Consider the following 55,049-nt stretch of genomic DNA (forward strand, 5'->3'; position numbering starts at 1 on the left):
TCGCCGAGCTGGACCACCACCGCGGCGTCTTCCTCGACTACGACACGCCCAAGCCGTTCCACGTCCACACCGTGCTGCGCACGCCGCACGGCAACGACTACGGCCGCTCGTGGGTCCGGCAGTGGCAGGATCAGGCCTCGGGCTGCAGGTAGACGACCGTATCCATCGGGACGCGTTCGCGGATGCGCTGCTCCGCCTTGGCCAGCGCCTCGGCCACGGCGTCCCCCTGCTCGGCGACGGTGACGCGGGCGGCGACGAGCAGTTCCTCCGGGCCCAGGTGCAGGGTGCGCAGGCGGGTGAAGGAGGCGACGGCGTCGTCCTCGCGCAGGGCTTCCTCGATGGCCCGCTGGACCTCCGGCGACGCCGCCTCGCCGATGATCATGCTCTTGGTCTCGGTGGCCAGGGTGACGGCCACGATGATCAGGAGCACGCCGATGGCGATCGAGCCGATGCCGTCGTAGACCGGGTCGCCGACAACCAGCGTGAGCGTGACCCCGATGAGGGCGAAGGCCAGCCCGAGCAGGGCGGCGGTGTCCTCCAGCAGGACCACGGGCAGCTCGGGGGCCTTGGCCTCGCGGATGTAGCGCAGCCACGACCGGCCCCCGCGGGCGCGGTTGGCGTTGCGCACCGCCGTGCGCAGGGACAGCCCCTCCATGACGATCGCGCCCACGAGCACCCCGATCGCCCACGGCCAGCTCTCCAGGGGCTTCGGATGGCTGATCTTCTCGTACCCCTCGTACAGGGCGAACAGGCCGCCGCCGAAGAACAGCACGACCGAGACCAGGAAGGCGTAGAAGTACCGCTCGCGCCCGTGGCCGAAGGGATGGGACGGGGTGGGCCCGCGCTTGGCGCGGGACTGGCCGAGCAGCAGCAGCCCCTGGTTGCCCGAGTCGGCGAAGGAATGGATGCCCTCGGCGAGCATCGAGGACGAGCCGGTGAAGAAGAACGCCACGAACTTGGTGACGGCGATCCCCAGGTTGGCGGCCAGCGCCGCGTAGGTCGCCTCCTGCGAGCCCTTACCGCTCACGCCGCCCCCGCACCCGGTGCCGCAACCGGTGCTCGTACAGGCTGTCGCGTCATCACGTTCCTCCCGTGCGGGTGAGCTGTCGGATGCGTGCCTTTGCCCCGTGGGCCGGCGAACACACCTCGGTCCGGCGTCCGAATGGACATGCACAACGTGCATTGATGCGCGTCGTGCATCTTCGTAGCCTGGAACGGCCCGCACCCGAGAGAACAGGACGTGCCGGGCCCGTGAGGTGCGCGGCCCCTTCGGCGGGCCGTCCGGGCCGTCCGGGGTGTCCGGCGAGGAGATCCGCCGCTAGTGTCGGCAGTCACCGGGTGATGATCGACTTGGGAGGGCGTCGTGCGGCGTGTCCTGATCCTGCTGGCCCCGATCGCGGCCCTGGCCACCGGGCTGGCCGCCGGGCTGGCCGTCGCCCGGCGGCGCCTGGTCGTCGTCCGGATCAGCGGGGCGAGCATGCTGCCGACCTACCGCACCGGCGACCGGGTGCTCGTCCGCAGGACGACGGGGGCGGGCGTCCGGCGCGGCCAGGTCGTGGTGCTGCAGACGCTGCCGCCCGGGGGTGAGTGGCGCACCGGTCCGCTGCCGGCGCCGGGGGCGGCCACGTGGTTCATCAAGCGGGCGGTGGCCGTGCCGGGCGACCCGGTTCCGCCCGAGGTCGCGGGCCGGGTGGGGGCGTCGCCGGGCGACACCGTCCCGGCCGGGCGGCTGGTGGTCCTGGGTGACGGGCCGGTCAGCGAGGACTCGCGGGTGTGGGGTTACGTGCCGTTCGACCGGGTGCTCGGCGTCGTCGTCCGGGCGATGTCGCCCGTCCGCGAGTCCGGAGGGGGCGTCGGCTCGTAGCCCTGGGCCTGGAGGGTGAACAGGCTCGCGTACTCCCCGCCGAGCGCCATCAGCTGGGCGTGCGAGCCCTGCTCCGCGATCCGGCCCTCGGCGAGCACGACGATCAAATCCGCCTCCCGGACCGCGCCCAGCCGGTGGGAGATCAGCAGGCTGGTGCGTCCGGCGCGGTGGCGGCGCAGGCTCTGGTGGATGGCGTGCTCGGCCTGCGCGTCCAGGCCGGAGCTCGGCTCGTCCAGCACGAGCAGGTCGCGTCCCTTCCGCATCAGGGCGCGGGCCAGCGCCAGACGCTGCCACTGACCGCCGGACAGCACCACTCCGGCCTGGGGGTCGTCCCGGTCGCCGAAGAAGATGCGGCTCAGCAGCGTGTCGTAGCCCCGCGGCAGCCCGGCGACCGTCTCGTGGACGCCGGCCAGCCGGGCGGCGTCCTCGACCCGCTCCCGGTCGCCGATCGCCGTGACGTCGCCGAGCCCGATGTTCTCGGCCGCGGTCAGGTCGTAGGACATGTAGTCCTGGAAGACCGCGCCGATGCGGCCGCGCAGCTCGGCGGGGTCCGTCTCGCGCAGGTCGACGCCGTCCCACAGGATGGACCCGCGCACCGGGTCGTACAGCCGGCAGATCAGTTTGACCAGGGTGCTCTTGCCCGCGCCGTTCAGGCCGACGAGGGCGAGCGAGCCGCCGCGGGGGACGAAGAGGTCGACCCCGCGCAGCACCCACGGATGGGCGTCGTCGTAGCGGAACCAGACGTCGCGCACCTCGATGCCCTCGCGCAGCGCCGGGACGGGCCGCGGCCGCCGCGGCACGGGCAGGTCGGGCGGGTCGGCCACCACGTCGAGGTAGTGCCCGAACATCAGCAGCGCGTTGTGCGCGTCCGCCGACTGGCCGACGATCGACGCCAGCGCCGACTGCACCCCGGCCACGGCCGCGACGAACACGGCGACGTCGCCGACGCTCAGCGCGCCCGACGCGGCGGCGATGATCGCCCACAGCAGCCCGGCCGCCGCGACGGTCGCCCCCACCAGCGACAACGCGCCCTGAGTGCGCAGGGTCCGGCGGGCCAGCCCCTGCTCGGCGGCGTTGACCGCGCGCAGCTCGGCCAGCATCCGGCCGCGCAGCAGGTCACCGAGGCCGAACAGGCGGATCTCCTTGGCCGCGTCGGGACTGGTGAGCAGGCCGGCGAAGAAGATCTGCCGCCGGGCCCTGGAGCTGACGCCCCACATCATGCCCGCGCGACGCCGGGACAGGTCGAGCTGGGCGCGGACCGAGGGGATCGCGGAGAGCGCCACCACGACGATCATCCCCGGCGCGAGCACCGCCAGCGCCGCGGTGAACCCGGCGAGGGTGACGGCCCCCTGGGCGATCCCCAGGGTCGAGCGGACGATCCGCTGCGGCGCGTTCTGCCCGGCCTCCTGCGCCAGCCGCATGCGGTCGTGGAAGGCCGGGTTCTCGAACCGGCTCAGCCCCGGATGGGCGTTGACGGCCTGGAACAGCCGGTCCTGGATCAGCACCTGGAGCGCGCGGCGGAGCTGCTCCTGGGCGTACTCCGCGACCGCGGGCAGGGCGGCGCCGGCCAGGCCGGTCACGCCGAGGGCCACCCCCGGGGGCAGCAGCTCGGCGGGCCCCGCCCCGGCGGCCAGGCCGTCCAGGACGAGCTTGGTCAGCCACGCGGCGGCCACCGGGACCAGCCCCATGAGCAGCACCGCGATCCCCGACCCCAGGACGGCGGCCGGGTGCGCCCGCCAGGCGAGCCCCACGGCCGCGCGCGCACGCCGTCCCCGGGCGGCGCCGCCGGGCCCGGCCGGAGGGGTCATCGGCGGGTGACCGCCGGCAGCCTGCCCGGTGCGCCGTCGGCCGCCACGACCACCGCGTCACCGTCGACCAGGAGGAAGCTCGGGAACTGCGAGACCTGCAACGCCCTGCTCACCGGGCCGCCCATCGGCTCCACGACGACGGTGGCCGAGGTCAGCTCGCGGGTGAACCGCCGGGCCTCGTCCGGGTCGCCCGTGACCACGGCCAGCACCCGCTCCGGACGCGTGTCGGCGAGGTAGGCCGTGAACTCCGGCAGCAGCTCGTGGCAGGACGCGCACTCGGTGGAGAACACCGCCACCACGGAGATCCCCGAGAAGAACGCGCGCGAGACGGTCCCGCCGTCGGCGGTGGCCGCGCTGAACTCGCCGATCGTCGTGCCCGGCTGCACCGTCGGGGGACGCGTCGGCCCCAGCTCCGACAGCCGCAGCGTGTGCGCGCGCAGACGGCGGATCACCGCCAGCGTCAGCACCAGGTTGACCAGGCACAACAGTCCGACGATGACGACGGCGGCGACGAGATAGGGCATGCGGGCTCCTCAGGGGTGACGCGGTTGTGCGGCGAACAGGTCGGCGAGGTCGTCGAAGAAGATCACGATGACGGCGAGGACGCCGCCGGCCAGCACGCTCAGGGCGACGCCCGCCGGATGCGGTGCGGCGTGCCCCGGCACGAGCCCGGCGGCGACCAGCGCGAGCAGCCCGGCGTTGCGGACGAGGTGACGGCGGCCGAGCGGCGTCCCGGCGGCGCCGAAGCACCGGCACGGCATCGTGGCGCCCGAACGCATCGCCCTGACGATGCCGGCGCAGAACCCCACCAGGACGGTGCCGGCCAGCACCAGGCCGGCCCGCACTGTCCCGGGGACCGCCAGCAGCACGACGACGCACCCCTCGGCCAGGACGACGGCGCCGCTCAGCGCCGTGACGGCCCGCGGCCCCAGAGGGACCAGACCGCGCACGGACCCGCGGAACCCGGATAACGCGGACCTGCCGCGCACCTTGCCGGCCACCGCGACCAGGAAGACGACGCCCAGCGCCACCCGGCAGGCCAGCGCGACGTACTGCATGGCTGTCATGGGAGATCGGGAGGAGTCGTCAGCAGTAGTCGAAGCTGCCGCAGCTGACCGTGCCGCTGGAGTCGTGGTAGCAGCAGGTCCGGCAGAACTTGCCCTGGCAGCACCAGTCGGTCCAGCACGCGGCCGAGGCGTTCGCCGAGGGGAGGAGTTTGTCGAGGAGGCGGTCTCCCAGCTGGTTGAGTGCGCGGATCATGGCAGCTCCTTGCGTGGGGATCTTTACGCGATCAACGTCGCCCAGCAAGGGACCGGAGTTAACGGAGAGATCGGCTGAGACTGGAGACGGCTTTGAGCAGCAAGTGATCTTGACATTTCGGATCTGACCTTTATGCGCACGTAGGCCGCCGGATTGTTCACTGTCCGTTCTGCTGGGCCAGGGGGCCTGATTTCTCGAACGCCGCGCGCGAGGCGTCCTTGAGCCACTTCGCCGCGGCGGCGGCTCTGGTGAGGTTCGTGTGGACGGCCAGGGTGCGGATCACGTACCGGCCGCGCCGTCCGGTCCACGGGGACAGCTGCACGTCCCACCAGTTGGACGTGTAGCAGATTCCGGTCGACCCCGGACCGGTCTGCGGGCACCGGATGCCCCACTCCTGCGCCTGGACGTCCTTGAGCCTCGCGTACGCGGCGCGGGCCCGGCCCGAGTCCTTCAGCGGGACGACCCAGACGGTCACCATGACACGTCCCTTCGGGGCGCCCGAGCCGACGTAGACGCCCACGGCCATGTCGTCGCAGCGCGCCTTGCGCAGGGCGGACTTGACCCTGGCGACGGGCCACGGGCTCGGGCAGTCCTCCACCCCGGCCGCCTTACGGCTGAAACGTATCCCCATGGCACTCGTGAAGGACTGCGGGAGCAGGGCGTCGGCCGTGATCGGGGTCGGGTCCGTGCTCTCCTTGTCGAGGTCGGCGGGGGTGAACGGGTCCTCGCGCGGCTTTTCCGAGGGCGTCTGGGCTGGTGTCTGGGCTGGTGTCTGGGCTGGTGTCTGTGATGGCATCGGTGTGTCGGAGGGGCTCGGCTGGAGGGTGGAAGCGGCGGTGGAGAGCGGGCCGATCGACGGCGCTCCCCGGACCGCGCCCTTGACCACGACTCCTACGCCCACCACTGCCAGCACCAGAGCGACCGCTCCAGAGCCGACGGCCAGGGCGGTCCTCTACGACCGTCCGCCGCCGTCGCCGGGTGCAGGCTGGGGAGAGACGTCCCATCCGGACGGCCCGTGCGGCTGGGGAGGGACAGCCCATCCGGACGGTCCGTGCGGCGCGGGTGGGGCCGGGGGTTCGTCGCCGGTCAGGCGGCGTACCAGGGTCGCGGCGTCCGGACGGGCGGTGGGCTCCTTGACCAGGCACGCCGCCAGCACCGGACGCAGTTCCGGCGGCACGGACGACAGGTCGGGCTCGCGGGTCAGAATGGCGTGCATGATCGCGGGAAGGGCGTCGCCACGGAAGGCCTGCTGCCCGGTGGCCGCGTAGACCATGGTGGCCGCCCAGCTGAACAGGTCGGCCGCCGGGGTGATCGGCGCTCCGCCGAACTGCTCCGGCGCCATGTAGACGGGGGTGCCCACCACGCTGTGCGTGGCCGTCTGGGCGGTCACCCTGGCGATCCCGAAGTCGATCACCACGGGCCCCTCCGGACCCATGATCACATTGTGCGGCTTGAAGTCGCGGTGGACGATCCCGGCCCGGTGGATGGCCGCCAGCGCGGTGAGCGTGGCCACCGCGAGCCGCTCCAGCCCGCTGCCCGAACGCGGCCCCTCCGTCCTGACCAGCCGGTCGAGCGACGGCCCCGGAATGTGCTCGCTGACGATGTACGGCCTGCCGCCCACCAGGCCCGTGTCCAGCACCCGTGCGGTACAGAACGCGGCCACCCGGCGGGCCGCCTCGGCCTCGCGCAGGAAGCGGCGGCGTGCGTGCTCGTCCGCCGCGGCATCGGCGTGCAGCACCTTGACCGCGACCTGCTCGCCGGACGGCCCCTGCCCCAGGTAAACCGTTCCCTGACCGCCTCGCCCCAGCACCCCGACCAGCCGATAGGGGCCGATCCGGGATAAGTCCTCCGGCGTGAGCGACTGCACGAGATCTCACCCTAGCGTCCACCGACAAGATCTCCTCAATGCTTACATAGCGGTCAGGTCGCTGCGGAGCACCCCCTCCGGAGCCGCGTCACCACCGCGCTGCCCGGACGGCGTCGGAGCGGCCTCTCGGCGGCGTCCGAGAGCCAGTCGCGCAGTTCCTCGGGCTGGGTGCCGCGGAAGGCGACGACGATCATGTGGTCGCTGGCCGCGGCGTACGCCTGGGTGTCCTCCAGCGGGAAAGGCGCGGCGTGCGGCACGCGGAAGCACCTGACGCGGTCGAAGCCCCAGCTGCTGGCGGTGGCCCGGACCACGGGTTCGTCCTTGCAGGCGAGGGCGGCGGCGTGAGCCAGGCGGCGGGCCTGGGCCAGGGTGTAGCCGGTGGCGGCGTGGTCGAAGGTGATCGCGGTCATGGACGTCGTCCCCCGTGTGAAGCGCTCCGAGCTGTCGTCACCGTCCGTACCCGGGGTTCGACCAAGCGTCCGCGCTGGGCAGGTATGCCGCTCTCCCTGTGGGGGCGCTCCGGCGTCCGGTAGGCACCGGCCAGGACCTGCCGCGCACCCGCCCGGTCGCCCGGTCGCGACGGGTTGCCGGTCAGGCCGCTCGCGGCCGGGGCGCCTGGGCAAGGCGCCTGGGCAGAGCGCCTGGGCAGAGCGCCTGGGCAGAGCGCCTGGGCAGAGCGCCTGGGCAGAGCGCCTGGGCAGGGCGCCTGGGCGGGGCGCGGGCGGAGGGCCGGCGGGAACGCTCGGCGCCGCCTGGCGGATCGGCCCGCCGGGTGAGCGGCCCTCCGGCCGCTCCCGGCCGCCGCCGGACCGGCGGCGCTCACGATGCAGTCACCAGTCCCGGCGTTTCGCACACTTCCCGGACGGACTCCCCCACGCGCCCACGACGGTTCGGGCCACCGGCCTGAGCCACCGGCCTCAACCGTCGGCCTGAACCGTCGGCCGGTCAGGAGGTCTGGAGTCGCCGGCATCCTTGGCCACGGACCCACAGGCTGCCTTCGGCCCAGCCGGTGGCGCAGCGGTAGACGGCCCGGTCTCTGGAATTGATGACGAAGTCGGACAGAGGCCCCCAATGGCCGGTGTCGCAGGCGCGGGCGAAGATGTCCGGCAGTTGCACGTCCACCTCCTGACACGTGATGACCTCGCCCGCCCGCGCCATCGGCGCGTTGAGCGAAACAGCGCTGGCGGCCTGGGCGGTGGCGAGCGGGGCCATCACTACGGCACCGGCGGCGGCGAGCGCGGCCAGTGCGATCGGGATGCGTCGCATGATCGGTTTCCCTTCGGGACAGGAGCGGCGGATGCCACCCAATCCCCACCACCATAAGCATAGAGTAATGATTTAACTACTATCTGTTACGCTAGCAATCAAGGCCCGTCATCCGGCGCGCATGCAGCTGCCCCTACGGTGAGCGCCGCACGCCAGCCAAAAACTCGTGGACGTCTGTCGGACACCTTGCGACCATCGCACGGTGACAGATGAAGCCGATCGCCAGACGTCGTTCCCCACCAGCCCGAAGCAGGTGCGTTTCGTCGAGTTGTCGAGCACCGCGATGTCTGCTCTGCTCGACGGAGATCTGGCCACAGCCAGTGATACGGCCGGGGTCGTTCTGACCGATTACTTCCTGACAGACAGAGCACGATGGCTGTGGCGGGTTCGGATTGACCAGATGGCCGCCGACCCTGACCACGCAGCCTGGATGGTGCGGCAGGCGGTGACCGGGCCTGACGGTGTCGTCGTCGGCCATGCCGGCTTTCACGGACCGCCCGACGAGACGGGCATGGTGGAGATCGGCTACGCGGTCGCTCCCGAGTTCCGTCGCCAGGGGTACGGCCGAGCCATCCTGATCGAGTTGCTGCGCCTAGCCGCAGCCGATCCGGCGGTCAAGACCGTACGGGCGACGATCAGCCCCGACAACGCGGCGTCCCTGGCCACGATCGCGGGCTTCGGCTTCGTCCAGGTCGGAGAGGACTGGGACGAAGAGGACGGCCGCGGCCTCATCTTCGAAGCCCCTGCCAACCACGTCCGCTAGACGCGAGACACGGAAAATGATGGCGGAGACCCTAGTCAGGCGGGGGTGGACGGTGGTCGAAGTCAGTCCGTGTGTGGGGACGTCGCTGTCACCACGTCGCCGGAACATGCGAGATCGTCCCGGTCCGTAGGACTATGTCCTCATGTCAGTGACCGAATTCGCCGGTGTGACCAAGGACAAGCATCGTGGCATCACTTCCCCGGGAGGGCTGTACGAGTTCTGGACCGAGGAGGGTGCCCACGTCTACCTTCACGACACCGACTTCAGGCGCCTGACCTACAAGCCCGGCAGGCCACCGACGTTGGAACTGGAATTCATCTACGCCCCAAAGTGGACTCCACCCGAACTGTCGAAGACGCCTGTCGTGGTCTTCCGGTTCGAAGACGTCCGCCTCGTCGAATGGACCGAGGACCAGGAGGGCCACGACTGTGTGGCCGCCTTCCCCGATGCCCCGCCGGGGCAGGTCGGGCAGTTCGACTGGGACGGCACCGACATGTTCACCCTGGACACCTTCATACTTCGCTTGATCTTTCACGCGCCGCGAGCAGCGGTGACCGTACATGCGAAGTAGAGCGGGGAAGCCATCATGGCTAACCATTACGCCGACGGTCGCAACATCCTGACCTTCGATCCGCTGTTCGGCGGCGGTGAGGACGGCATCGCGGAGGACTTCCTGGCCGACCGGATCGAGCTCGGGCTGGCCGACGGCAAGCCGGAGGGCGGGCTCGCCGCTGCGCTGCTGCTGGCTGAGCGCATCACCGAGGTGCGGCCGAACGCGTCAAGTGACGTGGTGGCCGCCCATGGTGTTCTCGAGTACTGAGGCACCTTGCTGTCGGCCCACCGCAAGCGCAGCAGATCAACGACGCAATCCATCCGCATCGGCAGCTTGGACACGACCTATCCCCATCGGTTCAAGCACGCGTCATCCCGCCTCCAGAGTGGAGTACCTTGACCACGCTGACCCGGGGTTCACGCTCCGCGTCTATGCCCATCTGCTGCCCGGCTCCCACGACCGCGCTCGGAAGGCGATCGACGCCCTGCTGTTCCGTCCGCGCGAGGTCTCTCACGGATCAGGGACGGAACCGTGATCATCTCAAGCCGAAATCCACCACGGAGAACCCCGCTTCCCAGTACAGGGAAGCGGGGTTCTCACAGGTCACGGGCTACTTGGCGAGTTGGCGGGCGATGACCAGGCGCTGGATCTGGTTGGTGCCCTCGAAGATCTGCATGATCTTGGCTTCGCGCATGTAGCGCTCCACCCGGAACTCCCTGGTGTACCCGTAGCCGCCGAACACCTGGACCGCGTCCGTCGTGACCTTCATGGCGGTGTCCGTGGCGACCAGTTTGGCCACGCTGGCCTGGCGGCTGTAGTCGAGGCCGGCGTCGCGGCGGCGGGCGGCGTCCAGGTACGTCGCCCGCGCGCTGTCCACCCCCGCCGCCATGTCGGCCAGCAGGAAGCCGAGGCCCTGGTGGTCGATGATGCGCTTGCCGAAGGTCTGCCGTTCCTTGGCGTAGGCGACGGCCTCGTCCAGGGCGGCCTGGGCCAGGCCGACGGCGCAGGCGGCGATGCCGAGCCGGCCGGAGTCGAGGGCGCTGAAGGCGATCTGCAGGCCCTGGCCCTCCTCGCCGATCAGCCGGTCGCCGTCGATGACGGCGCCGTCCCAGTGGGCGCTGGTGGTCGGCACGGCGTGCAGGCCCATCTTCTCCTCGGGGCGGCCGAACGTCAGCCCTTCGGCCGCTCCGGGCGCGACGAAGCAGGAGATGCGCTCGCCGGTACGGGCGAACAGGGCGTAGAAGTCGGCGATGCCGCCATGGGTGATCCAGGCCTTGTTGCCGGTGATGCGGTAGTCGCCGCTCTCGGTGCGCTCGGCGCGGCAGGTGAGCGCGCCCGCGTCCGAGCCCGCCTGCGGCTCCGACAGGCTGTAGCCGCCGACGATCCGTCCGGCCAGCATGTCGGGCAGCCAGCGTTCGCGCTGCTCGGGGGTGCCGTACGCGGCCACGGGGAAGCAGGCCAGCGTGTGCACGCTCGTCGCCACCGCGACCGCCGCCCAGCGGGCCGCCAGCTCCTCGATCACCTGGAGGTACACCTCGTACGGCTGGCCGCCCCCGCCGAACTCCTCGGGGTAGGGCAGGCCGAGCAGCCCGGCCGCGCCGAGGGTGGCGAACAGCCCCTCCGGGTACGTCTCCGCGCGCTCGTGCTCGTCGACCCGGCGCGCGAGCTCCTTGTCGGCGATGTCGCGGGTCAGCTCGATCAGGTCCTTGGCGTCCTGGTCGGGGAGCAGGCGGTCAACGGTCACGACGACTCCTTGGGTGCGGCTTCGGCGAGGCGGGCCAGGGCGGCCGCGGCCCGCTCACGGAACTCGGCGACGCGGGCGAGCTTGATGTCCTCGTACCCGCGGATCGACTCGGGAAGGCCGGCGATCTCGGCGACGGCGTCGATCGTGCCGGGGGTCAGCCGGGCGAGGGCGGCACGCATGAGATCACGATATTCGGTGATCAGTTCCCTTTCGACCCGGCGGACCTCGGCCTGGCCGAACACGTCGAGGGCGGTCCCGCGCAGCACGCGGGCGGCCCGCAGGCCGCGGAACAGCACCGGCGCGGAGCGGCGCAGCCGGATCTTGCGCTTCATGCCCATCGCGCGCAGCAGCGGCGGGTGCAGCAGCACGGACACGACCGCGTCGGCGCCGTACTCGCGCTCGCGCCTGGCCTGCTCCTCGGGGTCGAGGTGCAGGCGGGCGACCTCGTACTCGTCCTTGTAGGCCATGAGCTTGTGCAGGGAGCGGGCGTAGGCGAGCCCGACGCGCGCGCCGGCCTCCTCCCCCGCCCGCCTGGCCGCCTCGGCGATCACGCGCCTGACGTCGCTCTCGTACGTACGGGCGTAGGTCTGGTTCTGGTAGCCGGTCAGGTCCGCCACCCGCAGGGCCAGCGTCTCCTCCAGGCCGGTCTCGGGCCGCTCGGCGGGCTCGGCGAGCGCGGCCCGGCGTACCGCCTCACGGTCGGCGACGGCGGCCCGGCCCCAGCGGAAGGCCGCGAGGTTCTGCTCGACGGCGGCCTTGTTGAGCCTGATCGCCGCCTCGATCGAGGCGGCCGAGACGGGCAGGCAGCCGTGCTGGTACGCCGCGCCGACCAGCAGCATGTTGGCCGGCATGTGGTCGCCGAACAGCGCCTCGGACAGCTCGTGGGCGTCGAGGTAGAGGTTGTCCGCGCCCTCCGTGGCCGACTCCAGCCTGACCACGGCGTCGGCCGAGGAGCCGGGCACGGTCGCCCGTCCGGTGACCATGGCGGCGGTGGGCACGATGGAGGTGTTCACCACGGCGACCGTCCGGCCGGGCGCGGCGACGGCGAGGTTGGCGTCGGCGGCGGCCCCGAGCAGGTCGAACCCGATCAGCACGTCGGCCGTGCCGCGGGAGGCGCGCACCGAGCCGTCCACCGGCCGCTTGGCGATGCGCACGTCGCTGACGACCGGGCCGCCCTTCTGCGCGAGGCCGGTCTGCTCGATGCCGGCGGCGTGCAGGCCGTCGAGGTGGGCGGCCATCTGCAGGATCTGCGAGACGGTGACGACGCCGGTGCCGCCGATGCCGGGCATCCGGATCAGCGTCTCGGCGTCGCCGTCGAGCCGGACGACCGGCTCCGGCAGCCGCACCGGGAGCGGCGGCAGCTCGCGCGGCGCCCTGGTGCCGGGCTCGACCAGCAGGAACGACGGGCAGTCGCCCTTGAGGCAGCTCAGGTCGGAGTTGCACGACGGCTGGTGGATGCGGGTCTTGCGGCCGTACTCGGTCTCGACGGGCTGGACGGACAGGCACGTCGAGACGTCGCCGCAGTCGCCGCAGCCCTCGCAGACGCGCTCGTTGACCACGACCTTCGCCGTCGGGGTGGGCAGCTTGCCGCGCTTGCGCAGCCGCCGCTCCTCGGCCGCGCACTTGTCGTCGTGCAGCAGGACGGTCACGCCGTCGAGCGCGGCCAGCTCCCGCTCGACGTCGGCGAGGTCGTCGCGGTGCCGCACGGAGGCGATCGGCGCGAGCCGCACCCCGCGGTACGTCTCCGGCTCGGGCGTGGTGATGACGATCCTGCGCACGCCCTCCTCGGCCAGCGAGCGGGTGAGCGCGGGGACGTCGAGCCGCCCTTCGGCGCGCTGGCCGCCGGTCATGGCGACGGCGTCGTTGTAGAGCAGTTTGTAGGTCATCGTCACCCCGGCGGCCACCGCGGCCCGCACGGCCAGGGAGCCGGAGTGGTGGAAGGTGCCGTCGCCGAGGTTCTGCACGAAGTGCCGGTCCCGGGTGAACGGCGCGAGCCCGATCCACTGGGCGCCCTCGCCGCCCATCTGGGTGATGCCGATCTGGGTGCCGCGGCCGTGCCCGTCGAGGGCGATCATGGCGTGGCAGCCGATGCCGACGCCGACCAGCGTGTCGTCGGACGTGCGGGTGGAGGAGTTGTGCGGGCAGCCGGAGCAGAAGTACGGCGTGCGCGCGGCGACCATCGGCAGCAGGCGGCGCGCGGCGGACGCGGGCCGGGACAGGTGGACCGTCCCGCGCGGGAGCCGGTCGGGGCCGAGGCAGGCGGCCAGCGCCTTGGCGACGTCCTCGGCGCCGAGGGTGCCGCGGGCGGTCAGCAGGTCCCGGCCCGACACGACGGGGGCGCGCTCGCCGCCGTAGAGGGCCTGCTTGAGCTGCCCTTCCAGGAACGGCACCTTGTCCTCGACCACCAGCACCCGGTCGAGGTCGGAGGTCATGGCGGCCAGGTCGGCCTCGGCCAGCGGGAACGGCATGCCGAGCCGGATCAGGCGCAGCCCGAGGTCCTCGGTGGCGTTCTCGTCCAGGCCGAGGTCGGCCAGGGCGCGCAGGACCACGGCGTACGTGGTGCCGGAGGCCAGGATGCCGAGCGTGGCGCGGGGGGCGTCGCGCATGACGCGGTTGAGCCCGTGCCTGCGGCCGTAGTCGCGGGCCAGCTCCAGCCTGCGGGTGAGCAGGTCGTACTCGGCGTCCAGGGCGGAGGGGCCGACCAGGATCGGTGACTTCCCGCGGTCGGCGTGGTCGGGGAAGGGGATGTCGTACGGCACGCCCAGATCGACGGTGGCCGAGGCGTCGGCGATGTCGGCGACGATCTTCAGCCCGGTCCACAGGCCGGTGGCGCGGGACAGCGCGACGGCGTGCAGGCCGAACTCGATGATCTCGGCGACCGAGCCGGGCGCGAGCAGCGGCATCGACAGGCTCTGGCACATCGGCTCGCACGAGCTGGGCACGGTGGAGGACTTGCAGCCGGGGTCGTCGCCGATCCAGGCCACCGCGCCGCCGAGCGCGGCGGTGCCGGCCATGTTGCCGTGCCTGATGGCGTCGGCGGCGCGGTCGAGGCCGGGGTTCTTGCCGTACCAGAAGGCGGTGACGCCGTCGTGGCTGCGGCCGGGGACCTGGCCGAGGAGCTGCGTGCCGGCCACGGCCGTCGCGGCCAGCTCCTCGTTGAGTCCGGGCTTGAAGACGACGCCGGCCTCGTCCAGGAAGCGGGCCGCGCGGCCCATCTCCAGGTCCAGGCCGCCGAGCGGGGAGCCCTGGTAGCCGGAGACGAAGGCCCTGGTGTTCAGGCCGCGCTCCCGGTCCAGGCGCCGCTGTTCGAGGGTCAGCCGGACGAGGGCCTGGATGCCGGAGATCAGCACCCGGCCGTCCGGCGCGGCGTACTTGTCGTCGAGCGACACGGTCGCGCTGTTCACGCTCACGCGAACCTCCTGGCGGGCAATGCGTATGTGGGGTTTCCCAGCACAGCAACGGAGAGCTACTGTGCGCAAGTATCAGACGTGAAACCACAACGAAGACGCAAATAATGTGAGCTGGGCGATTCTGGCGCAGAAGATCTTTGCGTCACCAAGGAGGATCCTCACATGCCGGACATCGACGACATCGACCATCAGGTGCTCCGGCTGCTGCGCGAGGACGGCCGCCGCACCTTCTCCGAGATGGCCGACCAGGTCGGACTGTCGGTGGCGGCGGTCAAGCGGCGGGTCGACCGGCTCAGGGAGATCGGGGTGATCACCGGGTTCACCGTCCAGATCGACTACGCCAAGCTCGGCTGGGGCATCGAGGCGTTCACCGAGCTGCGGTACCCGGGGACCACGCCGGTGGGCGAGATCGTCCGCACCGCGACGGACGTGCCCGAGGTGCAGGCCGTCTTCACCATCGCCGGCGACCCCGACGCCCTGATCCACGTACGGGTGCGCGACCTCGGGCACCTCCAGCAGGTCATCGACCGGCTGCGCCGGGCCGGCAACGTCACCGGCACCAAATCCCTGCTGGTCCTGGGCTCCTGGACGCGCGACGCCCTCACCTGACCGCCTGCGGCGCGCGTCGCCGGAGGGTCAGTTCAGCCAGGCGTACTCCAGCTCGGGCAGCTCGAACCCCTGCGGGAAACGGCACATCCGCTCGTCGGTGCGGCGTGCGCCGTGCCGTTCGTAGAAGCCGATGGCCCGGGTGTTCGCGCTGAGCACCTCCAGGTAGACCTCCCGGCCGGGATGCTCGTCCGCCGCCCAGGCCAGCCCGTGCCGCAGCAGCCGCGATCCGGCGCCCGAGCCCGTGCTCCCCGGCCGCACGTGCAGGTTGTCGAGCAGGATCCGGCCGTCCGGGGCCGGCAGCAGGTAGGCGAAGCCGAGCAGCTGCCCTTCGTCGTCGTGGCCGACGAACAGGCCCGCTCCCCGGACGGGCGGGTCCAGCCGTTCCCGCCAGAGCGCGAGCCGGTCGTCGTCCAGGGGGCCATTCAGGAAACCGTCGGGCATGATGCCCGCGTAGGCCGTACGCCAGCTCTCCACGTGCAACGCCACGATCGGGGAAATGTCGTCAATTGTCCCGTTCCTTATCAGCATGGCGGAGAGCATTCCATACCGGGACCGGCCTCACCCCACCCGGCAGGAGACCGCGGGCCAGGTCCAGTTGCCGTTGTGCTGGACGGTGAATCCGAAGGTATTGCCGTTGCCGTTCGGGCGCATCGTCATGACGTTGCCGGTGCCGTCCCAGGCCGGGGCGCCGTTCCAGGTGGCGATGATCTTCTGCGGGCTGCGCACGGTGACGGTGACGATCCAGGAGTTCGTGCCGGAGACCGTGACCGACAGGTTGAAGCGGTCGGCCCACTGCTGGCCCGCGGAGACGGTCGCCGTGCAGGTGCCGCCGGGCGGCGGGGACGACGGCGGGCTGGTCGGGCCGCTCCCGTCGGGCGCGACGGCCCGGCCGGTCGCCGGCGAGATCATGCCCGCGCACATGTTGCGGGCGCGCAGGTTCGCGGCGATCTGCGGGATCGCGGCGATGGTCGTCGCGTAGTTGTCGTGCATGAGGATGACCTGGCCGTTCTGCAACCGGCCGGCGGCCTGGACGATCTGGGCGGTGCTCGCGCCGTTCCAGTCCTGGGAGTCGACGTCCCAGAGGACCTCGGTGAGGCCGAGTTGCTGCTCGACCGTCCGGAGGGTGGCGTTGGTCTCCCCGTACGGCGGCCGGAACAGCCTCGGCGCGGCGCCCGTGGCCTGCTGGATCGCCTGCTGGGTGCGTTGCAGCTCGGACTGGATCTGGGCGGCGCTCAGCTGCGTCAGGTGCGGGTGGGTCCAGCTGTGGTTGCCGATCCACATGCCCGCGTTCTGCTGGGCGCGGACCGGGGCCTGGTTGTTCTGCGCGTTCTGGCCGACGTTGAACATCGTGGCCCGCAGGCCGTTGGAGGTCAGCGCGTTGAGCAGGCTGGAGGTGGTGGCCGGGTTGGGGCCGTCGTCGTAGGTGAGGCCGACGTAGCCGCCGCTGCAGTCGGCGGCGTTCGAGGGGGTGTTGGCCCAGGTCACCGCGATGCCCGCGGCGAGCGTGCAGGCGGCGCCCAGGACGAGCAATTTCCTGATCATGTTCTGCCTCCGAAGCGGGCGGCGGTAAGGGGAAGCTCGATCGCGAGTGTGATGACCCTGCCGAAACATGTCAATCGAATGCAGAAACTTTCGCCACCGGCCACCGCACGCACCGCGACGAGCTGCGGCGATCGGGAGAGAAAGTTTCGGCGCCTGGAAAGCTTCATGGCCCATACGTAGATTTCCCGATGTCTTGCCCGCCGGATGTCCCTACTGTCGGGCGCATCCGAAGCCTTCCGAGCAAGGTGGGTTCATGCGCGCGCTGACCGTCCTCCTGTCCGGACTCCTGCTGGCCACCACCCTCCAACCGCCCGCCGTCGCCGTCGCCGGGAAGGACGTCGCCGGGACGAAGCCGGGTCCGGTCGTTCCCGACGTCGTCTACCAGCGGGCCGACTTCGCCACCGGCACCGGCGAGGGCACGTCCGCCGCCGACGGGCTGTCGTTCGCCGCGGCCGCCGGCACCACCTCCTACACCGACGCCCTGGGCACCAGCACGTGGGAGTACGCCCGCTGGACCAGCCCCGAGCGCACGGTCGGCTTCCCCGCCACCCAGCTGATCGCCTCCTGGACGGCCGACGTGCCCCAGGGAAGCTGGCTGCAGGTCGAGGCCAGGGCCAGGAACACCGCCGGGCTGAGCAAGTGGTACGTCCTCGGCCGCTGGTCCTACGCCGAGGGCGACATCCTGCGCACCTCCGTGGCCGGCCAGGGCGACGCGGACGGGTCCGTCGCCGTGGACACCCTGGTGGCGGCGTCCGGGCGGCAGCTGTCGGCGTACCAGCTCCGCCTGACCCTCTACCGCAGGCCGGGCACGGCCGTGACGCCCCGGGTGCGCACGTTCGGCGCGATGGCCTCGAACGTGCCCGAGCGCAAGACCGTCCCGGTCAGCCCCGGCGGCGGGGCGTGGGGCGTCGAGCTGAACGTCCCGCGCCGCTCCCAGAACGTGCACGCGGGCCACTACCCCGAGTGGGACGGCGGCGGCGAGGCGTGGTGCAGCCCGACCTCGACCACGATGGTGCTCGGCTACTGGGACAAGTGGCCGAGCGCGCAGGACACCTCCTGGGTGGACCCGTCCGACCCGAACCCCGAGGTGGACCACGCGGCCCGCTACACCTACGACCACGCCTACCAGGGCGCCGGCAACTGGCCGTTCAACACCGCCTACGCCGGCCGCTACGGCCTGGACGGCTTCGTCACCCGCCTGCGCACGCTGACCGAGCTGGAGCGGCTGATCAAGGCGGGCATCCCGGTGATCACCTCGCAGTCGTTCAAGAAGGGCGAGCTGCCCGGCGCCGGTTACGGCACCGACGGCCACCTCATGGTGATCGTCGGCTTCACCGCGACGGGCGACGTGATCGCCAACGACCCCGCCTCGTCCGGCAACGACGCCGTCCGCCACGTCTATCCGCGCGCCGACTTCGAGAACGTGTGGCTGCGCAGTTCCAGCAGCGGCGGCGTCGTCTACGTCATCCGCCCGGCCGGCCACGCGCTGCCCGCCACGACGCCGGGCCTGCCCGCCAACTGGTGATCAGTCCAGCACCGGGTAGTTGGCGCGGAACACGCCCTGCGGGTCGCGCGACCGCTTGATCTCGCGCAGCCGGGCGAGCGCCGGCTCGGGGAACGCCTGAGCCGCCCGCTCGCCCGGCGACAGGAACGTGTACGGCTTGCGCCCGCTGACCCGGTCGCCCAGGGCGGCGACGACCGCGTCCTGCTTGGCCCGCACGGCCTGGCCGAGCTCGGGGCTGATCCCGGCGCCGAGCAGGTAGAGCAGGTACGGCTCGGCCAGCGCTCCCCCGGCGCCGCCGCCCGGCCGGGCCAGCGCGCCGCCCAGGTGCCTGACCTGCATGGCGACCAGCGGCCCGACCGGCTCGGCCAGCAGGATCTCCACGGCGCCGGCGTCCAGCCCGGTCAGCAGCTCGGTACGGGACACCGCGGGCGCCGGGTCGGTCGGCTCGGCGGTGATCGCGCCGAGGTCGGCCGTGGCCATGGCGGCCCGCGTGTCGCTCAGCACGCCGTCGATCTTGGCGAGCCGGCCCAGCAGGTCCTCGGCCTCGGCAGCCTCGCCCAGGTAGGCCAGGTCCACGGTCACCATCGGGGGCGCCTCGGGGAACTGGACCCGGTTCACCCACAACGACAGCTCGGGCGGCGCGTCGGCGGTCAGCTCGCGGAAGGCCGCGAACACCTCGGCCTCCTTCTGGCCGGGCCACATCAGGCGGCCGCCGTACAGGGCGCGCTCGGCGTACAGGTCGAACTCGACGGCGGTCACCAGCGCGAAGTCGCCGCCGCCGCCGCGCAGCGCCCAGAACAGGTCGGGGTCGCTCTCCTCCGTCACCCGGGCGGGCCGGCCCTCGGCGTCCACGACGTCGAAGGCGCGCACGCTGTCGGCCGCCCAGCCGTACCTGCGGCCGAACCAGCTCAGGCCGCCGCCCAGGGTGTAGCCGGTGACGGTGACGGCGGGGTTGCTGCCGGCCAGGCCGGTCAGGCCGTGCCTGCCCGCCTCGGTCTGCACCGCCCCCCAGGTCACGCCGGCCCCTGCGCGGGCGCGCCGCTCGGCCGGGTGGATCTCCAGCTCGTCCAGCCGGTTGGTGCGCAGCAGGACCACGCCGTCGGCGGTGCCGCTCGCGCCGTGGCCGCGCGGCTGGGCGGAGACGGTCAGCCCCTCCTCGCGGGCATGGCGGACCAGGGCGGCCACGTCGCCGGCGTCGGCCGCCTCGACCACGGCGGCCACCGGCTGGGCCACGGTCAGGTTCCACGCCCTGGCCGCCGCCTCGAACCCCTCGTCGCCGGGCAGCCACACGCGTCCCTCGACCGCGGTGCGCAGCTTGTCGTACGTCATCGTCCACTCCTTCATGAAGACTCACCACCTTGACGACGCGGGCCCGGGAAAGGTGACCGGTCACCGGAAAGATCGGCCCGGGGACATGCCGGCAGGCCCCTGCGCGCTCGTGCGCCGGGGCCCCTCACCGCGTCCGGACGGCTTAGGATGCCGCCATGGTCGCCCCCCGTCGTCGCCCAGCCGCCTGTATGACGACCCGGCGCGACGAAAGGTGACCGATGAACGCGCAAGCCGACCTGGCCGGCCATTTCGACCTGGCCAGCAGCCATCTGCGGGCGGTGGCGTACCGCATGCTCGGCTCGGCCGACGAGGCCGACGACGCCGTCCAGGAGACCTGGCTGCGGGCCGCCCGCGCCGGCACGGACGGCGTCGCGAACGTGCCCGGCTGGCTGACCACGATCGTCGGCCGGGTCTGCCTCGACATGCTGCGCGCCCGCCGGCGCAGGGACGAGCAGCTCGTCGAGGGCGAGCGGTTCGACCAGGTGAGCGTCCATGACGGCGATCCGGCCGACGCGGCGGTGCTGGCCGACTCGGTCGGGCTCGCCCTGCTGGTCGTCCTCGACACGCTGAGCCCGGCCGAGCGGGTCGCGTTCGTGCTGCACGACCTGTTCGCGATGCCGTTCGGGGAGATCGCGCGGATCGTGGCGCGCTCCCCCGCCACGGCCAAGAAGCTGGCCAGCCGGGCACGGCAGCGGGTGCACGGCACGCCCGTCCTGCCCGCCGCCGACCACGCCCGGCAGCGCAGGCTCGTGGCCGCCTTCCTCGCCGCGGCCCGCGCCGGCGACCTGGACGCCCTGCTCGCGGTGCTCGACCCCGACGTGCTGCACCGGTCGGACGTGCCGGGCTCGGGCGGCGAGCGGCGCGGCGCCCGTCCGGTGGCCCAGGGCACGCTCACCGACTCCGGCGGCGCGCGCTTCGCCGACCTCGTGCTCGTCGACGGCAGGCCGGGCATCGGCGTGCTGCGCGGCGGCCGGCTGTTCCTGGTGCTGCGCGTCACGACGTCCGGCGAGCGCATCACCGAGATCGACATCGTCTCCGACCCGGCCCGCCTGGCCGCCCTCGACGTCGCCCTCGCGCCCTGACCGGTCAGGCCAGCCGGGGCACGAGCCGCAGCGCGTTGCGCGCGTACACCTGCTCCAGGACGTCGTCGGGCAGGTCGAGCCCGGAGATCGTCCACCGGCCCATCAGCGGCGGGTCGTCGAGGGAGTGCGCGAACGCCTCGTCGTCGGTCTCCATGAACCGGAAGTGGATCCGGTAGACGTCCGGGTGCGGCGGGATCTCGTCGGTGCCGAACAACACCCGGCCGGGGTGGCGGAGCATGAGCGCCCGCGTGGCGCGCGGCTGGCGTCCCAGCTCGGCGACGCGCGCCGCGATGTCGATGTGGAAGTTCGGGTACGCGTCCAGCATCCGGCCGGCGAACCCCAGGTTCTCCGGCCAGCACCCGGCGTGCACCCCGATCACGGTCGTGGCCGGGTGCCGGGCGACCATCGACTCCATGGCCTCCATGAGCCGCTCGAACGGCGGGAACCCCGGCCCGGAGAAGTTCCAGTCGGGCCGGGCGGCCAGCAGTTCGAGGCGTTCGTTGCGCTCGTCGGCGGGCTGGAAGAAGGCGACCGGGTCGGCGGTGTGCAGGGCGATGGGCACGCCCGCCTCCCCCACGGCGGCCCACAGCGGGTCCAGCCGGGGGTCGTCGAGCAGGACCAGCTCGTCCCGGTGGTCGCGCACCCGCAGCCCGACGTCCTTCCACACCTTCAGCCCGGCCGCGCCCTCGGCGACCGAGCGGCGCAGCTGGGCGGCCAGCCGCTCGCCGAATCCGGGCGTCGCGGTCTGCGACCAGTCGACGTGGCAGAACGTGGCGAACCGGCCCGGATGGGCGGCGTCGTAGCGTTCGAGGTTCTCGGCCAGCTCCCGGCCCCAGCGGCCGTCGAGGTTGACCATGCCGCGCAGGTTGAGCTCGTCCATCATGCCGATCAGGGCGGGGACGTCCTCGACCATCCAGCCGCCGTCCTCGGTCAGCCAGCGGCCGAGGTGGAGGTGGGCGTCCACGGCGGGCAGCCGGGCCCGGCCGACCTCGTGCACGGCCACCCGGAGCTGCGACACCGGACGGTAGCGGGACAGCGGCAGGCCGGCGTCGGGCAGGGTCACTTCCTGATGCCTTCGGGCAGCAGGTCGCCGTGGGCCTCGATGAGGGCGTCCACCAGCTCGCGGACCTTGCGGACCGGCAGGGTGGCGGCGGTGTTGGGGTCGAGCAGCGCGGCCTGGTAGACGTGGTCGCGCCGCCCTTCCAGGGCGGCCTTGACGGTCAGCTCGCCGACGCTGAGGAAGGCCCGGTTGAGCGCGGCGACCTGGGCGGGCAGCTCGCCGACGGGCAGCGGCCGCACGCCGGACCGGTCGACGTGGCAGGGCACCTCGACGGTGGCCTCCGGCGGCAGGTTGGAGATCAGGCCGCCGTTGCGCACGTTGCCGTGGATCAGCCTGCGGGTGCCGGTCTCCATCGAGTGGATGGCCAGCGAGGCCAGCTCGTCGCCGCGTTCGATGGGCACGCCCCGGCCGGCCTCCAGCGAGCTCTTGTACTGCTCGTACTCCTGGTAGCCCTCGGCCAGCCACTCCAGGTAGACGTTGATCGGGATGCGGTACCGCTCGACCTCCTCGGGGTGCGGCAGGAACCACGGCAGGTACTCCGAGCCGTGCTCGGAGGACTCGGTCGGGAAGTAGCCGAAGTTGCGGTAGACCTCCACCCGCACCCGCCGCCGCAGCTCGGGGTCCTGATCGATCAGCTCGTCGAGCCGCCGGTAGAGGTTCTCGCCGTCGCGCTCGAAGCGCAGCACGAACGCCTGGTGGTTGACGCCCGCGGTGAGGAAGGAGATCTCCTCCTCCGGGACGCCGACCATGGCGGCCAGCGTGCTCTGCGTGTCGCGGGCGGCGTGGCAGACGCCCACGACGTTCTTGAACGGGGTGCCGGCGTAGACCGACCAGGGGATCATCGACATCGGGTTGGTGTAGCTGAACAACACCGAGTCGGGGGCGAGCTCGGCCAGGTCGTCGCCGATGCCGACCATCACGGGGATCGTGCGCAGGGCGCGGAAGATGCCGCCGATGCCCAGGGTGTCGCCGATCGTCTGGCGCACGCCGTACGCGGCGGGGATCTCCAGGTCGCGCCTGACCGCCTCCAGGCCGCCCACCGCGATCTCGTTGATCACGTAGTCGGCGCCCTCGACGGCGGGCCGGCGGTCGGCGTACGCCTCGATCCGGGCGCCGATGCCCAGCTCGGCGACCATCCAGCGGGCCATCGCCGCGGCGGTGTCGAGCCGGGCCCGGTCGATGTCGTGGAGCACGATCGTGGACTCCGACAGTTCCGGAAATGTCAGGATGTCCGAGAGGAGGTTCTTGGCGAACGTGATGCTGCCGGCGCCCACCAGGACGATGCGGGCCATGGGTTACCTCGATTCCGGGGTCAGCAGGGCTTTGACGGGGGTGGCCTGGCCGTTCATCAGCCGGGTGAAGACCTCGGCGCCCTCTGCGAGGGGGAAGGTCCGGACCCAGCTCAGGTCCCAGCGGCCGACCAGGCCGACCGCCGCGGCGAAGTCGGCCGCGTCGTAGGCGAACGAGCCCAGCACGCGCTTCTCGCCGCGCACCAGGTCGGCGGCGTCGTACCCGGCGACGTGGTCGGCCAGGCCGAGCCAGACGGCCACGCCGCCGGGGCGCAGCCGGGACAGGGACTGCTCGTGGGTGGCGGCGGCGCCGACGGCGTCGAAGATCACGTCGTACTCGCCGGTCAGCTCGGCGCCCGCCGCCACGCCGCCGAGCCCGGCGGCGACGGCCAGCCGCTCGGGCGAGCGGTCGGCCACGTCCACGCCGGCCGCGCCGCCGGACAGGGCGGTCAGCAGGCAGGTCAGGCCGATGGCCCCGGCGCCGATCACGCCCACGCGCGCCCCGGCCGGCCGCCCGGCCAGCCCCCAGGCGTGCACGGCGTTCGCGGCCGGCTCCACCACGCCGGCGGCGGTCCAGCCGAGCCCGTCGGTCAGCGGCACCACGGACGCGGCCGGCACCGCGACGCGCTCGGCGAAGGCGCCCGGCCGGTGCACGCCGATGATCTGCCGTTTCCTGCACACGTTGGGCCGGCCGATCAGGCACACGTCACAGGCGCCGCACGACAGGATCGGGTTGACCGTCACCGGCCGCCCGTCGTCGGTGCGCCCGGCGAACTCGTGCCCCATGACCAGCGGCGGCACCCGGAACCCGGGGGTCTGCACGCCGTGCAGCTCGCTGCCGCAGATGCCGGCGGCGACCACGTGCACCAGCACCTCCTCCGGCCCGGCCACCGGCTCGGGCACGTCCCGCTGCTGCACGACGCCGGGGGCGGTGAAGACGAGAGCCCTCACGAGGGCCGGCCGGCGGTCGAATGCGCGCGTTCCATGGAGATCCCCATCCTATTCCGTCATGAGGAATGCTATTCCGAACTGGCGCTAGGAGACCACTGCGGCGAAGATCATGTCAAGAGGCCGACGGGAAGCGAGGCGGCGTCACCGCACCCCGCACACCAGGAACGGCCGGGCCGAGGACGTCACCCTCGGCCCGGCCGCCCTGTTCCGAATCACGGAAAGCCGGTTTGACAGGCAGAATCAGCGCAGCAGCACGGGCACCGCCAGCGGCCCCTCGGTGATGATCGACGCCGTGTAGGCGATCTCCTCGGGGCGGACCGCCAGGCGCAGCCCCGGGAACCTGCCGAACAACGACGACAGCGCGATCCTGGCCTCCAGCCGGGCCAGCGGCGCCCCCAGGCAGAAGTGCGGGCCCCGGCCGAAGCCCAGATGCCCCTCCTTGGCCTTGCCCAGGTCGAAGCGGCCGGCGTCCGGACCGTAGCGGGCGGGGTCGGTGCCCGCGCCGGTGAGCCCGACGACGATGGGCCGGCCCGCCGGGATGGTGGTGCCGGCGACCGTGACGTCCTTGAGCGGGTAGCGGAAGACCAGGCCGACGACCGAGTTACGGCTGCGCAGCGCCTCCTCCACCACCTGCTCCCAGGCGTTCTCCGTACGGGCGCGGTCGAGCTGGGCGGGGTCGGCGCACAGGGCCACCACCGCCTTGGCGATCAGGTGCACGGTCGTCTCGTGGCCGGCGACGAGCACGACCCACAGGATCCACAGCAGCTCGTTGTCGGACAGGCGGCCGCCGTCGTCCTCGTTGGCGCGGATCAGGCCGGTGGTCAGGTCGTCGGCCGGCTCGCGGCGGCGGCGCGCGATGAAGGCCGCCAGGTAGCCGAGCAGCGACCCGGCCGCCGCGTTCACCTCGTCGGGGGCGGCGGCGTGCGACAACATCACCCCCGTCCACTCGCGGATCTGTGCCCGCTCCTCCCCCGGGACGCCGAACAGCTCGCAGATCACGGCGACCGGCAGCGGCTCGGTGAAGGCGGCCACGAGGTCGACCTCGCCGTCCCGCTCGGCCATGCGGTCGAGCAGTTCGTCGGTCATCTCCTGCACGCGCGGTGCGAGGGCGGCCACCCGGGCCGGGGTGAAGGCGCGGTTGATCAGGCTGCGCAGCCGCCGGTGGTCGGCGCCGTCCTTGGTCAGCAGGTGGTCGCCCTCGATGACCTGGCGCAGCGGCCAGTCGGCGGGGACGGTGCCGTCATGAAGGCCGGTGAAGTTCCTGGCGTCCTTGCTGTAGAGCGCCTCGTCGTTGGCCAGCACCTCGTCCGTCGCCTCGTAGGAGGTCACCAGCCAGCCGTTCACCTCCCCCGGCAGCAGGACGGGCAGGACCGGTCCGTGCTCGTCCCGCAGGCGGCGGATCGTGTCGGACGTCCGCTCGCCGGGAACCGGGAACGGAAGTGGCGCGGTGTCCAATGCAGCCTCCCATGTACGGATGTCTCCCTACTCTCCGTGGTAACGCCGAGGGATCCAAGGGGTGAGGTTGTCACCGCCAGGCAGGCAACATCTGCCTCCTCCGCCACGTCGGAGTCCCAGGATCGGTGGTCTCACACGTTCGGCAGCCCCTCCCCCTCCGGTTCGAGCGCGTACGCGATCCCGGCGTCGACCTCGCCGTCGTACCCGGCGCGGAACGCCGACCCGTACGCGTCGTCGCCCAGGGCCTCGCGCGCCTGCCGCTCGCACTCCTGCCGGGCCGCCACCCAGGCCGGGACGCTGGCCTGCGCCTGCCCGTGGCTGCTCCAGATCCGCTGCGCCAGCCCCAGCAGCCGGGCCGCCCGCTCCGGCCGGCCCGCGGCCCCCGCCCCGAGCGCCAGCAGGTCCACGGTCAGCCCGATGCCGAAGTCGTCGTGCAGCCTCCGCTTGGTGCGCAACGCCGCCTGCCCGTAGGCGACGGCCGCCGCCACCCGCCCGCGGGCCAGCTCGGCCTGGCCGCGCAGCAGGTCGCCGTGCGAGCGCATCGCCTGCTCGCCCTGCTGGTCGCACAGGGCGCGCAGGTCCTCCAGCACCGCGATCGCCTCCTCGATCCGGCCGGCGACGGTGTGCGCGACCGCCCGGCACATCAGCGCCAGCAGCCCGGCGATCGTCAGCTCCTCGCCGCTCCAGCGCATCGCGTACGCCGGCTCCGACTCCGCCATGGCCTGCTCCAGGTCGCCGCGGATCACGCCGGCCGACGAGCGCAGCGCCTTGACGCACAGCGCGGCGAAGGCGTCGTCGTCGGCCGCGGCGGCCTCGCACTCCTCGGCCCGCGCCTCGACCGCGGCGGCGTCCCCCTGGGTGGCGGCGAGCAGGCCGTCGGCCCACAGGGCGCGGGCGCGGACCGGGCCGGGAGCCCCGTCGAGCGCCAGGGCCTGGCCCAGGTAGTGGCGGCCCTCCTTGGCGTAGCCGCAGCCGTACCAGAAGAAGGCCAGCGTGCCGGCCAGGTCGAGGGCGGCTTGGCCGTCCCGCTCGCCGAGCGCGGTCTCCAGCGCGGCGCGCAGGTTGTCGTGCTCGCCGACCATCCGGTCGTACCAGGCGACCTGGCCGGCGCCGAGCCAGCCGGCCGCGCCGCGCACGGCCAGGTCCTGGTAGTGGGCGCGGTGCCGGCGGCGCAGCTCCGCCTCCTCGCCGAGGCCGCGCAGCCAGCCGGCGCCGTACTCGCGCAGCGTGTCGAGCATGCGGTAGCGCTCGCCGGAGCCGGTCGGCAGCCAGGTCAGGATCGACTCGTCGGCCAGGGCGTCGAGCAGCAGCCCGATGTCGGCCTCGGGCAGCCGCTCGTCGGCGCACACCTGGCGCGCCGCCTCGGCGTCGAAGTCGCCGGCGAACACCGACACCCGCGCCCACAGCAGCCGCTCGGCGGGCTCGCACAGCTCGTGGCTCCACCCGACGGCGGTGCGCAATGCCTGGTGCCAGGGCGGGTCGGCCTCCTGGGTGAGCGCGAGGTCGTCCTCCAGCGTGGCGAAGCGGTCCTCCAGCCGGTCGGCCAGATGGCTCAAAGGCAGGTCGCGCAGCCGGGCCGCGGCCAGCTCGATGGCCAGCGGGATGCCTTCGAGCCTGCGGCACAGCCGCACGACGTCGTCGCGGTTGGTGTCGGTGATCTCGAAGGTCGGCATCGTCTCCGCGGCGCGCTCGACGAGCAGGGTCACGGCGTCGTGGCCGAGCGGCGCGGTGGCGCCCGCGGCCGGCACCGGCAGCGGGTCGACCACGATCACCAGCTCGGGGTCCACCTCCAGCGGACGGCGGCTGGTGGCCAGCACGTGCAGCCCGGGCACCGCCGCGAGCAGCCCCTCGACGGTCGCCGCGCAGGCCGCGACCAGGTGCTCGCAGGTGTCCAGCACGAGCAGCAGCTCGCGCCCGAACAGGTGCTCGGCCAGCACCTCGGACATGGGCCTGGTGGTCTGGTCGGTGAGCCGGAGCGCCTCGGCGATGGCGTGCGGCAGCAGGGTCCCGTCGTCCAGCGGCGACAGCTCGACCAGCCAGCACCCGCCGGCGAAGTCGGGCCGCAGGTCGGCGGCGGCGCGCAGGGCCAGGCGGGTCTTGCCGACGCCGCCCACCCCGGTCAGGGTCACCAGCCGCGACCGCCGGCACGCCTTGCGCACCTGCTCCAGCTCCGCGCCGCGGCCGATCAGGCTCGTGAGTTCCGCTGGAAGGTTGCCCGCCTGCCACTTACCTGCCATCGTGATCGCCACCTATCGGATGAAGTTGTGACAGCAGCTTGCCGGAACCTGATGCACTGCGTGACTAAAAGTGAGAAAGTAGCTACTCACCCTGTTCGCCGCGTCCGGAAAGAAGAAGCCGATAACCGGAGACACACCATGCGTTCACAGCGAGGCTGGTTCCTGCTGTTCCTGCTGGTCGAAGGGGTTGTCGCGCTCTATGTCACCTTCGGGCGCGCCGGTTTCGACCCGCTGACGGGGCTGCTCGTCCTCGCCCCCGCGATGGGGCTGGCGTCCGTGGCCTACCGGTTCCAGGGCGACCAGGAGCGCGAGTTGTCCCGGGTGCGGCAGATCGCGGAGCTGGCCCAGCAGGCGATCGTCCGGCCGCTGCCGCCCCGGCTCGGCGGCATGAGTCTGGCCGTCCACACCCGGTCGGCCACCGACCAGGCGCTGATCGGCGGCGACCTGCACGACGCGCTGGTCGCGCCCTCGGGGGTGCGGCTGATCGTCGGCGACGTCAAGGGCAAGGGCATGGAGGCCGTCCGGCTGAGCGCCGTCGTGCTGGCCTCCTTCCGGCGGCACGCGCCCGACGCGCCCGACCTGGTGGCGCTGGCCACGGCGCTCGACGCCGACCTCGTCCCGCACCTGGGCGAGGAGGACTTCGTGACCGTCCTGCTGGCCGAGTTCGTGCCCGGTGAGGTGCGGCTGGTCAACTGCGGCCATCCGGCTCCCCTGCGCATCGGCCACCGTCTGGAGGCGCTGGAGCCGCCCGAGCCCTCGCCGCCGCTCGGTCTGGGCCCCGAGCCGCGGATGCGGCGCGCCGGGCTCGGCCTGTCCCAGCGGCTGCTGCTCTACACCGACGGCCTGAGCGAGGCCAGGGACGCCGACGGCGTGGAGTTCCCGCTCGACCGGCACGTCCGGCACGCCCTGGCCGCCCCCGGCCTCGACCACGCGCTGCCCAACCTGCTCGACCTGCTGGACGAGCACGCCGGCGACCTGCGTGACGACCTGACGCTGGTGCTGGTGCAGCCGGTGCCCGTGCCGGACCCGGCCGAGCGCGCGGCCGGTGCCGCGCCGGACGGCCCGGCCGCCGCCGCCCTTCCGGCCGACTCCCGCGAGGACGGCTTCTAGGCGGGACCGCACCGGACGCCGCCGAGATCCGACCCCCTAAGGTGGGGACGTTCGTTGGCGGCGTCCCCGAGAGGAAGTTCCGGTGAGCGGTACCGGTGAGCTTGCCATACCCGAAGCGGTCGAGAGCGCGGGCCGTACCGGGCCGCCGTCGAGCCGGACGGCGCGATGGTTGCTGCGGCACCAGGTCCAGCCCGTCGGCCCGGAGTCGGCCGAGGGCCACGGCGAGCCGCAGCCCTGGTGGAAGGTCATGTGCCTGACCGGCGTCGACTACTTCTCCACCCTGGCCTACCTGCCCGGCATCGCCGCGCTCGCCGCCGGCGCGCTGTCGCCGCTGGCCACGCTGCTCATCGTGGCGCTGACGCTGCTGGGCATGCTGCCGATGTACCGGCGGGTGGCCAAGGAGAGCCCGCACGGGCAGGGGTCGGTCGCCATGCTCGAACGCCTGCTGCCGTTCTGGCGGGGCAAGCTGTTCGTGCTGGTCCTGCTGGGGTTCGTGGCCACGTCGTGGATCATCACGATCACGCTGTCGGCCGCCGACGCCTCGGTGCACATCCTGGAGAACCCGTACTTCCCGAGCTTCCTGCACGGGCACGCGGTGATCATCACCGTCGTGCTGCTGGTGGTGCTCGGTGGGGTGTTCCTGATGGGCTTCACCGAGGCGGTCGGCGTCGCGATCCCACTGGTGGCGCTGTTCCTGCTGCTCAACGCGGTCGTCGTCGCCGTCGGGTTCGCCGACGTGGCGGCCGACCCGCAGGCCCTGTCGCACTGGACGGACGCGCTGCTCGACGGGCGCGGCGGCCTCACCGGGCTGCTCGGCCCGGCGGTGCTGGCCTTCCCGCTGCTGGTGCTGGGCCTGTCCGGGTTCGAGACGGGCGTCAGCATGATGCCGCTCGTGGCCGCCCAGGGCGACGACCCCGAGCAGCGGCTGCGCTCGCGCATCGGCAACACCCGCAAGCTGCTCACCGTGGCCGCGCTCATCATGAGCGTCTACCTGATCGCCACCAGCTTCGTCACGACCGTGCTCATCCCGGCCGAGCAGTTCGCGCCGGGCGGGCAGGCCAACGGCAGGGCGCTGGCGTACCTGGCGCACGAACGGCTCGGCGAGGGCTTCGGCACGGTCTACGACGTCAGCACCATCCTCATCCTCTGGTTCGCCGGCGCCTCGGCCATGGCCGGCCTGATCAACATCGTGCCGCGCTACCTGCCCTCGTACGGCATGGCGCCCGAGTGGGGCAAGGCCGTCCGGCCCGTCGTGCTGGTCTACACGGCCATCTGCGTGCTGCTCACGCTGGCCTTCAACGCCGACGTCGACGCCCAGGCCGGCGCGTACGCCACCGGCATCCTGGCCATGATGGTCTCCGGCGCGGTGGCGGTGACCATCTCGGCCGTCCGCCACCGCCAGACCCCGGCCGTCGCGGGCTTCGCCGTGCTGACCCTGGTGCTGGTCTACGCGCTGGTGGAGAACATCAGGGAGAAGCCCGACGGCATCACCATCTCGGCGTTCTTCATCCTCGGCATCGTCGCGATCTCGCTGATCTCGCGGGTGTCGCGCACGACCGAGCTGCGGGCCGACCGGATCGAGTTCGACGAGGCGGCCCGCCGGTTCGTCACCGACTCGCTGAATCACGACGGCGCGCTCAACATCATCGCCAACCGGCGCGGCCCCGGCGACGCGGCCGAGTACCTGGCCAAGGAGAGCGAGCAGCGGTCCATGAACCCGGTGCCGGGCCGGGCCGACGTGCTGTTCCTGGAGATCGACGTCATCGACCCCTCCAGCTTCAGCGACGTGCTGCGGGTGCGCGGCGTCGAGGTCGGCGGCCACCGCGTGCTGCGCGCGGAGAGCCCGGCCGCGCCCAACGCGATCGCGGCCGTGCTGCTGGCGCTGCGCGACGGCACCGGGGTGCGTCCCCACTGCTACTTCGAGTGGGCCGAGGGCTCACCGATGGTCCACCTGCTGCGTTACCTCATCCTGGGCCGCGGCGACACCGCGCCGGTCGTCCGCGAGATCATCCGCAAGGTCGAGCCCGAGCCGCAGCGGCGGCCCGGCATCCACGTCGGCGGCTGACCGGCCGCTGACGGGCGGCGGCCCGTTCAGGGCCAGCGGGTGCGCAGCCAGGCGAGGGTGGCGCGGCGGGAGCGTTCGCGGCGGTCGCGCAGCGCCGGCGGCGCGGGCGCGGTGGCCGAGCGCGTCCAGTAGCCGAGCAGGGCGACCAGGAGGGCGTCCACCTGCTCGGCGGGCGCCCGGCGGCCGAGCGGGTGCATGGTGAGTAGGCGCTCGGGCTCGCGCGGCCCGAGGTCCGACTGCAGCAGCAGGCAGACCAGGTCGGCCCAGGCCGGGCCGGTGCAGGCCCGCCCCCAGTCCACCAGGCGGGCGGTCCCGTCGCGGTCGATGAGGATGTTGTCGAACCGCGGGTCGAAGTGCAGCAGCGTGCCGCCGGTGACCAGGGCGGTCCAGCGGCGTTCGACCGCGGCCAGGCGGGGCAGGCGGGCGCGTTCCCAGGCTCCGGCGCGGGCGGGGTCGAGGGTGTTCCACAGCTCGCAGCGTCCCGACATGCGTCCGGCCAGCGTGGGCAGGCCGCCCAGCGGGGACGGGGTCAGCTCGCGGGCGCACGCGGTGAGCAGGGCGAGCGCGGCGGCCAGCTCGTCGTCGTGCCACGGCTCGTGCGGGATCCGGCCGGGCGCGACCCGCGAGCAGAGCAGCACCCACCCCGCCGCCTGGCAGGAGAACAGGAACCGGGGGGCGGGCACGCCCGGCGGCAGGGCCGCGCCCACCACGGCCTCAGCCCGGTAGTCGGCCGCGTGCGGCGAACCGGCGGCCACGGCCTTGACGAACACCTGGTCGCCGCCGGTCAGCGTGAGCACGCCGCGCACGCCGCCGGTGAAGCCGCCGTGCCGCCCCGCGAAGCCGGCCGCCGCCCGGCCGAGCCGCCGCTCGACCTCCCGGACGAGAGCACCGGGCAGATCCTCCCACCCGGGCAGGTCGGGCGGGTCGTGCCGGTCAGGCGGGGTCATCCGGTTGCCGGGCGGGTCGTGCCGGTCAGGCGGGGTCATCCGGTTGCCGGGCCTCCTGGAGGTCGGGCTGGGCGGTGTCGCGGTCGAGGCCCAGCAGGGCGAGGCGGAAGCGGGCGCAGCGCGCTTCGAGCTCGCGCTCGTCGTCGAGGATCCACTGTTCGATCATGGTCATCCAGTGAACACACCAGCAGCCGCAGGACGGCCGACTTGGCGCACTCTTTTCACTGGAGCAACTCGACCGTGCCGCGCTCGCCGTCCACGCGGACGCGGTCGCCGTCGCGCAGCCGCATGGTGGCGTTGCCGGTGCCGACCACGGCCGGGATGCCCAGCTCGCGGGCCACGATCGAGGCGTGCGACAGCGGCGCGCCCATGTCGGTGACGACGGCGGCCGCGCGCGGGAACATCGGGGTCCAGCCGACGTTCGTCAGGGTCGTCACCAGGATCTCGCCGGGCCCCAGCCGGTCGCCGTCCTCGGGGCCTGCGATGACCCTGACCACGCCCTCGACCACGCCCGGCGCGCCGGGGAACCCGGTCACGGTGTCGCTGACCGGGACGTCGAAGCCGCGGGCGTCGTAGACGTCGGCCCGGCGGCCCGGGTCGGCGGCCCACCGGACGGGGTCGAACCGGCCGACGATCACCGTCGGGTACGGCGGCAGCGCGGCGTACCGCTCGTGGGTCGCCCGCCGGACCGGGACCCGGGCCAGGGCCGAGGCGTCGCCGCGCAGCACGTCGAGGATCTCCTCCAGGTAGAGGTGGAACAGGTCGTCGCCGTGCCCGGTCAGCTCCCCGGCGCGCACCACGAACGCCCGCAGCACCCAGAAGGCCCGGATGTTCTCCGAACGGGCGCTCTCCCGGTCGCGGACGACCGCGTTCCACCGCCGTACCCGGGCGCGCATCCGGGCCTCCTTGCCGGGGTAGCGGGCGGCGAACCGCGCCCACGCCTCCGCCCTGGCCTTCTCCTGCCGGGCCAGCAGCGCCTCGGTGCCGGCCCGCAGGTCGCGCAGGCCGGCGAGCTGGGCGTCGATCCAGGACGGGTCCTCGCCGGGCCGGGGCCTTGAGACCTCGAACTCGTGGGGGCCGCGGTGCCCGTAGGCCAGCGCGAACTCCTCCCTGCTGATCTCGCCCCTGGCCAGCCGGCCCAGGCCCAGGACGGGCCCGAGGCTGGCCAGCTCGCCGTCGGCGTTGACGCCGGTGAGCATGGCCTCGGCGTCCGCCTCGCCCATCAGCCTGCGCAGCCGGTCGCGGGTCCAGACCAGCGTGGCGCCGCCCTGGCGGCCGGCGGCCTCCAGCATGCGGCTGGAGGTGACCAGGTGGGGCTCGATGGCGGACGTCCACAGGTCGGCCAGCTCGGCGCCGGAGGACGTGGCGGCGACGCGTTCGCGCAGCTCCTCGCAGCGCTGCCGGGAGGCGGCGAGGAAGGCGGGCATGTCCTTGATGTTGCGGCGCACCCGCCGCTGGAGGGTGACGGCCATCGGCAGCACGCGCCGGACGATCTCCCAGCGGGACAGCCGCACCGGCGGCACCTCCAGGCCGGCCGGCAGCCTGCCGAAGACCTGCTCGACCGCGCCCAGCCTGCTCCGCATGCCCAGGGCGGCGGCGATGGAGTGGACGACGCTGAGGTTCATGTAGAAGCGGCCGCCGATGTTGCCCACCAGGTCGAACCCGGGCAGCGCCGAGGCCGACATGGCCTCGCGGATGAAGATCTGGACGAACGACCAGGTCGCCGGCGTCATCACGTCGGGGATGGCCTCGCCCAGGTTGCCCGCGGTCCACAGGTAGTCGCCCTTGAGGCTGTCGTTCCACTCCTCGACCTGCGGTTTCAAGCCGGTGATCGGGCGGGCCTGGAGGATCGCGAACGTGCCGTCGCGCCTGGCCCACTCGACGTCCATGGGCATGCCGTACAGGGCCTGGATCCGTTCGCCGAGCGCGGCCAGCTCCACCGCCTGCGCCGGGTCGAGCACGGGAGCGCGGCGCAGGTCCTCGGGCACGGGCTCCTCGCCGGTGCCGCTCGCGGTGCGCACGGTCATGACGGTCTTGTCGGCGACCCGCGAGCCGGTGACCCGGCCGCCGGACAGGGTGATCGTGTCCGGTGTGACCTGCCCGCCGACGACGGCCTCGCCGAGCCCCCAGGAGGCGTTGACCACGATCTCGTCGCGCGCGCCGGTGACCGGGTCGGCGGTGAACATGATCCCGGCCGCGTCGGCGTCCACCAGCTCCTGGACGACCACCGCCAGGGCCACGTCGTCGTGCGGGACGCCGTTGCGCTCGCGGTAGGCGACGGCGCGCGGGTTCCACAGCGAGGCCCAGCAGCGGCGGACCGCCTCCAGCAGGCCGTCGGCCCTGACGTTGAGAAAGGTGTCCTGCTGCCCGGCGAACGACAGCTCGGGCAGGTCCTCGGCGGTGGCCGAGGAGCGCACGGCCACCGCGACGTCGTCGCCGAGCGCGGCGTGCGCGGCCCGGATCTCCTCGGCCAGGCCGGGCGGGATCTCGTGCGCGGCGAAGAGCGCGCCGGGGTCGCCGCTGGCGGCGATCTCGTCGCCGAACGCCGCCACGAACGACCGGTACGCCTGCGTCGTGACGACGAACCCGCCGGGCACCGGCAGCCCCGCCCTGGCCAGCCGGGCCAGCGAGGCGCCCTTGCCGCCCGCGGTGCCGAGGTCGGCGGCGGCTTCGTCGTCGAGGGGGATGACTGCCTTCATTTCACGCGCTCCTTGGCCGGGCTCATGGATGTCGCCAGTTTGCGCCGGGCGACGTCGGCGAGGGCGTCGAGGAGGTCGAGCGTGGCCCGCGCGACGGCGGCGGCGTCCTCGGGCGGCAGCGCGCGTCCGGTGCCCACCGCGCGTTCGACGGTCTCGGCCAGCAGCTCGGCGACGCGGTCGTCGGGCAGCCGCTCGGATTCCGGGCGCGCGCCGGGCAGGAACATGAAGCCGTAGAAGATCGAGCCGATCACCGTGACGTGCTCGGCCGGCTCCGCGCGCACGGCGCCCAGCCGGACCAGCTCGCGCAGGTACGCCTCGAAGGGGCCGCCGAGTTCGAGGCCGCCGGCCGCCGGTCGCTGCCGCTTGAGCCGGGTGAGCTTGCCGAGCACCTCGGAGTCGTCGAGCAGCACCGCGTGCAGCAGCGGCCGGTGCAGCAGCGCCGAGGCCAGGGTCCCGAACAGCTCGCCGAGGGTGGCGGGCGCGCCGTCGCGCACCCGGTCCAGCATGAGCACCCGCTCGCGCCGCAGCAGCGCGGCGAACAGCTCCTCGCGCGTCTTCCAGTGCAGGTAGATCGTGCCCTTGGCGACCCCGGCCCGCCTGGCGACGTCCTCGACGGTGGTCTTGTCGTAGCCCCAGCGCAGGATCAGCTCGGCGGCGGCGTCGAGGATCCGGTGGGCGCGCTCGGCCTGCCGCGCGGGGTCCTGCGGCGGCCTGCCCGCTCTGGCCATACCTCGCCTCCAATTGTTTGACCGGATAAGCTTAAACGGTCACACAATTGATGGCAAGGCCGGATCTCCCGTACGCCGCCGGGAAGGCGCCGCCGGGCCGTAGCGTAGGGGGCATGGGCAAGGCGTTCTGGATCGACCAGGAGTTCGACAGGGACCGTGACGGGCGCTACGCCGTGCACGTGCGCAAGAACCTCGACGAGTTCGAGTGGGGTGACATCGCGCCGGTCAGGTTCGCCTGCGCGGCCTGGCGGCTGGCCACTCCGCCCGCCCTCACCCCCGGCTACGTGCGCTGGGACCGCCGCGTCCTGGAGGCCACCTGCCACCGCAACACCTGGGACGGCACCCTGTTCGCGCGCGTCCGGATCGTCTCGCCGCTTCCCGCCGAGCTGACCAGGTCGCGCGCCTGGTGGCGCGACCGCGGCTGGCTGGGCTGGCAGGAGACCTTCGGCCAGTACGTCGAGCCGAGCCAGCAGGACCTCGCCCGCATCCCGTTCCTGCGCGCCACGCTGCTCGTCGAGGCGCCCGTGCCGCTCGGCGACCTGCCGCCGGAGCCCGAGGGCCCGCACGACGAGGTCGAGCAGCGCGCCCACCGGGCCGTGCTCGTCCTGGTCCGCGAGCTCAACGCGCTGGTCGCCCCGGTGCTCGACCAGCTCGGGTAGCCCGCCCGCGGGCCAGCATGCCCGCCGCCCCGGTGGGTAGCGGGAGGCGCATGAGACTTCCGTTCGTCGTGACGGCGCTCGTCCTGGCGGCCACCGGCTGCGCCGTGGACACGACGTCCCCCGCCCGCGCGGCCGAGCGTTTCCACGCGGCTCTCGAGGCTCACCAGGAGGACGCCGCGTGCGGGCTGCTGGCCCGGAGCACCGCCGAGAAGCTGCCCGACCCCGGCCAGACCTGCGCCCAGGCGCTGGGCGACCTCAAGCTGGGGGCCGGCGGCGCGGTCACCGAGGTGAGCGTGTGGGGCAAGGAGGCCCAGGTGCGGCTGGCCGGCGACACCCTGTTCCTGCACCGCTTCGACGACGGCTGGCGGGTCAAGGCCGCGGGCTGCCGGCCCGTGCACGACCTGCCCTACGACTGCGAGGTGGAGGACTGATGCGGGTGATGTTCACGCTGACCCTGCTCGTCATCGTGGCGGGGCTGGCCTGGTTCCTGGCCATAGGGTGGGCGCGGTTGTGAAGTGGTTGAAGGAGAACTCCCTCTCGCTGGCCTTCCTGGTCATGTTCCTGCTGGCGCTCGGCGGCCAGGCGGTGGCGGGCATGCTGCAGTTCAACGACCTGCAGCTGGTTCAGGGCGCCGACCCGGTGTCGTTCGCCGAGTACGTCACCTCCTCCGACTTCGCCGTGGACGTGGCCGAGAACTGGCAGTCGGAGTACCTGCAGTTCTTCCTGTACATCATGCTGACCGTCTGGCTCGTCCAGAAGGGCTCCCCCGAGTCGAAGAAGGTGGAGGACGCCGGGGCCGAGTCCGACGAGGAGCAGCAGGTCGGCGCGCACGCCGGCAGCCAGTCCCCCGCCTGGGCCAGGGCCCGCGGCGCCCGGCTGTGGCTGTTCAGCAACTCGCTCGGGCTGGTGATGGGGGCCATCTTCGTGTTGTCGTGGCTGGCCCAGTCGGTGGCGGGCCAGGCGGCCTACAACTCCGGCCGGCTCGCCGACCTGCGCGACCCCGTCTCGTGGGGCCAGTACGTGACCTCCGCCGAGTTCTGGAACCGCAGCCTGCAGAACTGGCAGTCGGAGCTGCTGGCCGTGTTGTCGATGGTGGTGCTGTCGGTCTACCTGCGTCAGCGCGGCTCGCCCGAGTCGAAGCCGGTCGGCGCCCCGCACGCGGCCACGGACGTCGAGGGCTGACCGGTCAGCACGGCCACGACGCGGGTGCCCGGCGCGAACGCCCCCCGCCGGGCCAGGTCGAGCACGCCGTAGAGCATCTTGGCCACGTAGACGCCCTCGACCCGGTGCTCGGCGGCGAACCGGTCGAGGTCGGGGGTCGAGCGGGCGTAGCCGCCGAAGTGGTGCTCGAGGTCGAGCGACCAGTTCGTCCAGGTGCGGCCGTAGGCCTCGCGCTGGAGCCGGGCCACCTCGCCGGCCAGGAAGCCGGCCCCCTTGAGCACCGCGAAGCCCAGCGCCCGCCTGCCCTCGGGCAGCCCGGCCGAGATGCCGGCCAGCGTGCCGCCGGTGCCGACCGGGCAGCAGACGACGTCGTAGTCGACGTCGATCTCGGGCGGCAGCTCGGCGCAGCCGCGCACGGCCGCGGCGTTGCTGCCGCCCTCGGGCAGGATCGCGACGTCGCCCCACCGCTCCCGCAGCCGCGCCTGCACCTCGGGCGTGTGCTTGAGCCGGTAGGTGGCGCGGTCGAGGTAGGTGAGGGTCATCCCGCAGGAGGCGGCGAAGGCGAGCGTGGGGTTGAGCGGCAGGTGCTCCTCGCCCCTGATCACCCCGATCGTCTCGATGCCGTGCAGCCTTCCGGCCTCGGCCACGGCCCTGATGTGATGGGAGTACGCCCCGCCGAAGGTGAGCAGCCGCCGATGGCCCAGGTTGTACTTGAGCTTGCGCCGCTTGTTGTCGTCGTGCATCAGGAACACCCGGACCTGGCCGAGCGCTGGATCCAGGAGCTCCTCCATGGCGCTAGTCTACGGTCGGGCCTTTGTTGAGGAGTGTTGGATTATGCGCGTTGCTGAAGCTTTTCGTGCCGCCTTCGGTGCCGATCCCCGCACGGTCTGGCGCGCGCCCGGCCGGGTCAACCTGATCGGCGAGCACACCGACTACAACGACGGTTTCGTCCTGCCCTTCGCGGTGCCGTGGGGCGTGAGCGCCGCCGTCACGCCGCGCGCCGACCAGACCATCCGGCTGCTGTCCCTCCAGTCCTCCGGCGGCCCGATCGAGCTGCCGGCCAGGGAGGAGGCGACCGGCTGGGCCCGCTACGCCGTGGGCGTGCTGGCCATGCTCGGCGACCGGGTCGCCGGCGCGGACATCGCGATCGACGGCGACGTGCCCCAGGGCGCGGGGCTCAGCTCCAGCGCCGCGCTGGAGGTGGCCGTCGCCTCCGCGCTGAACGACGTCCACGGGCTCGGCCTGACGCCGATGGAGATCGCGCTGCTCAGCCAGCGGGCCGAGAACGACTTCGTCGGCATGCCGTGCGGCATCATGGACCAGGCCGCCTCGGCGCTGTGCGAGGAGGGCCACGCGCTGTTCCTCGACTGCCGCTCGCTCGGCTCCAGGAGGATCCCCCTCGACCTGGCCGCCGAGGGCCTGAGCATCCTCATCATCGACACCCAGGTCCACCACGAGCACGCCGGCGGCGAGTACGCCAAGCGCCGCGCCGAGTGCGAGTCCGCGGCCCGCAAGCTGGGCGTGGCGTCCCTGCGCGACGTCACCGACCTGGCCGCGGCCCTCGACCGGCTCCAGGGCGACGAGCGCAAGCGCGTCATGCACGTCGTCACCGAGAACCACCGCGTCGAGGCCCTGGTCGGCCTGCTGCGCGCGGGCAAGGTCACCGAGATCGGCGCCCTGCTCAACGCCTCCCACCTGTCGCTGCGCGACCAGTACGAGGTCTCCTCGCCGGAGCTCGACGTGGCCGTGGAGGCCGCCTTCCGCGGCGGGGCCCGCGGCGCCAGGATGACGGGCGGCGGCTTCGGCGGCTCGGCCATCGCCCTCGTCCCGGACGACCGCCTCGACGGCGTGCGCGAGTCGGTCACGGCCGCCTACGCCGAGCGCGGCTTCCAGGCCCCCCGCTTCCTGGCCGCCACCGCCGCCAAGGGCGCCCACCGCCTGGCCTGACGCCGGTCAGGGCGTGCGGGCCGCTCCCGCCCGCGCCAGGTTGACCCCGCTGGCGATCACCCCGATGTGGCTGAACGCCTGCGGGTAGTTGCCCGCGAACGCGCCTGTGGCCGGGTCGATCTGCTCCGGGAGCAGGCCGAGCGGGCTGGCGCGGGCGCACAGGGAGGCGTACAGCTCCTCGGCGCGGGCCCGGTGACCTTGCAGGACGAGGTTGTCCACCAGCCAGAAGCTGCACAGCAGGAAGGCGCCCTCGTCGCCGGGCAGGCCGTCCGGCGACTGGTCGTGCAGGTAGCGGTAGAGCAGGCCGTCACCGGCGGACAGGCGTTCGGCGACGGCGGCGGTGGTCGCCGTCATCCGCGGGTCGTCGGCCGGCACGACTTTGCGCAGCGGCAGCGCGAGCAGGCTGGCGTCCAGGCCGCCGCCGCCGTCGAGGTGCTCGCTCAGGCACTGCGCCTCCTCGTCCCACGCCTGCTCCAGGATCAGCCGGCGCAGTTCCTCGGCGGTGGCGCGCCACCTGGCGATCGGACCGTCCAGGCCCAGCCGTTCGCCGATGGCCGCGGCCCGGTCGAGCGCCACCTGGCACATGCCCGCCGAGTAGGTGAAGACCCGGCCCTGGCTGCGTACCTCCCAGATGCCCTGGTCGGGCTGCCGCCAGGTGTTCGCGGCGGCCTCGGCCAGCGCCGACAGCCCCGACCACAGCGCGGGCTGCAGGTCGCGGCCGGGCAGCAGCCACTGGTCGGCGCAGTCGAGCACCTCGCCGTAGACATCGTGCTGGCGCTGGTCGGCCGCGCCGTTGCCCCACCGCACCGGCGCCGAGCGCCGGTAGCCCTCCAGGTCGGCGTCGACGACCTCCTCGGGCACGGGGTCGCCGCGCAGCGTGTACATGATCCGCGGCTGGCCGCTCTGCTCGAAGGCGTCGAGCACCCAGCCGAGGAAGCCGTCGGCCTCCTCCGCGAAGCCGACGCGGCGCAGCGCGAAGACGGCGTAAGCGGCGTCGCGGATCCAGGTGTAGCGGTAGTCCCAGTTGCGCACCCCGCCGACGGGCGCGGGCAACGAGGACGTCGGCGCCGCGACCAGCGAGCCGTTCACCCAGTCGTCGCACAGCTTCAGCGTGATCACCGAACGCCGGACCAGCGCCTCCTGCGGGCCCCGGTAGGTGCACGCGCCCATCCAGCGCCGCCAGGCGTCGGCGGTCTGCCGCACCATCGCCTCGGGATCGAACCGGTGGTGACGGTGGATGCGCCCCCACGACAACACCAGGTCGAGGCGCTCGCCCTCCTGGAGGTCGTGCACGGTGCGCAGCCCCGTCAGCGGCCGGTCGGACCGCAGGTGCAGCCGCAGGTCGGGCCGGCGGGACGCGCGCACCTCCAGGCCGCTGCCGAGCACCCGGACCTGCCCGCCGCCGCGCGGCGCCAGCTCCGCCCGCAGGCGCACGTCCCCCGCCAGGACGACCGCGGACCTGACCAGCTCGCTCCGTCCGCCGCCGGCGTCGTCGCTGAGGTCGGCGCCGGCGCGCAGGACCAGCGCGTCGGTGATCCGCACCACGCCGGACGGGCCGCGCAGCTCGGTGACCAGCACGGCGGTGTCCGGCACGTAGTACTGCCTGGCCTCGCGCAGGTCGTCGGTCGTCAGCGTGAAGCAGCCGCCGCGCTCGCGGTCGAGCAGGCCGCACAGCAGCGGGTCGCTGTCGAAGCGCGGCAGGCACAACCACGGGATCGAACCGTCGAGGGCGACCAGCGCCGCCGTCGTGCCGTCGCCGATGAGCCCGAGGTCCTCCAGGGGCGGGTAGCCCTCCCGGTGGCGGACCGGGCGGAAGGGTGGATCGAGGTCGAGCATCCGGCGTTCTCCTCCGAGGTACTCACCGGAAGGTGATCATCACCTTCACCACGTCGTCGAGCTTCTTGTCCGAGATCTCGAAGGCGCGTTCCATCTCCGCGAACGGGAACGTGTGGGTGGTCAGCGGCGTGGGATCGACCCGGCCGCCCTCCAGGAGGCGCAGCAGGCGTTCCATGCGCAGCCGCCCGCCCGGGCACAGGCCGGTCGTGATCTTCTTCTCGGCCATGCCGACGCCCCACTCGACGCGCGGGATGCGGACGAACTCGCCCTGGCCGTAGTAGCCGGTGTTGGAGACCGTCCCGCCCGGCTTGATGATTCTGATCGCGGTCTGGAAGGTGGCGTCCGCGCCGAGCGCCTCGATGGCGGTGTCCACGCCCTGTCCGCCGGTCAGGCGGAGCACGCCCTCGACGACGTCCTCGGCGCTGAAGTCGACGATCTCGTCGGCGCCGAAGTCGCGGGCCAGTCGCTGTCGGCGGGGCACCGACTCGACCCCGATGACCAGGCCGGCGCCGCGCAGCCGGGCGCCCGCGGTGGCCATCAGGCCCACCGGGCCCTGGGCCAGCACGGCGACCGTCCCGCCGATGGGGATGTCGCCGTTCTCGGCGCCCATGAAGCCGGTCGAGAGCATGTCCGCGCAGTAGACGGCCGTCTCGTCCGGCACCCCGGCGGGGATCTTCGCCATGTTGGCGTCGGCCTCGTTGACGTGGAAGTACTCGGCGAAGACGCCGTCCTTGGAGTTGGCGAACTTGAACCCGCCGAGCGGGCCGCCCGACTGCGACGGGTGACCGTCCTGGCAGGCGAGGTCGCCCCAGTCGGGGGTGATGGCCCCCACCAGGACGCGGTCGCCCGGCCGGAAGTCCCGCACCTCCTCGCCCACCTCGTGCACCACGCCGACGCCCTCGTGCCCGAGCGTGAGGTCGGTGCGCGGCCCGATGCCGCCCTGGACGGTGTGGGAGTCGGAGGTGCAGATGAGGGCGGTGGTGGTGCGGACGACGGCGTCGCGCGGCCCCGGCCGCGGCACCGGTTTGTCCATGAAACCGACCCGGCCGATCTCCCTCATGACGAAAGCCTGCACCGCGCCCCCCGACCGTGCCCCCCGCTGGACGTCCCCCCACGCCCCGGCCTGGGACCCTTCGGACACGTCCAGCCCTACCCGGCCGCGATCGCCGTCTAACCTCGGCGCGCTCCGCCCGTACCCCCTCCGGCCTGCGGTTTCACAGCGCCGGGAAGTTCGGCGGGCGGCGCTCCAGGAAGCTGGCGACGCCCTCGGCGAAGTCGGGCCGCCCGAAGGAGGCCAGCATCTCGTGGACGGCCTTCCTGGCCGACTCCTCCAGGGTGACGTCCCAGTCCTGCCACACCTGCCGCTTGATCACCGCCATGGACGCCGGCGAGCTGTGCACGGCCAGCTCTCTGGCGTACTCCTGGGCCTGCGCCAGCAGTGACTCCCCCGGCACCGCGCGGTTGGCCAGCCCCAGCTCGTACGCCTCCCGTCCGCTGAACACCCGGCCGGACAGCAGGACGTCCATGGCCCGCTGCTGGCCCATGACCCGCGGCAGCACCCAGGACAGGCCGTACTCGGCGACCAGGCCGCGGCGCGGGAAGGCGGTCGTCCACTTGGCCTCCTCGGCCGTGAAGACCAGGTCGCAGACGAGCGCGTGCACCATGCCGAGCCCCGCGCAGGCGCCGTTGACCGCGGCGATGATCGGCTTGCCGATGGTCGTGGGGAAGGTGTTGGGGCGGGGGTCGGGGGTCTCGTCGTAGGAGCCGGTCTGGATGGCGGCGAGCGTCTTGAAATCGGCCCCGGCGCAGAAGCCCTTGCCGGCGCCGGTCACCACGATCGCCCGGACGTCGGGGTCCTTCTCGGCCTCGGCCAGCAGGTCGAAGTAGCGCCTGCCCATGGCGTCCGTCCAGGCGTTGAGCGTGTCGGGACGGTTGAAGGTCAGCGTGAGCACGCCCCGGTCCGACGATGAGAGCACGAGTTCCGCCATGCGCTAACCGAACCATGTTCTGGGCGGGGCTGGCAAGCGCATCAGCGTGCGGGGTGGCGATGCACGTAGGCGGGGGTCAGCTCGCAGGTGTCGTAGTAGCGGTGGAAGACCGGGGTCGCGCCGCCCGACAGCGGCGGCACGATCCACGACCAGTCGGCCGGGCAGCGCCGTCCGGCGCGCTCCTCGCGTTCCAGGTGGGTCAGGAAGCGCCGGGACTCGGTGTGGTGGTCGGTGATCGTCACCCCCGCCCGTTCGAACGAGTGCAGCACCGCCACGTTGAGCTCGACCAGCGCGTGGTCGCGCCAGAGCGAGCGCTCGGTGGAGGTGTCCAGGCCGAGGTGCTTGGCCACTTCGGGGAGCAGGTCGTACCGGTCGGCGTCGGCCAGGTTGCGCACCCCGATCTCGGTGCCCATGTACCAGCCGTTGAACGGCGCGCACGGGTAGCAGACGCCCCCGATCTCCAGGCACATGTCCGAGATGACCGGCACGGCGTGCCAGCGCAGCCCCAGCTCCGCGAACCACGCGTACTCGGGATGCAGCAGCGGCACCTCCAGCACGGCGTCGCCCGGCAGGTTGCACAACAGCGGGTCGCCGAGCCCGGCCCGGACGACCAGCGGCAGCACGTCGAACCGGCCCGGCCCGCCGCGCCAGCCCAGTTCCTTGGCCAGGTCGGTGAGCTCGGCGTTGCGCGGGTCGCCGAGGACGCCGCCGCCGTTCAGCCGGTGCCCGGCGTAGCGGACGAGCTGGTCGTTGAGCACTCGCGGGCCCGGCATGGCCGGGGTGTCCGGGGCGAAGACGGTGACGGTGGGCCTGATGCGCCCCTCCCCCGTCGCCTCGCGCAGGTGCGCCACGCACTCCACCGCGACGCCCTCGGCCGTCGTCACCTCCCGCCGGTCGCGCACCTTCAGCGAACGCCAGTACAGGCGTCCGATGCACCGGCCGCTGTTGCGCCAGGCGACCCGGGCGCCGAACTCCAGCTCCTCGAAGGTGTGGACGTAGGTGCCGTGGCGGGCGACGTCTCTGGCGACGTCGCGCAGCCGGGCGGCCAGGCCGCCGGCGGCGGGGTTCTCGGCGTGGAAGAGCCTGATGAAACGCTCCGCCTCGCGGAGGTCCGTGGTGCGCTCGAACAGCGCGTGCACGGCTTGCACATCGAAGGGACGCAGTGACCTGATCCAGGTACGCACGCGGCAACCAACATTTCGCTCAGCGGAGCGCCCCGCCGATTCCGGGTCGGCGGCACGTCCTGCCGGCGGCGCCCTCTCCACGCCCCCGTCACGACTTCCCGCGGCTGCCGGCCGCACCCGGCCGACTCGCCCATCTTCCCCCCGGCGAACGCCTGTTGTCCCCGTAACCCCAAAATCAGTAACTCACCCACTACAACGCGTGAATCCCTCTCTTTTCACGACATGCCCGCGTCGGCCGCGCGGCGGTGCACCCTGACCGCTCAGGGCTTCGGATCCTCGGCGATGCGGCGACGCCGGCCTGGCGCCCACCTCGTGCCGTCCCGGCCCTGGAGAACGCATCAGGCCCTCCCACCGATCTCGGTGAGAGGGCCTGATCTGCCAAACTCTTGTCTGACTGCAGCTCCCGCGATAGGACTCGAACCTATAACCTGCCGGTTAACAGCCGGCTGCTCTGCCGTTGAGCTACGCGGGATCGAACGTTCGCCCTGCTGGTCGGGCTTGTTGGGCCCTTCCGTCGTGCGCAGGAATAGATTAGCGCACTCCTGGAGTGCGTGTCGCATCGCAACTGGGGTAGGCCGGGAGACAGCGGAGGTGCAAGATGCGTTATCGAATGACATTTGCAGTCGGTCTGGCTGTCGGTTACGTGCTCGGCAGCAGGGCGGGCCGCGAGCGGTACGAACAGATCAAGCGGGCGGCCCAGCGTGTGGCCGACAGCCCGAGGGTCCAGGAGGCCGCGGGGGTGGTCGGCGCGCAGGCGTCGAGGCTGGCCGGGGCGGCCAGGGAGAAGGTGGGCGGGACGCTTCAGGAGAAGATCCCGTTCCTCGGCTCCGACGGTCACCACAGGTCCGGCAGCGGCTGGCCCGAGGAGGAGGATCTCGCGGAACGGAAGTCCCGCGAGACCGGCATTCCCTACTGACGGCCCGGTCCGAGATCCGGCCCTGAAGATCCAGCCCCGAGATCCGGCGCGGCACGGACGTGTGATCCCTCACACGCCCATGCTGCGCCGGACGCCTTCCAGGGCCTGTTCGGCCTGCGCGCGCAGGCCCGGGTCCGTCGGATCGAGCCCGTCGTCGAAGACGAGCGTCCAGCCCAGCACCTCGCCGCCCGGCGGACGCCTGGCCACCAGCCGGACGCCGCCGCGCCCCGGCAGGCTGACCCGCTTGTTGACCACGATGGTGGAGTTCACCCGCTCGCGCACGGTCTCGGGCAGCATCCGCGGTTCGGCGACGCGCTCGAAGTGGCGGGCGCCGCCGGTGGTGACGACCCGCAGCCCCTCGTCGTCCCAGGACGCCTTGTCGATCTCCTCGTACGGCACCCGCGTCCCGTCGGACAGGAACAGGGCGAGGTTGGTGGCCACCAGGTGACCGTCGGAGGTCTCGGTGAACGTCAGCACCCGCTCCCCCGGCCGGGTGTCCAGGGATCGGCGCACGTCAGCGGGCAGGCGGCGAAGAATGCTCATATCTCCACGGTATCGGCGAGCAGGTCGAGGGTGAGCGCCGCGCTCCAGGAGAAGTCCCTGCACCCGCGCCCGCTGCCGTCGAACGGGTCGAAGCACTCGCGGAACCCGGCCTGCCGGACGAGCCGCAGGGTGCCGTTGGCGAGCTGCCGGCCGAGCTGGTCGAGCGAGTGGACGGCGGCGGCCCGGCGTAACAGCCAGTTGGTGTTCACCCAGGACGGCCCGCGCCAGTAGCGGGTGCGGTCGAACTGGGCGGCGCGGATCTCGCAGCTCGGCACCGGGTAGCCGGTCGCGCCCATGAACCGGGCCGACTCCAGCACCTCGACGCAGGCGTGCAGGTGGTCGCTGGGCAGCCCGGGATCGAGCAGCGGCCCGAACGCGCCCACCGTGCAGACCTTGATCAGCCGGCCGGAGCGCAGGTCGAGGGGGTAGAAGCAGCCGTCCCAGAGCCGGTCGAGCATGGCCTGCCTGATGCGTTCGGCCTGTTCGGCGTGGGGGGCGGGGTCGGCCCCCGCCACCGGCGCCAGCTCGGCCAGCGCCTGGCAGGAGGCGAGCCAGATCCCGTTGAACATCGGGTCCTCGACCGCGAACGGGTGCTCGTCGCGCAGGTACTCGGCGCGGTAGCCGGCGTCGCGGTAACGCATGGCCAGCCAGACGTAGCGGTCGTGGTCGCTGTCGGGGTGGCGTTCGGCCAGCTCGACGTTGCGGTAGCCGTAGCCGATGGCGGGCAGCGCGGCGAGCGGCTGGTCCCAGGCCGGGCTGTCGTCCATGCCCGACTCCCAGGGATGGACGATCGCCGCCAGCCCGGCGCCGCCGAGGTCGCGGGCCGAGGCGAGGTAGTGGTGCTGGGCGACGAGCAGCGGGAACGTGCGCCGGACGAAGGCCACGTCGCCGGTGTGCCGGTAGAGCCAGCGCAGTGCCAGCGCCTGCAGCGGCGGGGAGGTGAGCCCGGAGGTGTAGACCCTGGGCGCGGAGGCGTGCTCCTGCGAGCGCCAGACCGACGGCCCGGGGAAGTAGGCCTCGCGGGTGTGGAAGACGATGTGGGGCACCATGCCGGTCGCCCACTGGCCGCTCAGCAGGCTGAGCAGCTCCTCCCGGGCGCGCTCCGGGCGGTGCCTGGCCAGGCCGATGACGACGAACGCGGAGTCCCAGCTCCACTGGTGCGGGTAGAGACCCGGTGCGGGCACGGTGCCGCTGCCCGTCCAGTTCGCCTCGAGCACGGCCAGCGCCTCGCGCCCGAGCGCGGCATCGTCAACCGCCGGCCGCGCCTCCATTCACTCACTATGCCTTGGGAAGCGGTCGGAAGCTACGGCCTCTTGGCCCACTTCGCGACGAACGTGACACCGAGGACGACGGCGCCGATGATGAGAGCCCACTTGAGAAGCGTGAAGACGAAACCCACGAGCGGGCCGACGAGGAGCAGTGCGACGATGATCGCGGCGATGATCAGAAGGATGCGTGCCATGTCTCCACCGTAGGAGATCCTTTAAGCCGTTTGCAGGTGACCGAGGGTTGAATCAGGGACAAGTCAGGGTCACCCCTACCCTTTGGAACCAACCGGTCAAGACTCCCGTTGAGCCGGTAGGACACGGGGCATCGGGGGCCCTCTTCACGGGGAGCGTGATGAGTCTGGGACCACCCATGAGCAGGGAAGGCGCCGAGTACGCGCTGCGCGCTCGGGCCGACGAACGCGACCGGATCTCCGGCGACCTGCTCGATCTCGAATCCCACACCACGTACCAGCTGCTCAAGGGCGCCACGCTGAACGGGGTGACGGCGCAGCGCTGGGCCGCCGTCCAGGCCGCGCTGACCCGGCTGTGGCTGCTGAACGACGCCTACCGGGCCGTGCTGCGCGACGCCGAGCAGGTCAGGGCCGCGCGCGCGAAGCTCGGCGCCGAGCAGCTCGACGAGCTGACCCGGCTGCTGTCGGGCACGTCCGTCGTGCTGCGGGCCGCGGCCAAGCCCGTCGAGCAGCGCTCGCTGCTGCCCGAGGCCGACGAGCGGCTGACCCTCGACGAGACCGTCGCCCGCATGGACGGCGCCTTCCGCGAGGTCACCTCGGCGCTCAACGACATCGACGCCGTGTGGAACGCCGTCCTGCCCCGGCTCGACGACGCCGACCGCGCCCTGCGCGAGATCCGCGACCTGGAGCGGGAGCTGGGCGAGGGCGTCGGCCTGGAGGCACAGGAGGCGGAGCTGCGGCGGATGCGCGCAGCCCTGCTCGCCGACCCGCTCGGCGCGGGCGTGGGCCCCGACCTCGGCGGGGTCGCCCGCGCGCTGGCCGAGGCCCGCGCGGAGGTCGACCAGGCGATCGTGGTCAAGCGCGAGTACGCCAGGCGCCGCGAGGACCTGGTGGCCGCCCTCGACCGGGTACGCGCGGCCGAGAGCGAGGCCAGGCTGGCCCACGGCGCGGTCGTGGTCAAGATCGCCCTGCCGCCGCAGGCCCGCCCGCGCAGCCGGGTCGAGGAGCTGACCGGCGAGCTGGCCGCGCTCGACGCCTCGGCCGACACCTGGGTGGTGCGGGCCAGGCGGCTGGCGAACGTGGAGAGCGAGGCGGAGAAGGCGGCCGACCGGGCGCGGGCCACCGCCAAGGCCCTGTACGGCCTGGTCGGCAGGCGTGACGAGTTACGCGGCCGGCTCGGCGCCTGCCAGGCCATGGCGGTGCGCAAGGGCATGGCCGAGGACCCCCACGCCGCCGCGTGCTTCGAGCGGGCCCGATCCCTGCTGTGGAGCGCTCCCTGCGACCTGACCGAGGCGGCGGCCGCGGTCGAGACCTACCAGCGCGCGATACACGGAGGTAAGCCATGACCCGCTGCGCGCAGCCGGGCTGCACCGGCACCATCGAGGACGGCTACTGCGACCTGTGCGGCAACGCGGCGGGCCCGCCGCCCCCGGCGGTGTCCGTCCCCCAGCAGGCGTCGGCCCCGGCGTCGGCCTCGGGCCCGCTTTCGGGGCCGCTCTCGGGGCCGGTGAACACCCAGCCGGTGAGCCGGCCGCTGACCTCGCCGGTGAGCAGCAGCGGCAGATCGCGGGCCGGGGTGCTGGGCGGCATCGCCGACCTGCCGTCCGTGCCGTACCGGGATCCGGCGACGGCCGTGATGGCCGATCCGCAGGTGCCGGAGGAGAAGCGGTTCTGCGCCAACCCGGCCTGCGGGGAGCCGGTGGGCCGGTCCCGGCAGGGCCGTCCCGGGCTGACGGAGGGGTTCTGCCCGCACTGCCGCACGCCGTACTCCTTCACCCCGAAGCTGGCCAAGGACGACATGGTGGCCGGGCAGTACCGGGTGCTCGGCTGCCTGGCGCACGGCGGTCTCGGCTGGATCTACCTGGCCGCCGACGAGAACCTGGACGGCCGCTGGGTCGTGCTCAAGGGCCTGCTCAACACCAACGACGCCGAGGCGCTGGCGGCCGCCGAGGCCGAACGCAAGTTCCTCACCACGGTCGACCACCCGAACATCGTCAAGATCCTCAACTTCCAGCTCTCCGGCGGCCTCGGCTACATCGTCATGGAGTACGTCGGCGGCCAGTCCCTGCACGAGCTGCGCCGCCAGGGCCCGCTGCCGCTGCGCGAGGCGCTGATCTACGGCCGCGAGATCCTGCACGCGTTCGGCTACCTGCACGAGAACGGCCTGGTCTACTGCGACCTCAAGCCGGCCAACGTGATCCGGGTCGGCCGGCGGCTCAAGCTGATCGACCTGGGCGCCGTCCAGCCGGTCGGCTCGCCGCCCGGCACGTCCTGGGCGACGGTCGGCTACCACGCGCCCGAGCTGGACACCCATCCCTCGTCCGTGGCCTCCGACCTCTACACCGTGGCCAGGACCCTGGCGGTGCTGACGATCCCGTCCTGGAGCCCGGCCAAGGGCGGCGTGGCCAGCCCGCTGCCGCAGGACTGCGGGCACGAGTCGTTCGCGCGGCTGCTGCGCAGGGCCACCGCGCCCGACCCCGCCGACCGGTTCCAGAGCGCGTGGGAGATGGAGGAGCAGCTCGTCGGGGTGCTGCGGGAGATCAGCGCGGCCGAGGAGGGCGTGCCGTTCCCGGCGCCCTCGACCCTGTTCGGGCCCGAGCGCTCCGCCGTGGGGACGGCATTGTCGGCATCGCGCCAGGAGGTGTTCGGGCCGCTCGACCCGGCCGTGGTCGCGGTCGAGCTGCCGGTGCCGCACGTCGATCCGCTCGACCCGGCGGCGGGCGCGCTGGCGGGCCTGCTCGGGTTCGACGGCAAGGAGCTGTTCGACCAGCTCTCGGCGATGCCGCCGACGCCCGAGACCCGGCTCATGCGGGCCAGGCTGCTGGCCGAGGCGGGCGCGGCCGAGACGCCGCACGCGCTGACGGAGCTGGACCGGTTGCTCCCCGGCGACTGGCGGACGACCTGGTACCGCGGGGTGCACGCGCTGGCCGGGCGCCAGCCGGACACCGCGGTGACGATGTTCGACGCGTGCGTGTCGGCGCTGCCCGGCGAGCTCGCGCCCAAGCTGGCGCTGGCGTTCGCGCTGGAGTGCGCCGGCCGGCAGTCGGCCCACTGGTACAACGCCGTCTGGCGGACCGACCACTCCTACGTCAGCGCCGCGTTCGGGCTGGCCAGGACGGGCCGCGTCGACGTGCTGGACGAGGTGCCGCCCACCTCCAGCTACCGGGTGGCGGCGCAGGTGGCGCTGGCCGCCTCGGTGTTCCGCCGGACCGACCTGAGCACGGTGTCCGCCGCCGACCTGGTCGGCGCGGCCGGACGGCTGGCCGGCCTGGCCGACCTCGACCCGCGCCGCCGCGACCTGCTCACCGCCGAGCTGCTGCGCTGCGCGCTGGCCTGGCTGGACCACAACCCCGCGCCGCCCCGGACGAAGCTGGCCGAGGCCGACTTCACCGAACCGGGGCTGCGCAGGCGGCTGGAGTCGATCTACCGGAAGCTCGCGGTGGCGGCCGGCTCCCGCCATGAACGCCACGCGCTCATCGACCAGGCGAACGCCGTACGACCGAGGACGTGGCTGTGACCGAACCCGTACCGACCTCCCAGAGCTGCCCGATGTGCGCGTCCCCCGTCGTCCAGGGGGACGTCTACTGCGAGCGGTGCGGGCACGCGCTCGGCGCGCCGGTCTGCACCTCCTGCGGCGCGGCCGCGGTGGACGCGGAGGGCTACTGCGAACGGTGCGGCGCCCGCCAGCCCACCGGCCGCGACCACGCCGAGATCGTCCTGGACGGCGGTGCCGCCGCCGTGACCGACAAGGGGCTGCGACGCGCCCGCAACGAGGACGCCATGGCGCTGCTGACCACCGGCGACGCCGTGATCACGGTGGTGTGCGACGGCGTGGGCAGCTCGCCGCGGGCCGACGCGGCCTCGGCCGCGGCGGTGGAGACCGCGGGCGCCGCCCTGGCCAGGGGGGCCTCCGCACAGGAGGCGTTCGAGCTGGCCGGAAAGGCGGTGACCGCCCTGGCGACCTCCGTGGACGACGCCCCCGCCTGCACCTACGTCGCCGCGGTCGCCGGCCCCGGCGGGATCACGCTGAGCTGGGCGGGCGACACGCGGGCGTACTGGCTGCCCGGCGAGGCCCCCGGGCAGGGCGTGCTGCTGACCGAGGACGACGTGGTCCCGACCGGCGAGATCACCGCGTGGCTCGGCGCGGATTCCGGCGAGGTGTCGCTGCATGTGCGCACGCTCGCCCCGGGGGCGCCCGGCCTGCTGCTGGTGTGCAGCGACGGGCTGTGGCGCTACCTGGACGGCTACCGGTTCCCGCAGCCGGGAACCCCCCTCGACATGGCCCGCGAGATGCTGCGCCACGCCCTGGCCTCCGGCGGCCAGGACAACGTGACGATCGTTCTCATCCCCCTAGGAGAAACGCATGGGTGACCAGCCCACGTTCACGCTGAACATCGACCAGAACAAGTACCTGTCCACCGACGCCCGGGAGGTGCACGCGATCCTCACCGTGGCCTCCTCCGGCGGCGGCTTCGCCCAGGCCGCGCCCACCGAGGCGGCTGAGGTCATCATCGTCGACACCTCCGGCTCGATGAGCGGCGGCAAGATCCGCGAGGCCCGGCAGGCCGCGGCGGCGGCCGTGCACGCGCTGCGCGACGGCGTGCACTTCGCGGTGATCGCCGGGACCGAGCGGGCCAGGGTCGTCTACCCCGGCGGCAACGCCAACCTGGTCAGGGCCACGCCCGCCACCCGCGCCGAGGCCGAGCGGGCGATCAGCAGGCTGCTCGCGCACGGCGGCACGGCCATCGGCGAGTGGCTGAAGCTGGCCGGGCACCTGCTGAGCGGCTACCCGAACGCGATCAGGCACGCGCTGCTGATGACCGACGGGCAGAACAACGAGCGTCCCGAGGTGTTCGGGGCCGTGCTGCAGGGGTGGAGCGGCAAGTTCGTCTGCGACAGCCTGGGCGTGGGCGACGACTGGGTGCCCGCCGAGCTGCGGAAGGTCGCCGAGGCGATGCTCGGCTCGTTCGAGTTCGTACGGAACCAGAGCGATCTGGCCGAGTTCTTCCGCCGGGTGACGCAGACGTCGATGAGCAAGACCGTGGCGGACCTGTCGCTGCGGGTGTGGGTGCCGCAGACGGCCAAGCTGAAGTTCGTCAAGCAGGTCTCCCCCACGCTGCTCGACCTGACCGGCAAGCGCACCGACGTCAACCCGCTGACCGGCGACTACCCGACCGGCTCGTGGGGCCAGGAGGAACGCGAGTACCACCTGTGCGTCGAGGTGCCGCCGGGCCAGATCGGCCAGGAGATCAGGGCAGGCTGGGTGAAGCTGGTGCGCCCCGACACGGGGGACGTCGTGGCCAGCGGCAACGTGCTGGCCCAGTGGACCGACGACCTGGCGCAGTCCACCCAGATCAACCGGAAGGTCGCCCACTACACCGGCCAGGCCGAGCTGCACGAGCTCATCCAGGACGGCCTCAGCGCCCGCGCCGCCGGGGACGTGGAGGCCGCGACCGCCCGCCTGGCCAAGGCCAGGGAACTGGCCGCGGAGTCGGGCCGCGAGGACACCGCCCGGCTGCTGGAGAAGGTCGTGGAGGTCGATCCCGCGACCGGCACGGCCCGGCTGCGCAGGAACGTGGACAAGGCCGACGAGATCGAACTGGACACCGGTTCCGTCCGCACCAGCCGGCTGCGTAAGGGCGAGGGCTGATGGCGACCTGTCCGCAGGGGCATGACTCCGGCTCCGACGACTACTGCGACGTCTGCGGCGCGCAGATGGGCGGGACGCCCGCCGCGCCCCAGCCCCAGCCGGCGGCGGCCACCGCCGCCGCCGGAGGCGACGACGCCTGCCCGGTCTGCCAGACGCCGCGCGCCGGGCAGTTCTGCGAGGTGTGCGGGCACGACTTCACCGGCGGCGGGGGCGGCGTGCCGCTCCCGGTGCGGGGGGCGCGGTGGGAGGCCGTCGCCGCCGCCGACCGCACCTACTACGAGAAGGTGGTCGCCGAGGGCGGTCCGGACGCGGCGCGCATGGCCTTCCCGCCGTACTGTCCCGAGCGCTCGTTCGGGCTGGTCGGCGAGCAGGTGCGCATCGGACGGCGCAGCAGGGCCAGGAACCTGGCGCCGGAGATCGACCTGACCGGCCCGCCCGAGGACCCGGGCGTGTCGCACCTGCACGCCGTGCTGCTGGCCCAGCCGGACGGCACCTGGACGCTGGTGGACCCAGGCTCGGCCAACGGCACCCAGGTCAACGGCAAGACCGTGGAGATCAACACGCCCGTCCGGGTCGGTCCGGGCGACCGGATCCACCTGGGCGCCTGGACCGTCATCACCATCAGGGAGGGCACCCCGTGACCCTGGTGCAGAACCCGGGCGCCCTCGTCCCGGCGGGCGCCCCCGCCCCCCTGCCGCGCCACAGCGTGCCCGGCCGCATCCGCGTCATCTCCGGCGTCACCGTGGCGGCCCTCGCGCTGCTGTTCGCGGCGCTCGGCGTGGGCAGCCTGACCGCCGGCGACGGGCTGCAGGTCATCGGCCGCGACGCCGGGCCGCAGGTCGTCGCCACCGCCGGGCTCTACCTGGCGCTCAGCGACATGGACGCCCAGGTGGCCAACGCGCTGGTCATGGGCGACCAGTACGGCCAGCAGCGCCGCGAGGCCGTCGACCGGTACGAGCGGCGGCGCACGGAGGCCGACCAGGCGCTGCTGAAGGCGTTCGAGCTGGCCGGCGACAACGCCGCCGAGCGGCGGACCGTGCAGTCGGTGCTCGACGGCCTCGGCCGCTACGAACGGCTCGCCGGGCAGGCGCTGCTGCTGAACGAGCAGTCCCGGCACGCGCCCGGCGCGCCGCCGGACAACGTCGTGGGCACCTACCGGCAGGCCACCGACCTGATGCGGCTGGTGCTGCTGCCGCAGGCCTACAACCTGACCCTGGAGAGCGGCACGATCGTCCGCCGCACCTACGACGACAAGAACGCCATGGTCCCGCTGCTGCGCTCCGCGGTGCTGCTGGCCGGGCTGCTCGCGCTGGGCTGCCTGATCTGGCTCCAGGTCTACCTGGCCCGGCGGTTCCGCCGGGTGTTCGGCCCGGCGCTGCTGGTCGCCACGCTGGCCACCGCGGTCTCGCTGATCCTCGGCGTGAACGTGCTCGGCCAGGACCAGACGGACCTGCGCACGGCCAAGACACAGGGCTTCGACTCGGTCCTGACGCTGGCCAAGGCCCGCGCGATCAGCAACAGCATGCAGGGCGACCAGAGCCGCTACCTGCTCGACAAGGACCGCGCCGACACCTACGAGCACACCTTCCTGGACAAGTCGCAGTCAGTCGTCTACTTCGAGTCGGGCAACCTCACGCAGTACCACGCGAAGGTGGCCGCCGACGCCGGAGCGGCCCGCGGCATGCTGGGGCCCGAGCTGACCGGCCCGGAGGGCACCCGCGTGCTGGACGCCTACCGGGCCTTCCAGCAGGCCGACACCTCCTTCCGGGCACTCGCGCTGGACGGCAGGACCGCCGAGGCCGTGACCGCCAAGCTCGGGCCGGTCACCGCCGCGTTCGACGCCTACGACCGGGCCCTGGTGGCCCTGGCCGAACGGCACGAGCGCACCTTCGACCAGTCCATCGACGCCGGCCGGAACGCGCTGGACAACCTGTGGCGGCTGCTGCCGTTCGCGATCGCCGGGATCGCGCTGCTGATGATCGCCGGGGTGTGGCCGAGACTCAAGGAGTACCGTTGAAGCGCACGCTGGTAGCGGCCCTGGCCCTGACCGCGGTGGCCGCCGCGGCCTGCGGCGCCGGCGGCCGGGAGTCGATCCTCGACAAGGACACCATCGTCATCGCCGTCCGCTCCGACCTGCCGTCGGTGGGCTTCCGCCGGCCGGACGGCACCTTCGCGGGCTTCGACGTCGACGTCGCACGCTACGTGGCCAAGCGGCTGGGCAAGAAGTTCAAGCTGATCCCCGTGCTGGCGGGCGACCGGGAGAAGGTGCTGATCCAGGGGCGGGCCGACATGGTGGTGGCGACGTACACGATCAGCATGGACCGCAAGGCGAAGGTGCTGTTCGCGGGGCCGTACCACATCTCCTACCAGGACATCCTGACGCGGCCGGACGACAAGGTGGACAACGTCCGGCAGCTGAAGGGCCGCCGGATCTGCGCGGTGGAGGGCTCGAACGCCGCCGAGCGGGTCGTGGAGGAACGCAGCGTGGCGGCCAAGCTGGTGCCGTTCAAGGACTACGCGTCGTGCCTGAGCGCGCTGAAGAGCCGGCAGGTGGACGCCGTCAC

The 55,049-nt window shown here is 73.0% G+C and carries 53 protein-coding genes and 1 tRNA gene (2 of these 54 running past the window's edge); 22 read left to right on the forward strand and 32 right to left on the reverse strand.

Going from position 1 to position 55,049, the window contains the following annotated elements:
• Nucleotides 1–152 carry the end of a DUF3500 domain-containing protein gene (locus tag ACFYYW_RS14375; RefSeq protein ID WP_387648582.1) on the forward strand. 1,105 nt of this gene lie to the left of the window's left edge, so only the last 152 of its 1,257 coding nucleotides appear in the window; its start codon lies beyond the left edge, outside the window; the stop codon is at nucleotides 150–152.
• Here ACFYYW_RS14375 and ACFYYW_RS14380 read toward each other — a convergent pair.
• Nucleotides 131–1,027, reverse strand: a complete 897-nt coding sequence (locus tag ACFYYW_RS14380) for a cation diffusion facilitator family transporter (protein ID WP_352318804.1) — start codon at nucleotides 1,025–1,027, stop codon at nucleotides 131–133. The genes ACFYYW_RS14375 and ACFYYW_RS14380 overlap by 22 nt on opposite strands.
• Nucleotides 1,028–1,363: 336 nt before the next feature.
• On the opposite strand from ACFYYW_RS14380, the gene ACFYYW_RS14385 reads away from it, so the two are divergent.
• Complete coding sequence (locus tag ACFYYW_RS14385; RefSeq protein ID WP_387648584.1) at nucleotides 1,364–1,864, forward strand: S26 family signal peptidase; 501 nt, start codon at nucleotides 1,364–1,366, stop codon at nucleotides 1,862–1,864.
• On the opposite strand, the gene ACFYYW_RS14390 is transcribed toward ACFYYW_RS14385, so the two are convergent.
• From ACFYYW_RS14390 to ACFYYW_RS14425, 8 genes are all read right to left on the reverse strand, one after another.
• Nucleotides 1,780–3,672 carry an ABC transporter ATP-binding protein gene (locus tag ACFYYW_RS14390; RefSeq protein ID WP_387648587.1) on the reverse strand — a complete coding sequence of 631 codons (1,893 nt, stop codon included), beginning with the start codon at nucleotides 3,670–3,672 and terminating at the stop codon, nucleotides 1,780–1,782. The genes ACFYYW_RS14385 and ACFYYW_RS14390 overlap by 85 nt on opposite strands.
• Nucleotides 3,669–4,196, reverse strand: coding sequence for a TlpA family protein disulfide reductase (locus tag ACFYYW_RS14395; protein WP_387648589.1), 528 nt, complete (start codon nucleotides 4,194–4,196; stop codon nucleotides 3,669–3,671). The genes ACFYYW_RS14390 and ACFYYW_RS14395 overlap by 4 nt, the downstream gene beginning before the upstream one ends.
• A gap of 9 nt (nucleotides 4,197–4,205) precedes the next feature.
• Nucleotides 4,206–4,730, reverse strand: coding sequence for a MauE/DoxX family redox-associated membrane protein (locus ACFYYW_RS14400; protein WP_387648592.1), 525 nt, complete (start codon nucleotides 4,728–4,730; stop codon nucleotides 4,206–4,208).
• 28 nt (nucleotides 4,731–4,758) lie between these two features.
• On the reverse strand, nucleotides 4,759–4,932 hold the full coding sequence (locus ACFYYW_RS14405; RefSeq protein WP_352318817.1) for a hypothetical protein: 174 nt from the start codon (nucleotides 4,930–4,932) through the stop codon (nucleotides 4,759–4,761).
• 157 nt (nucleotides 4,933–5,089) lie between these two features.
• Entirely contained in the window at nucleotides 5,090–5,845 is a 756-nt protein-coding gene (locus ACFYYW_RS14410; protein ID WP_387648596.1) for a hypothetical protein, read from the reverse strand.
• Nucleotides 5,846–5,884: 39 nt separating this feature from the next.
• On the reverse strand, nucleotides 5,885–6,799 hold the full coding sequence (locus ACFYYW_RS14415) for a serine/threonine-protein kinase (protein ID WP_387648598.1): 915 nt from the start codon (nucleotides 6,797–6,799) through the stop codon (nucleotides 5,885–5,887).
• 53 nt (nucleotides 6,800–6,852) lie between these two features.
• Entirely contained in the window at nucleotides 6,853–7,209 is a 357-nt protein-coding gene (locus ACFYYW_RS14420) for a hypothetical protein (protein ID WP_387648600.1), read from the reverse strand.
• A gap of 535 nt (nucleotides 7,210–7,744) precedes the next feature.
• Nucleotides 7,745–8,065: a hypothetical protein gene (locus ACFYYW_RS14425; RefSeq protein ID WP_387648603.1), complete on the reverse strand. Its 321-nt coding sequence runs from the start codon at nucleotides 8,063–8,065 to the stop codon at nucleotides 7,745–7,747.
• 202 nt (nucleotides 8,066–8,267) lie between these two features.
• Between ACFYYW_RS14425 and ACFYYW_RS14430 the strand changes: the two genes are divergently transcribed.
• From ACFYYW_RS14430 to ACFYYW_RS14440, 3 genes are all read left to right on the forward strand, one after another.
• Nucleotides 8,268–8,828 carry a GNAT family N-acetyltransferase gene (locus ACFYYW_RS14430; protein ID WP_387648605.1) on the forward strand — a complete coding sequence of 187 codons (561 nt, stop codon included), beginning with the start codon at nucleotides 8,268–8,270 and terminating at the stop codon, nucleotides 8,826–8,828.
• A gap of 142 nt (nucleotides 8,829–8,970) precedes the next feature.
• Nucleotides 8,971–9,399, forward strand: a complete 429-nt coding sequence (locus ACFYYW_RS14435; protein ID WP_387648607.1) for a hypothetical protein — start codon at nucleotides 8,971–8,973, stop codon at nucleotides 9,397–9,399.
• Nucleotides 9,400–9,414: 15 nt separating this feature from the next.
• The gene (locus ACFYYW_RS14440; protein WP_387648609.1) at nucleotides 9,415–9,648 is read left to right on the forward strand and encodes a hypothetical protein; all 234 of its coding nucleotides are present in this window, start codon (nucleotides 9,415–9,417) and stop codon (nucleotides 9,646–9,648) included.
• A 343-nt stretch (nucleotides 9,649–9,991) separates the two neighbouring features.
• Here the strand turns inward: ACFYYW_RS14440 and ACFYYW_RS14445 are convergent, their stop codons facing one another.
• Together ACFYYW_RS14445 and ACFYYW_RS14450 are read right to left on the reverse strand one after the other, a co-directional pair.
• The gene (locus ACFYYW_RS14445) at nucleotides 9,992–11,125 is read right to left on the reverse strand and encodes an acyl-CoA dehydrogenase family protein (protein ID WP_357979482.1); all 1,134 of its coding nucleotides are present in this window, start codon (nucleotides 11,123–11,125) and stop codon (nucleotides 9,992–9,994) included.
• Entirely contained in the window at nucleotides 11,122–14,604 is a 3,483-nt protein-coding gene (locus ACFYYW_RS14450; RefSeq protein WP_387648612.1) for an indolepyruvate ferredoxin oxidoreductase family protein, read from the reverse strand. The genes ACFYYW_RS14445 and ACFYYW_RS14450 overlap by 4 nt, the downstream gene beginning before the upstream one ends.
• 93 nt (nucleotides 14,605–14,697) lie before the next feature.
• Between ACFYYW_RS14450 and ACFYYW_RS14455 the strand changes: the two genes are divergently transcribed.
• Nucleotides 14,698–15,144, forward strand: a complete 447-nt coding sequence (locus ACFYYW_RS14455) for an Lrp/AsnC family transcriptional regulator (RefSeq protein ID WP_352318847.1) — start codon at nucleotides 14,698–14,700, stop codon at nucleotides 15,142–15,144.
• 27 nt (nucleotides 15,145–15,171) lie between these two features.
• On the opposite strand, the gene ACFYYW_RS14460 is transcribed toward ACFYYW_RS14455, so the two are convergent.
• Together ACFYYW_RS14460 and ACFYYW_RS14465 are read right to left on the reverse strand one after the other, a co-directional pair.
• Nucleotides 15,172–15,630 (reverse strand): GNAT family N-acetyltransferase, encoded by a 459-nt coding sequence (locus ACFYYW_RS14460; protein ID WP_387648616.1) that lies wholly within the window; start codon nucleotides 15,628–15,630, stop codon nucleotides 15,172–15,174.
• A 72-nt stretch (nucleotides 15,631–15,702) separates the two neighbouring features.
• Complete coding sequence (locus ACFYYW_RS14465; protein ID WP_387648619.1) at nucleotides 15,703–16,686, reverse strand: polysaccharide deacetylase family protein; 984 nt, start codon at nucleotides 16,684–16,686, stop codon at nucleotides 15,703–15,705.
• Nucleotides 16,687–16,939: 253 nt separating this feature from the next.
• Between ACFYYW_RS14465 and ACFYYW_RS14470 the strand changes: the two genes are divergently transcribed.
• The gene (locus ACFYYW_RS14470; RefSeq protein WP_387648622.1) at nucleotides 16,940–18,211 is read left to right on the forward strand and encodes a C39 family peptidase; all 1,272 of its coding nucleotides are present in this window, start codon (nucleotides 16,940–16,942) and stop codon (nucleotides 18,209–18,211) included.
• Here ACFYYW_RS14470 and ACFYYW_RS14475 read toward each other — a convergent pair whose 3' ends face one another.
• Nucleotides 18,212–19,519 carry an FAD-binding oxidoreductase gene (locus ACFYYW_RS14475; protein WP_387648625.1) on the reverse strand — a complete coding sequence of 436 codons (1,308 nt, stop codon included), beginning with the start codon at nucleotides 19,517–19,519 and terminating at the stop codon, nucleotides 18,212–18,214. It abuts the gene before it with no gap.
• Between the two features lie 218 nt (nucleotides 19,520–19,737).
• On the opposite strand from ACFYYW_RS14475, the gene ACFYYW_RS14480 reads away from it, so the two are divergent.
• Nucleotides 19,738–20,601: a sigma-70 family RNA polymerase sigma factor gene (locus tag ACFYYW_RS14480; protein WP_387648628.1), complete on the forward strand. Its 864-nt coding sequence runs from the start codon at nucleotides 19,738–19,740 to the stop codon at nucleotides 20,599–20,601.
• Between the two features lie 4 nt (nucleotides 20,602–20,605).
• On the opposite strand, the gene ACFYYW_RS14485 is transcribed toward ACFYYW_RS14480, so the two are convergent.
• From ACFYYW_RS14485 to ACFYYW_RS14505, 5 genes are all read right to left on the reverse strand, one after another.
• The gene (locus ACFYYW_RS14485) at nucleotides 20,606–21,664 is read right to left on the reverse strand and encodes an amidohydrolase family protein (RefSeq protein WP_387648631.1); all 1,059 of its coding nucleotides are present in this window, start codon (nucleotides 21,662–21,664) and stop codon (nucleotides 20,606–20,608) included.
• Nucleotides 21,661–22,953: an alpha-galactosidase gene (gene melA, locus ACFYYW_RS14490; RefSeq protein WP_387648634.1), complete on the reverse strand. Its 1,293-nt coding sequence runs from the start codon at nucleotides 22,951–22,953 to the stop codon at nucleotides 21,661–21,663. Before melA ends, ACFYYW_RS14485 begins: the two co-directional genes overlap by 4 nt.
• Before the next feature lie 3 nt (nucleotides 22,954–22,956).
• Entirely contained in the window at nucleotides 22,957–23,901 is a 945-nt protein-coding gene (locus tag ACFYYW_RS14495; protein WP_387648637.1) for an alcohol dehydrogenase catalytic domain-containing protein, read from the reverse strand.
• A gap of 240 nt (nucleotides 23,902–24,141) precedes the next feature.
• The gene (locus tag ACFYYW_RS14500; protein WP_387648640.1) at nucleotides 24,142–25,356 is read right to left on the reverse strand and encodes a cytochrome P450; all 1,215 of its coding nucleotides are present in this window, start codon (nucleotides 25,354–25,356) and stop codon (nucleotides 24,142–24,144) included.
• Nucleotides 25,357–25,487: 131 nt separating this feature from the next.
• A complete protein-coding gene (locus ACFYYW_RS14505; protein WP_387648643.1) occupies nucleotides 25,488–27,593 on the reverse strand; it encodes an ATP-binding protein in 2,106 nt (701 codons plus the stop codon).
• Nucleotides 27,594–27,731: 138 nt separating this feature from the next.
• On the opposite strand from ACFYYW_RS14505, the gene ACFYYW_RS14510 reads away from it, so the two are divergent.
• A complete protein-coding gene (locus ACFYYW_RS14510) occupies nucleotides 27,732–28,703 on the forward strand; it encodes a PP2C family protein-serine/threonine phosphatase (RefSeq protein ID WP_387648646.1) in 972 nt (323 codons plus the stop codon).
• An 82-nt stretch (nucleotides 28,704–28,785) separates the two neighbouring features.
• Entirely contained in the window at nucleotides 28,786–30,768 is a 1,983-nt protein-coding gene (locus ACFYYW_RS14515; protein ID WP_352318868.1) for an amino acid transporter, read from the forward strand.
• A 26-nt stretch (nucleotides 30,769–30,794) separates the two neighbouring features.
• Here the strand turns inward: ACFYYW_RS14515 and ACFYYW_RS14520 are convergent, their stop codons facing one another.
• Genes ACFYYW_RS14520 through ACFYYW_RS14535 form a run of 4 tightly spaced genes read right to left on the reverse strand, consistent with a single transcriptional unit; the run spans nucleotide 30,795 to nucleotide 35,142 of the window.
• Nucleotides 30,795–31,754, reverse strand: coding sequence for a phosphotransferase family protein (locus tag ACFYYW_RS14520; RefSeq protein WP_387648649.1), 960 nt, complete (start codon nucleotides 31,752–31,754; stop codon nucleotides 30,795–30,797).
• Nucleotides 31,741–31,887: a hypothetical protein gene (locus ACFYYW_RS14525; protein ID WP_387648652.1), complete on the reverse strand. Its 147-nt coding sequence runs from the start codon at nucleotides 31,885–31,887 to the stop codon at nucleotides 31,741–31,743. The genes ACFYYW_RS14520 and ACFYYW_RS14525 overlap by 14 nt, the downstream gene beginning before the upstream one ends.
• Before the next feature lie 49 nt (nucleotides 31,888–31,936).
• Nucleotides 31,937–34,414 (reverse strand): PEP/pyruvate-binding domain-containing protein, encoded by a 2,478-nt coding sequence (locus tag ACFYYW_RS14530; RefSeq protein WP_387648655.1) that lies wholly within the window; start codon nucleotides 34,412–34,414, stop codon nucleotides 31,937–31,939.
• The gene (locus tag ACFYYW_RS14535; protein ID WP_387648658.1) at nucleotides 34,411–35,142 is read right to left on the reverse strand and encodes a TetR/AcrR family transcriptional regulator; all 732 of its coding nucleotides are present in this window, start codon (nucleotides 35,140–35,142) and stop codon (nucleotides 34,411–34,413) included. Before ACFYYW_RS14535 ends, ACFYYW_RS14530 begins: the two co-directional genes overlap by 4 nt.
• 113 nt (nucleotides 35,143–35,255) lie before the next feature.
• Between ACFYYW_RS14535 and ACFYYW_RS14540 the strand changes: the two genes are divergently transcribed.
• From ACFYYW_RS14540 to ACFYYW_RS14550, 3 genes are all read left to right on the forward strand, one after another.
• Nucleotides 35,256–35,801: a hypothetical protein gene (locus tag ACFYYW_RS14540; protein ID WP_352318877.1), complete on the forward strand. Its 546-nt coding sequence runs from the start codon at nucleotides 35,256–35,258 to the stop codon at nucleotides 35,799–35,801.
• Between the two features lie 50 nt (nucleotides 35,802–35,851).
• Nucleotides 35,852–36,232 carry a hypothetical protein gene (locus ACFYYW_RS14545; RefSeq protein WP_387648661.1) on the forward strand — a complete coding sequence of 127 codons (381 nt, stop codon included), beginning with the start codon at nucleotides 35,852–35,854 and terminating at the stop codon, nucleotides 36,230–36,232.
• 79 nt (nucleotides 36,233–36,311) lie between these two features.
• Nucleotides 36,312–36,983, forward strand: coding sequence for a DUF6766 family protein (locus ACFYYW_RS14550; protein ID WP_352318881.1), 672 nt, complete (start codon nucleotides 36,312–36,314; stop codon nucleotides 36,981–36,983).
• Here the strand turns inward: ACFYYW_RS14550 and ACFYYW_RS14555 are convergent.
• On the reverse strand, nucleotides 36,917–37,753 hold the full coding sequence (locus tag ACFYYW_RS14555; RefSeq protein WP_387648664.1) for a 1-aminocyclopropane-1-carboxylate deaminase/D-cysteine desulfhydrase: 837 nt from the start codon (nucleotides 37,751–37,753) through the stop codon (nucleotides 36,917–36,919). The genes ACFYYW_RS14550 and ACFYYW_RS14555 overlap by 67 nt on opposite strands.
• Before the next feature lie 43 nt (nucleotides 37,754–37,796).
• On the opposite strand from ACFYYW_RS14555, the gene galK reads away from it, so the two are divergent.
• Entirely contained in the window at nucleotides 37,797–38,909 is a 1,113-nt protein-coding gene (gene galK, locus ACFYYW_RS14560; protein ID WP_387648667.1) for a galactokinase, read from the forward strand.
• A 6-nt stretch (nucleotides 38,910–38,915) separates the two neighbouring features.
• Here the strand turns inward: galK and ACFYYW_RS14565 are convergent, their stop codons facing one another.
• The 5 genes from ACFYYW_RS14565 to ACFYYW_RS14585 form a co-directional block, all read right to left on the reverse strand.
• Nucleotides 38,916–40,745, reverse strand: coding sequence for a glycoside hydrolase family 15 protein (locus ACFYYW_RS14565; protein ID WP_387648670.1), 1,830 nt, complete (start codon nucleotides 40,743–40,745; stop codon nucleotides 38,916–38,918).
• A 22-nt stretch (nucleotides 40,746–40,767) separates the two neighbouring features.
• Nucleotides 40,768–41,805 (reverse strand): NAD(P)-dependent alcohol dehydrogenase, encoded by a 1,038-nt coding sequence (locus ACFYYW_RS14570; RefSeq protein WP_387648673.1) that lies wholly within the window; start codon nucleotides 41,803–41,805, stop codon nucleotides 40,768–40,770.
• A 154-nt stretch (nucleotides 41,806–41,959) separates the two neighbouring features.
• A complete protein-coding gene (locus ACFYYW_RS14575; protein WP_387648676.1) occupies nucleotides 41,960–42,733 on the reverse strand; it encodes an enoyl-CoA hydratase-related protein in 774 nt (257 codons plus the stop codon).
• A gap of 41 nt (nucleotides 42,734–42,774) precedes the next feature.
• Nucleotides 42,775–43,872: a nitric oxide synthase oxygenase gene (locus tag ACFYYW_RS14580; protein WP_387648679.1), complete on the reverse strand. Its 1,098-nt coding sequence runs from the start codon at nucleotides 43,870–43,872 to the stop codon at nucleotides 42,775–42,777.
• 445 nt (nucleotides 43,873–44,317) lie between these two features.
• Nucleotides 44,318–44,389: transfer RNA gene (locus tag ACFYYW_RS14585), tRNA-Asn, on the reverse strand.
• 126 nt (nucleotides 44,390–44,515) lie between these two features.
• Here ACFYYW_RS14585 and ACFYYW_RS14590 point away from each other — a divergent pair.
• Entirely contained in the window at nucleotides 44,516–44,833 is a 318-nt protein-coding gene (locus ACFYYW_RS14590) for a YtxH domain-containing protein (RefSeq protein ID WP_352318894.1), read from the forward strand.
• Nucleotides 44,834–44,902: 69 nt separating this feature from the next.
• Here ACFYYW_RS14590 and ACFYYW_RS14595 read toward each other — a convergent pair whose 3' ends face one another.
• Genes ACFYYW_RS14595 through ACFYYW_RS14605 form a run of 3 tightly spaced genes read right to left on the reverse strand, consistent with a single transcriptional unit; the run spans nucleotide 44,903 to nucleotide 46,838 of the window.
• On the reverse strand, nucleotides 44,903–45,376 hold the full coding sequence (locus tag ACFYYW_RS14595) for a hypothetical protein (protein WP_364415619.1): 474 nt from the start codon (nucleotides 45,374–45,376) through the stop codon (nucleotides 44,903–44,905).
• Entirely contained in the window at nucleotides 45,373–46,647 is a 1,275-nt protein-coding gene (locus ACFYYW_RS14600) for a hypothetical protein (protein ID WP_352318898.1), read from the reverse strand. The genes ACFYYW_RS14595 and ACFYYW_RS14600 overlap by 4 nt, the downstream gene beginning before the upstream one ends.
• Nucleotides 46,648–46,679: 32 nt before the next feature.
• Nucleotides 46,680–46,838 (reverse strand): hypothetical protein, encoded by a 159-nt coding sequence (locus ACFYYW_RS14605; protein ID WP_352318900.1) that lies wholly within the window; start codon nucleotides 46,836–46,838, stop codon nucleotides 46,680–46,682.
• Between the two features lie 176 nt (nucleotides 46,839–47,014).
• Here ACFYYW_RS14605 and ACFYYW_RS14610 point away from each other — a divergent pair, with 176 nt between their 5' ends.
• The 7 genes in view from ACFYYW_RS14610 to ACFYYW_RS14640 are tightly spaced (each overlapping or abutting the next) and all read left to right on the forward strand, a layout consistent with a single transcriptional unit that may run on beyond the window.
• Nucleotides 47,015–48,181, forward strand: a complete 1,167-nt coding sequence (locus ACFYYW_RS14610; protein ID WP_387648684.1) for a hypothetical protein — start codon at nucleotides 47,015–47,017, stop codon at nucleotides 48,179–48,181.
• Nucleotides 48,178–50,352: a tetratricopeptide repeat protein gene (locus ACFYYW_RS14615; RefSeq protein WP_387648687.1), complete on the forward strand. Its 2,175-nt coding sequence runs from the start codon at nucleotides 48,178–48,180 to the stop codon at nucleotides 50,350–50,352. Before ACFYYW_RS14610 ends, ACFYYW_RS14615 begins: the two co-directional genes overlap by 4 nt.
• A complete protein-coding gene (locus ACFYYW_RS14620) occupies nucleotides 50,349–51,206 on the forward strand; it encodes a PP2C family serine/threonine-protein phosphatase (RefSeq protein WP_387648690.1) in 858 nt (285 codons plus the stop codon). The genes ACFYYW_RS14615 and ACFYYW_RS14620 overlap by 4 nt, the downstream gene beginning before the upstream one ends.
• Nucleotides 51,199–52,485, forward strand: a complete 1,287-nt coding sequence (locus ACFYYW_RS14625; protein ID WP_352318907.1) for a VWA domain-containing protein — start codon at nucleotides 51,199–51,201, stop codon at nucleotides 52,483–52,485. The genes ACFYYW_RS14620 and ACFYYW_RS14625 overlap by 8 nt, the downstream gene beginning before the upstream one ends.
• Nucleotides 52,485–53,126, forward strand: coding sequence for an FHA domain-containing protein (locus tag ACFYYW_RS14630; RefSeq protein ID WP_387648693.1), 642 nt, complete (start codon nucleotides 52,485–52,487; stop codon nucleotides 53,124–53,126). Before ACFYYW_RS14625 ends, ACFYYW_RS14630 begins: the two co-directional genes overlap by 1 nt.
• Complete coding sequence (locus ACFYYW_RS14635; RefSeq protein WP_387648696.1) at nucleotides 53,123–54,502, forward strand: hypothetical protein; 1,380 nt, start codon at nucleotides 53,123–53,125, stop codon at nucleotides 54,500–54,502. The genes ACFYYW_RS14630 and ACFYYW_RS14635 overlap by 4 nt, the downstream gene beginning before the upstream one ends.
• Nucleotides 54,499–55,049: the 5' portion of a transporter substrate-binding domain-containing protein gene (locus ACFYYW_RS14640; protein ID WP_387648698.1), read on the forward strand. 256 nt of this gene lie beyond the right edge of the window; the window shows 551 of its 807 coding nt (coding positions 1–551); the start codon lies at nucleotides 54,499–54,501; its stop codon lies beyond the right edge, outside the window. Before ACFYYW_RS14635 ends, ACFYYW_RS14640 begins: the two co-directional genes overlap by 4 nt.

It is taken from the genome of Nonomuraea sp. NPDC001831 (assembly GCF_042892035.1).
Lineage (GTDB): Bacteria > Actinomycetota > Actinomycetes > Streptosporangiales > Streptosporangiaceae > Nonomuraea.

What these genes read in the sequence shown, in the direction of transcription:
- ACFYYW_RS14440 (WP_387648609.1), top strand. Translation starts at nt 9,415, where the DNA reads ATGGCTAACCATTACGCCGACGGTCGCAACATCCTGACCTTCGATCCG.
- ACFYYW_RS14605 (WP_352318900.1), bottom strand. Translation starts at nt 46,838, where the DNA reads ATGGCACGCATCCTTCTGATCATCGCCGCGATCATCGTCGCACTGCTC.
- ACFYYW_RS14530 (WP_387648655.1), bottom strand. Translation starts at nt 34,414, where the DNA reads ATGAAGGCAGTCATCCCCCTCGACGACGAAGCCGCCGCCGACCTCGGC.
- ACFYYW_RS14455 (WP_352318847.1), top strand. Translation starts at nt 14,698, where the DNA reads ATGCCGGACATCGACGACATCGACCATCAGGTGCTCCGGCTGCTGCGC.
- ACFYYW_RS14535 (WP_387648658.1), bottom strand. Translation starts at nt 35,142, where the DNA reads ATGGCCAGAGCGGGCAGGCCGCCGCAGGACCCCGCGCGGCAGGCCGAG.
- ACFYYW_RS14625 (WP_352318907.1), top strand. Translation starts at nt 51,199, where the DNA reads ATGGGTGACCAGCCCACGTTCACGCTGAACATCGACCAGAACAAGTAC.
- ACFYYW_RS14555 (WP_387648664.1), bottom strand. Translation starts at nt 37,753, where the DNA reads ATGGAGGAGCTCCTGGATCCAGCGCTCGGCCAGGTCCGGGTGTTCCTG.
- ACFYYW_RS14505 (WP_387648643.1), bottom strand. Translation starts at nt 27,593, where the DNA reads ATGGCAGGTAAGTGGCAGGCGGGCAACCTTCCAGCGGAACTCACGAGC.
- ACFYYW_RS14590 (WP_352318894.1), top strand. Translation starts at nt 44,516, where the DNA reads ATGCGTTATCGAATGACATTTGCAGTCGGTCTGGCTGTCGGTTACGTG.
- ACFYYW_RS14510 (WP_387648646.1), top strand. Translation starts at nt 27,732, where the DNA reads ATGCGTTCACAGCGAGGCTGGTTCCTGCTGTTCCTGCTGGTCGAAGGG.
- ACFYYW_RS14545 (WP_387648661.1), top strand. Translation starts at nt 35,852, where the DNA reads ATGAGACTTCCGTTCGTCGTGACGGCGCTCGTCCTGGCGGCCACCGGC.
- ACFYYW_RS14475 (WP_387648625.1), bottom strand. Translation starts at nt 19,519, where the DNA reads ATGACGTACGACAAGCTGCGCACCGCGGTCGAGGGACGCGTGTGGCTG.
- ACFYYW_RS14600 (WP_352318898.1), bottom strand. Translation starts at nt 46,647, where the DNA reads ATGGAGGCGCGGCCGGCGGTTGACGATGCCGCGCTCGGGCGCGAGGCG.
- ACFYYW_RS14425 (WP_387648603.1), bottom strand. Translation starts at nt 8,065, where the DNA reads ATGCGACGCATCCCGATCGCACTGGCCGCGCTCGCCGCCGCCGGTGCC.
- ACFYYW_RS14525 (WP_387648652.1), bottom strand. Translation starts at nt 31,887, where the DNA reads ATGACCATGATCGAACAGTGGATCCTCGACGACGAGCGCGAGCTCGAA.
- ACFYYW_RS14400 (WP_387648592.1), bottom strand. Translation starts at nt 4,730, where the DNA reads ATGCAGTACGTCGCGCTGGCCTGCCGGGTGGCGCTGGGCGTCGTCTTC.
- ACFYYW_RS14395 (WP_387648589.1), bottom strand. Translation starts at nt 4,196, where the DNA reads ATGCCCTATCTCGTCGCCGCCGTCGTCATCGTCGGACTGTTGTGCCTG.
- ACFYYW_RS14470 (WP_387648622.1), top strand. Translation starts at nt 16,940, where the DNA reads ATGCGCGCGCTGACCGTCCTCCTGTCCGGACTCCTGCTGGCCACCACC.
- ACFYYW_RS14615 (WP_387648687.1), top strand. Translation starts at nt 48,178, where the DNA reads ATGACCCGCTGCGCGCAGCCGGGCTGCACCGGCACCATCGAGGACGGC.
- galK (WP_387648667.1), top strand. Translation starts at nt 37,797, where the DNA reads ATGCGCGTTGCTGAAGCTTTTCGTGCCGCCTTCGGTGCCGATCCCCGC.
- ACFYYW_RS14630 (WP_387648693.1), top strand. Translation starts at nt 52,485, where the DNA reads ATGGCGACCTGTCCGCAGGGGCATGACTCCGGCTCCGACGACTACTGC.
- melA (WP_387648634.1), bottom strand. Translation starts at nt 22,953, where the DNA reads ATGGCCCGCATCGTCCTGGTGGGCGCCGGCAGCATCACGTTCGCCAAG.
- ACFYYW_RS14570 (WP_387648673.1), bottom strand. Translation starts at nt 41,805, where the DNA reads ATGAGGGAGATCGGCCGGGTCGGTTTCATGGACAAACCGGTGCCGCGG.
- ACFYYW_RS14465 (WP_387648619.1), bottom strand. Translation starts at nt 16,686, where the DNA reads ATGATCAGGAAATTGCTCGTCCTGGGCGCCGCCTGCACGCTCGCCGCG.
- ACFYYW_RS14390 (WP_387648587.1), bottom strand. Translation starts at nt 3,672, where the DNA reads ATGACCCCTCCGGCCGGGCCCGGCGGCGCCGCCCGGGGACGGCGTGCG.
- ACFYYW_RS14480 (WP_387648628.1), top strand. Translation starts at nt 19,738, where the DNA reads ATGAACGCGCAAGCCGACCTGGCCGGCCATTTCGACCTGGCCAGCAGC.
- ACFYYW_RS14435 (WP_387648607.1), top strand. Translation starts at nt 8,971, where the DNA reads ATGTCAGTGACCGAATTCGCCGGTGTGACCAAGGACAAGCATCGTGGC.
- ACFYYW_RS14540 (WP_352318877.1), top strand. Translation starts at nt 35,256, where the DNA reads ATGGGCAAGGCGTTCTGGATCGACCAGGAGTTCGACAGGGACCGTGAC.
- ACFYYW_RS14575 (WP_387648676.1), bottom strand. Translation starts at nt 42,733, where the DNA reads ATGGCGGAACTCGTGCTCTCATCGTCGGACCGGGGCGTGCTCACGCTG.
- ACFYYW_RS14595 (WP_364415619.1), bottom strand. Translation starts at nt 45,376, where the DNA reads ATGAGCATTCTTCGCCGCCTGCCCGCTGACGTGCGCCGATCCCTGGAC.
- ACFYYW_RS14610 (WP_387648684.1), top strand. Translation starts at nt 47,015, where the DNA reads ATGAGCAGGGAAGGCGCCGAGTACGCGCTGCGCGCTCGGGCCGACGAA.
- ACFYYW_RS14420 (WP_387648600.1), bottom strand. Translation starts at nt 7,209, where the DNA reads ATGACCGCGATCACCTTCGACCACGCCGCCACCGGCTACACCCTGGCC.
- ACFYYW_RS14405 (WP_352318817.1), bottom strand. Translation starts at nt 4,932, where the DNA reads ATGATCCGCGCACTCAACCAGCTGGGAGACCGCCTCCTCGACAAACTC.
- ACFYYW_RS14520 (WP_387648649.1), bottom strand. Translation starts at nt 31,754, where the DNA reads ATGACCCCGCCTGACCGGCACGACCCGCCCGGCAACCGGATGACCCCG.
- ACFYYW_RS14565 (WP_387648670.1), bottom strand. Translation starts at nt 40,745, where the DNA reads ATGCTCGACCTCGATCCACCCTTCCGCCCGGTCCGCCACCGGGAGGGC.